55 protein-coding genes (2 of these 55 cut by a window edge) are annotated in these 56462 nt (G+C 67.2%); 31 read left to right on the top strand and 24 right to left on the bottom strand.

The features are described 5' to 3' along the window. The 3 genes in view from HDC95_RS06660 to HDC95_RS06650 are tightly spaced (at most 38 nt apart) and all read right to left on the bottom strand, a layout consistent with a single transcriptional unit that may run on beyond the window. On the bottom strand, window positions 1-808 hold the start of the coding sequence (locus HDC95_RS06660; protein ID WP_259062516.1) for a BCCT family transporter. It extends 1097 nt beyond the left edge of the window; only the first 808 of its 1905 coding nucleotides appear in the window; the start codon lies at window positions 806-808; its stop codon lies off the left edge, out of view. Window positions 809-846: 38 nt separating this feature from the next. After that, window positions 847-2172 carry an MFS transporter gene (locus tag HDC95_RS06655; protein WP_259062515.1) on the bottom strand — a complete coding sequence of 442 codons (1326 nt, stop codon included), beginning with the start codon at window positions 2170-2172 and terminating at the stop codon, window positions 847-849. Window positions 2173-2177: 5 nt separating this feature from the next. Continuing rightward, window positions 2178-2618, bottom strand: a complete 441-nt coding sequence (locus tag HDC95_RS06650) for a MarR family winged helix-turn-helix transcriptional regulator (protein ID WP_259062514.1) — start codon at window positions 2616-2618, stop codon at window positions 2178-2180. 42 nt (window positions 2619-2660) lie between these two features. Between HDC95_RS06650 and HDC95_RS06645 the strand changes: the two genes are divergently transcribed. The 4 genes from HDC95_RS06645 (at window position 2661) to HDC95_RS06630 (ending at window position 6404) form a co-directional block, all read left to right on the top strand. Then, window positions 2661-3404 carry a copper homeostasis protein CutC gene (locus HDC95_RS06645; protein ID WP_259062513.1) on the top strand — a complete coding sequence of 248 codons (744 nt, stop codon included), beginning with the start codon at window positions 2661-2663 and terminating at the stop codon, window positions 3402-3404. Window positions 3405-3493: 89 nt separating this feature from the next. Next, window positions 3494-4354 (top strand): lysophospholipase, encoded by an 861-nt coding sequence (locus HDC95_RS06640; protein ID WP_259062511.1) that lies wholly within the window; start codon window positions 3494-3496, stop codon window positions 4352-4354. A 65-nt stretch (window positions 4355-4419) separates the two neighbouring features. Continuing rightward, window positions 4420-5469 (top strand): lipoyl protein ligase domain-containing protein, encoded by a 1050-nt coding sequence (locus HDC95_RS06635; protein WP_259062510.1) that lies wholly within the window; start codon window positions 4420-4422, stop codon window positions 5467-5469. Continuing rightward, a complete protein-coding gene (locus HDC95_RS06630) occupies window positions 5448-6404 on the top strand; it encodes a site-specific DNA-methyltransferase (protein WP_259062509.1) in 957 nt (318 codons plus the stop codon). Before HDC95_RS06635 ends, HDC95_RS06630 begins: the two co-directional genes overlap by 22 nt. On the opposite strand, the gene aztA is transcribed toward HDC95_RS06630, so the two are convergent. Continuing rightward, complete coding sequence (gene aztA, locus HDC95_RS06625) at window positions 6391-7056, bottom strand: zinc ABC transporter ATP-binding protein AztA (protein ID WP_259062508.1); 666 nt, start codon at window positions 7054-7056, stop codon at window positions 6391-6393. The two genes, HDC95_RS06630 and aztA, sit on opposite strands and share 14 nt — an antisense overlap. Window positions 7057-7111: 55 nt before the next feature. Between aztA and aztB the strand changes: the two genes are divergently transcribed. Genes aztB through aztD form a run of 4 tightly spaced genes read left to right on the top strand, consistent with a single transcriptional unit; the run spans window position 7112 to window position 11323 of the window. Next, window positions 7112-7969 (top strand): zinc ABC transporter permease AztB, encoded by an 858-nt coding sequence (gene aztB, locus HDC95_RS06620; RefSeq protein WP_259062507.1) that lies wholly within the window; start codon window positions 7112-7114, stop codon window positions 7967-7969. Then, window positions 7966-9168 carry a hypothetical protein gene (locus tag HDC95_RS06615; protein WP_259062506.1) on the top strand — a complete coding sequence of 401 codons (1203 nt, stop codon included), beginning with the start codon at window positions 7966-7968 and terminating at the stop codon, window positions 9166-9168. The genes aztB and HDC95_RS06615 overlap by 4 nt, the downstream gene beginning before the upstream one ends. Next, entirely contained in the window at window positions 9165-10076 is a 912-nt protein-coding gene (locus HDC95_RS06610; protein WP_259062505.1) for a metal ABC transporter substrate-binding protein, read from the top strand. The genes HDC95_RS06615 and HDC95_RS06610 overlap by 4 nt, the downstream gene beginning before the upstream one ends. 56 nt (window positions 10077-10132) lie before the next feature. Further along, window positions 10133-11323, top strand: coding sequence for a zinc metallochaperone AztD (aztD, locus tag HDC95_RS06605; protein WP_259062504.1), 1191 nt, complete (start codon window positions 10133-10135; stop codon window positions 11321-11323). A gap of 147 nt (window positions 11324-11470) precedes the next feature. On the opposite strand, the gene HDC95_RS06600 is transcribed toward aztD, so the two are convergent. Then, window positions 11471-12937 (bottom strand): carboxylesterase/lipase family protein, encoded by a 1467-nt coding sequence (locus HDC95_RS06600; RefSeq protein ID WP_259062503.1) that lies wholly within the window; start codon window positions 12935-12937, stop codon window positions 11471-11473. Between the two features lie 198 nt (window positions 12938-13135). On the opposite strand from HDC95_RS06600, the gene HDC95_RS16890 reads away from it, so the two are divergent. Then, the gene (locus HDC95_RS16890) at window positions 13136-13411 is read left to right on the top strand and encodes a hypothetical protein (RefSeq protein WP_396652680.1); all 276 of its coding nucleotides are present in this window, start codon (window positions 13136-13138) and stop codon (window positions 13409-13411) included. On the opposite strand, the gene HDC95_RS06595 is transcribed toward HDC95_RS16890, so the two are convergent. Continuing rightward, window positions 13303-13746: a hypothetical protein gene (locus HDC95_RS06595; RefSeq protein ID WP_259062501.1), complete on the bottom strand. Its 444-nt coding sequence runs from the start codon at window positions 13744-13746 to the stop codon at window positions 13303-13305. The genes HDC95_RS16890 and HDC95_RS06595 overlap by 109 nt on opposite strands. Window positions 13747-13775: 29 nt before the next feature. Here HDC95_RS06595 and HDC95_RS06590 point away from each other — a divergent pair, with 29 nt between their 5' ends. Then, window positions 13776-14003, top strand: coding sequence for a hypothetical protein (locus tag HDC95_RS06590; RefSeq protein ID WP_259062500.1), 228 nt, complete (start codon window positions 13776-13778; stop codon window positions 14001-14003). A 4-nt stretch (window positions 14004-14007) separates the two neighbouring features. Here the strand turns inward: HDC95_RS06590 and galE are convergent, their stop codons facing one another. Both galE and HDC95_RS06580 read right to left on the bottom strand, forming a co-directional pair. Then, the gene (gene galE, locus HDC95_RS06585; RefSeq protein ID WP_259062499.1) at window positions 14008-14985 is read right to left on the bottom strand and encodes a UDP-glucose 4-epimerase GalE; all 978 of its coding nucleotides are present in this window, start codon (window positions 14983-14985) and stop codon (window positions 14008-14010) included. A 60-nt stretch (window positions 14986-15045) separates the two neighbouring features. Further along, window positions 15046-16407: an 8-oxoguanine deaminase gene (locus HDC95_RS06580; protein WP_259062498.1), complete on the bottom strand. Its 1362-nt coding sequence runs from the start codon at window positions 16405-16407 to the stop codon at window positions 15046-15048. A gap of 227 nt (window positions 16408-16634) precedes the next feature. On the opposite strand from HDC95_RS06580, the gene HDC95_RS06575 reads away from it, so the two are divergent. Next, on the top strand, window positions 16635-18200 hold the full coding sequence (locus HDC95_RS06575; protein ID WP_259062497.1) for a nucleobase:cation symporter-2 family protein: 1566 nt from the start codon (window positions 16635-16637) through the stop codon (window positions 18198-18200). Window positions 18201-18263: 63 nt separating this feature from the next. Here HDC95_RS06575 and galK read toward each other — a convergent pair whose 3' ends face one another. Then, complete coding sequence (gene galK, locus HDC95_RS06570) at window positions 18264-19442, bottom strand: galactokinase (RefSeq protein WP_259062496.1); 1179 nt, start codon at window positions 19440-19442, stop codon at window positions 18264-18266. Then, window positions 19439-20623 carry a galactose-1-phosphate uridylyltransferase gene (galT, locus tag HDC95_RS06565; RefSeq protein ID WP_259062495.1) on the bottom strand — a complete coding sequence of 395 codons (1185 nt, stop codon included), beginning with the start codon at window positions 20621-20623 and terminating at the stop codon, window positions 19439-19441. The genes galK and galT overlap by 4 nt, the downstream gene beginning before the upstream one ends. 193 nt (window positions 20624-20816) lie before the next feature. Here galT and HDC95_RS06560 point away from each other — a divergent pair, with 193 nt between their 5' ends. After that, window positions 20817-21812, top strand: a complete 996-nt coding sequence (locus tag HDC95_RS06560) for a LacI family DNA-binding transcriptional regulator (protein ID WP_259062840.1) — start codon at window positions 20817-20819, stop codon at window positions 21810-21812. A gap of 87 nt (window positions 21813-21899) precedes the next feature. On the opposite strand, the gene HDC95_RS06555 is transcribed toward HDC95_RS06560, so the two are convergent. The 3 genes from HDC95_RS06555 to HDC95_RS06545 all read right to left on the bottom strand — a co-directional run bounded on the left by HDC95_RS06555 (window position 21900) and on the right by HDC95_RS06545 (window position 27073). Continuing rightward, on the bottom strand, window positions 21900-23840 hold the full coding sequence (locus HDC95_RS06555) for a DUF6807 family protein (RefSeq protein ID WP_259062494.1): 1941 nt from the start codon (window positions 23838-23840) through the stop codon (window positions 21900-21902). A gap of 510 nt (window positions 23841-24350) precedes the next feature. Next, on the bottom strand, window positions 24351-25316 hold the full coding sequence (locus HDC95_RS06550) for a serine hydrolase (RefSeq protein ID WP_259062493.1): 966 nt from the start codon (window positions 25314-25316) through the stop codon (window positions 24351-24353). Continuing rightward, window positions 25316-27073: a beta-galactosidase family protein gene (locus HDC95_RS06545; RefSeq protein WP_259062492.1), complete on the bottom strand. Its 1758-nt coding sequence runs from the start codon at window positions 27071-27073 to the stop codon at window positions 25316-25318. The genes HDC95_RS06550 and HDC95_RS06545 overlap by 1 nt, the downstream gene beginning before the upstream one ends. A gap of 175 nt (window positions 27074-27248) precedes the next feature. On the opposite strand from HDC95_RS06545, the gene HDC95_RS06540 reads away from it, so the two are divergent. The 9 genes from HDC95_RS06540 (at window position 27249) to HDC95_RS06500 (ending at window position 36767) form a co-directional block, all read left to right on the top strand. Continuing rightward, on the top strand, window positions 27249-28541 hold the full coding sequence (locus HDC95_RS06540) for an ABC transporter substrate-binding protein (protein ID WP_259062490.1): 1293 nt from the start codon (window positions 27249-27251) through the stop codon (window positions 28539-28541). A gap of 38 nt (window positions 28542-28579) precedes the next feature. Then, the gene (locus tag HDC95_RS06535; RefSeq protein WP_259062489.1) at window positions 28580-29578 is read left to right on the top strand and encodes a carbohydrate ABC transporter permease; all 999 of its coding nucleotides are present in this window, start codon (window positions 28580-28582) and stop codon (window positions 29576-29578) included. Continuing rightward, complete coding sequence (locus HDC95_RS06530; RefSeq protein WP_259062488.1) at window positions 29575-30489, top strand: carbohydrate ABC transporter permease; 915 nt, start codon at window positions 29575-29577, stop codon at window positions 30487-30489. The genes HDC95_RS06535 and HDC95_RS06530 overlap by 4 nt, the downstream gene beginning before the upstream one ends. Next, window positions 30486-31124 (top strand): hypothetical protein, encoded by a 639-nt coding sequence (locus tag HDC95_RS06525; protein ID WP_259062487.1) that lies wholly within the window; start codon window positions 30486-30488, stop codon window positions 31122-31124. The genes HDC95_RS06530 and HDC95_RS06525 overlap by 4 nt, the downstream gene beginning before the upstream one ends. A 190-nt stretch (window positions 31125-31314) precedes the next feature. After that, the gene (locus HDC95_RS06520; RefSeq protein ID WP_259062839.1) at window positions 31315-32442 is read left to right on the top strand and encodes a Gfo/Idh/MocA family protein; all 1128 of its coding nucleotides are present in this window, start codon (window positions 31315-31317) and stop codon (window positions 32440-32442) included. Further along, complete coding sequence (locus tag HDC95_RS06515) at window positions 32439-33629, top strand: dihydrodipicolinate synthase family protein (protein WP_259062486.1); 1191 nt, start codon at window positions 32439-32441, stop codon at window positions 33627-33629. The genes HDC95_RS06520 and HDC95_RS06515 overlap by 4 nt, the downstream gene beginning before the upstream one ends. A gap of 92 nt (window positions 33630-33721) precedes the next feature. After that, the gene (locus HDC95_RS06510) at window positions 33722-34585 is read left to right on the top strand and encodes a sugar phosphate isomerase/epimerase (RefSeq protein ID WP_259062838.1); all 864 of its coding nucleotides are present in this window, start codon (window positions 33722-33724) and stop codon (window positions 34583-34585) included. A 26-nt stretch (window positions 34586-34611) separates the two neighbouring features. Continuing rightward, window positions 34612-35655 carry a LacI family DNA-binding transcriptional regulator gene (locus tag HDC95_RS06505; protein WP_259062485.1) on the top strand — a complete coding sequence of 348 codons (1044 nt, stop codon included), beginning with the start codon at window positions 34612-34614 and terminating at the stop codon, window positions 35653-35655. Continuing rightward, window positions 35652-36767 carry a glycerate kinase gene (locus HDC95_RS06500; RefSeq protein ID WP_259062484.1) on the top strand — a complete coding sequence of 372 codons (1116 nt, stop codon included), beginning with the start codon at window positions 35652-35654 and terminating at the stop codon, window positions 36765-36767. Before HDC95_RS06505 ends, HDC95_RS06500 begins: the two co-directional genes overlap by 4 nt. A 53-nt stretch (window positions 36768-36820) precedes the next feature. On the opposite strand, the gene pgm is transcribed toward HDC95_RS06500, so the two are convergent. Next, window positions 36821-38464, bottom strand: a complete 1644-nt coding sequence (pgm, locus tag HDC95_RS06495; RefSeq protein WP_259062483.1) for a phosphoglucomutase (alpha-D-glucose-1,6-bisphosphate-dependent) — start codon at window positions 38462-38464, stop codon at window positions 36821-36823. 73 nt (window positions 38465-38537) lie between these two features. Here pgm and pheA point away from each other — a divergent pair, with 73 nt between their 5' ends. Beyond that, window positions 38538-39488 carry a prephenate dehydratase gene (gene pheA, locus HDC95_RS06490; RefSeq protein WP_259062482.1) on the top strand — a complete coding sequence of 317 codons (951 nt, stop codon included), beginning with the start codon at window positions 38538-38540 and terminating at the stop codon, window positions 39486-39488. Between the two features lie 55 nt (window positions 39489-39543). On the opposite strand, the gene HDC95_RS06485 is transcribed toward pheA, so the two are convergent. The 4 genes from HDC95_RS06485 to HDC95_RS06470 all read right to left on the bottom strand — a co-directional run bounded on the left by HDC95_RS06485 (window position 39544) and on the right by HDC95_RS06470 (window position 41673). After that, entirely contained in the window at window positions 39544-39756 is a 213-nt protein-coding gene (locus tag HDC95_RS06485) for a methyltransferase (RefSeq protein ID WP_259062481.1), read from the bottom strand. A 77-nt stretch (window positions 39757-39833) separates the two neighbouring features. Next, the gene (locus HDC95_RS06480; RefSeq protein WP_259062480.1) at window positions 39834-40889 is read right to left on the bottom strand and encodes an LLM class flavin-dependent oxidoreductase; all 1056 of its coding nucleotides are present in this window, start codon (window positions 40887-40889) and stop codon (window positions 39834-39836) included. Window positions 40890-40984: 95 nt separating this feature from the next. Then, entirely contained in the window at window positions 40985-41212 is a 228-nt protein-coding gene (locus HDC95_RS06475) for a DUF2795 domain-containing protein (RefSeq protein WP_259062478.1), read from the bottom strand. 38 nt (window positions 41213-41250) lie between these two features. After that, window positions 41251-41673 (bottom strand): Hsp20/alpha crystallin family protein, encoded by a 423-nt coding sequence (locus HDC95_RS06470; protein ID WP_259062477.1) that lies wholly within the window; start codon window positions 41671-41673, stop codon window positions 41251-41253. Window positions 41674-41794: 121 nt separating this feature from the next. On the opposite strand from HDC95_RS06470, the gene HDC95_RS06465 reads away from it, so the two are divergent. Continuing rightward, window positions 41795-42079 carry a MerR family transcriptional regulator gene (locus tag HDC95_RS06465; RefSeq protein WP_259062476.1) on the top strand — a complete coding sequence of 95 codons (285 nt, stop codon included), beginning with the start codon at window positions 41795-41797 and terminating at the stop codon, window positions 42077-42079. Window positions 42080-42148: 69 nt separating this feature from the next. Continuing rightward, window positions 42149-43861: a sodium:proton antiporter gene (locus HDC95_RS06460; protein ID WP_259062475.1), complete on the top strand. Its 1713-nt coding sequence runs from the start codon at window positions 42149-42151 to the stop codon at window positions 43859-43861. A 96-nt stretch (window positions 43862-43957) separates the two neighbouring features. Here HDC95_RS06460 and HDC95_RS06455 read toward each other — a convergent pair whose 3' ends face one another. From HDC95_RS06455 to HDC95_RS06435, 5 genes are all read right to left on the bottom strand, one after another. Beyond that, window positions 43958-45376: a dicarboxylate/amino acid:cation symporter gene (locus HDC95_RS06455; RefSeq protein WP_259062474.1), complete on the bottom strand. Its 1419-nt coding sequence runs from the start codon at window positions 45374-45376 to the stop codon at window positions 43958-43960. Window positions 45377-45565: 189 nt separating this feature from the next. Further along, window positions 45566-45868 (bottom strand): hypothetical protein, encoded by a 303-nt coding sequence (locus tag HDC95_RS06450; RefSeq protein ID WP_259062473.1) that lies wholly within the window; start codon window positions 45866-45868, stop codon window positions 45566-45568. A 120-nt stretch (window positions 45869-45988) separates the two neighbouring features. Continuing rightward, on the bottom strand, window positions 45989-46216 hold the full coding sequence (locus HDC95_RS06445; RefSeq protein ID WP_259062472.1) for a helix-turn-helix transcriptional regulator: 228 nt from the start codon (window positions 46214-46216) through the stop codon (window positions 45989-45991). Continuing rightward, window positions 46213-46815, bottom strand: a complete 603-nt coding sequence (locus HDC95_RS06440) for a hypothetical protein (RefSeq protein ID WP_259062471.1) — start codon at window positions 46813-46815, stop codon at window positions 46213-46215. The genes HDC95_RS06445 and HDC95_RS06440 overlap by 4 nt, the downstream gene beginning before the upstream one ends. After that, entirely contained in the window at window positions 46815-47435 is a 621-nt protein-coding gene (locus tag HDC95_RS06435) for a hypothetical protein (protein ID WP_259062470.1), read from the bottom strand. The genes HDC95_RS06440 and HDC95_RS06435 overlap by 1 nt, the downstream gene beginning before the upstream one ends. Window positions 47436-47662: 227 nt before the next feature. Between HDC95_RS06435 and HDC95_RS06430 the strand changes: the two genes are divergently transcribed. From HDC95_RS06430 to HDC95_RS06415, 4 genes are all read left to right on the top strand, one after another. Continuing rightward, window positions 47663-50191, top strand: a complete 2529-nt coding sequence (locus HDC95_RS06430; protein ID WP_259062468.1) for an ATP-dependent Clp protease ATP-binding subunit — start codon at window positions 47663-47665, stop codon at window positions 50189-50191. A gap of 232 nt (window positions 50192-50423) precedes the next feature. Further along, window positions 50424-50924: an amino-acid N-acetyltransferase gene (locus HDC95_RS06425; RefSeq protein ID WP_259062467.1), complete on the top strand. Its 501-nt coding sequence runs from the start codon at window positions 50424-50426 to the stop codon at window positions 50922-50924. Further along, entirely contained in the window at window positions 50924-51577 is a 654-nt protein-coding gene (locus HDC95_RS06420; protein WP_259062466.1) for a hypothetical protein, read from the top strand. Before HDC95_RS06425 ends, HDC95_RS06420 begins: the two co-directional genes overlap by 1 nt. A 280-nt stretch (window positions 51578-51857) precedes the next feature. Continuing rightward, window positions 51858-52274: a dehydrogenase gene (locus HDC95_RS06415; RefSeq protein ID WP_259062465.1), complete on the top strand. Its 417-nt coding sequence runs from the start codon at window positions 51858-51860 to the stop codon at window positions 52272-52274. A 26-nt stretch (window positions 52275-52300) separates the two neighbouring features. Here HDC95_RS06415 and radA read toward each other — a convergent pair whose 3' ends face one another. After that, entirely contained in the window at window positions 52301-53683 is a 1383-nt protein-coding gene (gene radA, locus HDC95_RS06410; RefSeq protein WP_259062464.1) for a DNA repair protein RadA, read from the bottom strand. 225 nt (window positions 53684-53908) lie between these two features. Here radA and HDC95_RS06405 point away from each other — a divergent pair, with 225 nt between their 5' ends. The 3 genes in view from HDC95_RS06405 to cydD are tightly spaced (at most 14 nt apart) and all read left to right on the top strand, a layout consistent with a single transcriptional unit that may run on beyond the window. Further along, entirely contained in the window at window positions 53909-55324 is a 1416-nt protein-coding gene (locus HDC95_RS06405; protein WP_259062463.1) for a cytochrome ubiquinol oxidase subunit I, read from the top strand. A 14-nt stretch (window positions 55325-55338) separates the two neighbouring features. Further along, window positions 55339-56364, top strand: a complete 1026-nt coding sequence (gene cydB / locus HDC95_RS06400; RefSeq protein ID WP_259062461.1) for a cytochrome d ubiquinol oxidase subunit II — start codon at window positions 55339-55341, stop codon at window positions 56362-56364. Further along, a protein-coding gene (gene cydD / locus HDC95_RS06395; RefSeq protein WP_259062460.1) for a thiol reductant ABC exporter subunit CydD crosses the window boundary here: on the top strand, window positions 56361-56462 show its 5' portion. 1638 nt of this gene lie beyond the right edge of the window; 102 of the gene's 1740 nt are visible here — the first part of the coding sequence; its start codon is at window positions 56361-56363; the stop codon falls past the right edge of the window. The genes cydB and cydD overlap by 4 nt, the downstream gene beginning before the upstream one ends.

Raw genomic sequence — 56462 nt, 5'->3', positions numbered from 1 at the left:
GCAGCACGAAGACGGAGATGATGAGGATCACGACGACCTGGGTGCCCTCATCCGGGCTTGCGATGCCGGCGGCACCCAGGCCCGAACTGATCTGAATGACGCCGAGGCCGAGCGACGTCGCGACGCCGAAGAGCGTTCCGACGAGGGCGATGATGTCGATCGCGTGGCCCCAGCCGCCTTCCACTCGTTTCCCGAGCAGCGGCTCCAACGTCCAGCGGATGGAGATCGGGCGGTTGCGGCGGTGGATGGCGTACGCCAATGCCAGGCCGATCACGACGTAGATCGACCAGGCGTGCACGCCCCAGTGGAGGTAGGTCTGGCCGAGCGCAGCCTGTGCGAGCTGCTCGGGCGTCCCGGTCACACCGGGACGTGGGTCGACGAAATGAGTCAGGGGCTCGCTCACCCCGTAGAAGACCAGGCCGATCCCCATGCCGGCAGCGAAGAGGAGCGAGAACCAGCTCAGCAGTGAGAACTCCGGCTCGTCGTCGTCTTTGCCGAGTTTGATGTCGCCGAATCTGCTGAACCCGAGATACAGGCTGAAGGCCACGAACACCGCGGCGATCAGCACGTAGTACCAGTTGAAGGCGTTGACGATCGTGGTCTGAATGCTCTTGAAGAGCGACTCCGCGACATCCGGCGCGATGAGGGTGAACGCGACGAAGAGGATGATGATCACAGAGGCGGGCCAGAACACCCACCTCTGCACCGGCGGGAGCGAGCGGTGCGGCACGGCGGTGGCGGCATCCGCCGTGCCGGTGACGACCGGTTCGGAATCGCTCTGACTCTGTGCGTTCTCCGATTCACTCATGAGCCCACGCTAGTCAAATGCCGGGAGAAACGGGAGATTCAGTCTGCGCGCACTGTCCGGATCGGAGTCGTGGCGGCCGCGACCTCGTCGCTGAATTCCACCGGGTCGGCGCGCATGACGGAGATCGGTCGGGTCTCATCCAGCGTGAGCCGGAATCGGGTGTTCTCCCGCCGGTGCAGACGCCCGGAGGCCAACATCCAGGTCACGCCCACCGCCATCGCGACGAGCCCGGCGATCCCGCCGACCAGGATCGAGGCGCGAGGACCGGCGGCATCCGTGATCCACCCGGCGATCGGCGCACCGATCGGCGTCGAACCCATCACCACGGCCATGTACAGAGCGAGAACGCGGCCGCGCAACGCGGGGTCGGTCGTGGTCTGCACGTAGCCGTTCGCGGTCGTGAGCATCGTCACAGTCGAGAAGCCGACGAAGATCAGGACGACGGCGTAACTCCAGTAGCTCGGCATCCAGGAGGAGATCATCGACGCGATGCCGAAGCCGCCGGCGGCGACGACCAGCACCCGGATGCGCGCCCTGTCACGCCGCGCCGCCAGGAGGGCTCCGATGAGGGAGCCGATCGCGAGCACCGAACTGAGCACGCCGTAGCCGTCGGCCTCACGCCCGAATTCCAGAGCCATGGTCGAGGCGTAGATCGGGAAGTTCATGCCGAACGCGCCGATCAGGAACACCATGATGAAGGTCACCTTGAGATCGCTCCTGCCCCAGACATAGTGGAAACCCTCGGCGAGCCGGGTCCTTCCGATGTTCTTGATGCGGGGGAGCAGCTCGCGGGAGCGGATCAGCACGAGCGCGATGAGCATGGCGAGGAAGGTCGCCGCGTTGATCACGAACACCCATCCGGTGCCGACCGCGACGATGAGCAAGCCTCCGACGGCGGGCCCGATGAGTCGTGCCATGTTGAACGACGCGGAGTTCAACGCCACCGCGTTCGATGCGTCGCCCACTGACACCATGTCGGAGACGAATGCCTGACGTGCGGGCGCATCGAAGGCGTTCGTGATTCCGAATGCCAGCGCGAAGCAGAACATCAGCGGCAGGGTCATGACACCGGTCAGCAACAGAGCCGCGACGCCCAGCGCGAGCGCCATCAGCACGGTCTGCGTGAGCAGCAGGATCTTGCGACGGTCGAACCGGTCGGCCACCCAGCCTGTGAGGCTGACGAGGATGAGGGGCGGGCCGAACTGCAGCGCCATCGTGAAGCCCATCGCGGTGGCGTCGTTGTCGGTCAACTCGGTGAGCACGACCCAGTCCTGGGCGGTCGCCTGCATCCAGCCGCCGACGTTCGAGACGAGAGCCCCGAGGAACCAGATCCGATAGTTGAACGAGCTGAAGGAACGGAACATGGCCGTCATCGTTCGGCCACCTTCCGCATGAGGGCCGCGGCTTCACGGAGGGTGCGGAGCTCCTCATCGGTGAAGTCGAACTCGGCGAGTGCGTCGGCGAGTGCGGCGTCGCGCTTGTGCACGGTCGCGGTGACGACGGCGATGCCGGCATCCGTGATCTCGATGTAGACCCGCCGCCGGTCGCCTTCGCTCGGCACCCGTACGACGTGACCGCTCTCGGCGAGTCCATCCACGATGTTCGACATCGTCGGTGCGCTCACCCGCTCGCGCTGCGCGAGTTCACCCACCGGCAGCCGGCCGTTGCCGCGAAGGCAGGCGAGCACGGCGAACTGTGCATCGCTGATGCTGTCGACGGCGCGTTCGCGGCGCAGGCGCCTGGCGAGGCGGAAAGTGGCGAGGCGAAGGTCGGTGGCGGTGGCGTGGAGAAGATCGTCAGGTTCGGTCATTACTTAGGTAGTCTAACTAAATTTCCTGAGAATGGGGGCAGAATGGATGCCGTGACCATCGCACTCGAACTCGCCGTCCAAGATCCCGCAGGCGTGCGGGTCGCGCGTGAGGTCGGTGCGGCCAGGGTCGAACTGGCCCAGGCGCTCGCCCTCGGCGGCCTCACTCCGTCGCCGGCGACGCTCGAGCTCGCGCGGGAGGCGGCGGGGGAGGACGGACCCGAGATCCACGTGCTGATCCGCCCGCGTGCAGGCGGCTTCCGGTACGACTGCGACGAGATCGCGGTCTCGGTGCGTGACGTCGAGCGGGCGATCGCCGGCGGCGCGGATGGTGTCGTGATCGGCGCGCTCGATTCGTCGGGCTCTCTCGATCTCGACGCGATGGCGCGGCTGCGCGATGCCGCGGGTGACGCCTGTGTGACGCTGCACCGCGCGATCGACGTCACCGCCGACCCGGTGTCGACGCTGGAGCGCGCGATCGAGCTCGGACTGCGCCGTGTGCTGACTTCCGGCGGCGCATCGACCGCGATGGCGGGCGCGGACACCCTGCGTGCCCTGGTGACGGCAGCGGGCGGACGCATCGAGATCATGGCGGGTAGCGGCGTGGTGGCGTCCGCGGCCGCGGAGCTGGCAGCCACCGGTGTCGATGCGCTGCACTTCTCCGCGAAGCGTGCGGTGGCCGCCGACGGGACCGGCGTGCGGATGGGCTCCGCATCAGACGGTGTAGGCGGCTACGAGGTCACCGACCGCGTCGCGGCGTTGGCCGTGCGGCAGGCGCTCGGCATCTGAGAGCGCGACCGGCCTCTTCCCAGTCGGCGATCGTGACGTCGATCCGACACCCGCTGACGCCGATGGGGCCCGATCCGTAGACTCGACGCATGCCCCAGACTTCGGAGTTCATCGACGAGCACGGCGTCGCGATCGTCTACGACGTCCATCAGGTGACGGGGGTGCCGCGCGGCGTTGTGCAGTTGCTGCACGGCGTCGGCGAGCACGCGGGGCGCTACGGAGCCCTTGTCGACGCGCTGACCGCCGACGGGTTCATCGTGTACGCCGACGATCATCGCGGACACGGACGCACCGGCATCCGCCAGCACGAAGGGCAACCGGGGAAACTCGGAAAGCTCGGCAAAGGCGGACTGCGCGCGGCGAAAGAGGCGATCTGGCAGCTCACCGGCATCGTTCGCGCTGAGCATCCCGACCTTCCGCTCGTTCTGCTCGGACACTCCTGGGGATCGTTCCTGGCGCAGATGCTCGTCAACGACCACCCCGAGGCGTGGGATGCCGTCATCCTCTCGGGCTCGGCACTGCGCACCCCTCGTAATATGAACCCCGCGCCGTTGAACGCGCGCTGGGAGGCGGCGGACGCGACCGGGTACGAATGGCTCAGTCGCGATCCGGCCGTGGGGAAGGCATTCGACGACGATCCGCTCACGACGAACGTGCCCCTGCTGAAGCTGTTCGGCCCCGTCGAGGCGCTCAAGCTCTACGGGCGCCCGGCGAAGAATCTCGGCCGCGATATCCCCATGCTGCTGCTGGTCGGTCGCGACGATCCGGTCGGCGGCCCGCACAGCGTGCACAAGCTCGCCGACGAGTACCGCAGTCGCTCCGGCCTCACCGACGTCACGACGCTGGTGTATCCGGATGCGCGGCACGAGCTCTTCAATGAACTGCAACAGGATGAGGTCCGCGCCGACCTCCTCGCCTGGCTCGACAAGCACATTCCCGTGCGGGAATGAGCCGGCACAGCACATGGTTGGCGATCCCTGAGCCCGTCGAAGGGCGGGCGGCTTAAGCTGTAGACGTGCATGGTGAGTACAAAGTCCCCGGTGGAAAGCTCGTCGTCGTCGATCTCGAGGTCGAGGACGGCCGACTGACCGATTTCCGTCTTGCGGGAGACTTCTTCCTCGAACCCGACAGTGCGCTGGAAGACATCAACGCCGCAGTCAATGGACTGCCCGCCGAGGTGGATGCCACCGCCATTGCCGCAGCGGTTCGCGAAGCACTGCCCGTGGGGGCACAGCTGCTCGGCTTCAACCCGGAATCCGTCGGCACTGCCGTGCGTCGCGCGCTCGTCACGGCTCCGGGCTGGCGCGATTTCGACTGGGAGATCGTGCATGAGAAGGCGGTCTCGCCACGCATGAACCTTGCTCTCGACGAGGTGCTCACCTCTCGCGTCGGCGAGGGGCGTCGTCGCCCCACCCTGCGGATCTGGGAATGGGACGAATCCGCCGTCGTGATCGGGTCGTTCCAGTCGTACCGCAACGAGGTCGACCCAGACGGCGCGGCCAGACACGGATTCGACGTCGTCCGACGCATCTCCGGCGGCGGGGCGATGCTCATGGCCGCGGGGCAGATCATCACCTACTCGCTGTACGTCCCGGCATCCCTCGTGCAGGGCCTGACATTCGCCGATTCGTACGCGTTTCTCGACGACTGGGTGCTCCAGGCACTGAAGTCTGTGGGGATCGATGCGACCTACCAGCCGCTCAACGACATCGCGAGCCCCACCGGCAAGATCGGCGGGGCGGCGCAGAAGCGCCTCGCGAACGGCGGCGTGCTGCACCACGCGACCATCTCGTACGACATCGACGGTCAGGTGATGACCGAAGTACTGCGCATCGGGCGTGAGAAGCTCAGCGACAAGGGCACGACCTCCGCCGCGAAGCGCGTCGATCCGCTCCGCACGCAGACCGGCCTCAGCCGCGCCGAGATCATCGAGAGCTTCAAGGCGACCTTCCGCTCCCTGACAGACGCGGAGGACGGCGCGATCACCGCCGACGAGTACGCCGATGCGGAGGCGCTCGTGGAATCCAAGTTCGCGACCGACGCGTGGCTGCACCGTGTGCCGTGAGTCCTGACCGCGGGTCTGTCTCGATCGTTCTGGGCGACAACCTCGTCGTCGCCCAGACGCTGCCGTCGGCATCCTTCACGCTCGTCTACCTCGACCCGCCGTTCAACACGGGCCGCGCGCAGAACCGCCAGGTGGTGACCGCCCGTCGCGCGTTCACAACTCCTCAAGAACCGACCGAATTGGTCGAGTCGGTCGCCGAAACCGGTGAATCGGGTGAGGCTCTGCGGAGTTATGAACCGGAATCCGCACCGAAGGAGATCCGCCACGGCTTCCACGGGCACCAGTACGAGCGTGTCCGCGGCATGCTGCGCACGTACGACGACAGCTTCGACGACTACGGCGACTTCCTGATGCCCAGGCTCGAGGAGGCGTGGCGCCTGCTCGCCGACGACGGCACGCTCTACCTTCATCTCGACTACCGCGAGGCGCACTACGCCAAGGTGATGCTCGATGCCGTCTTCGGCCGTGACTGCTTCCTCAACGAGCTCATCTGGGCGTACGACTACGGTGCCAAATCCCGAAGGCGCTGGCCGACCAAGCACGACACGATCCTCGTCTACGTCAAGACGCCGGGACGGCACGTCTTCAACTCCGACGACATCGATCGTGAGCCGTACATGGCGCCGGGGCTGGTCACCGCCGAGAAGGCGGCGCGGGGCAAGCTGCCCACCGACGTCTGGTGGCACACGATCGTGCCGACCACAGGCCGGGAGAAGACCGGTTACCCGACCCAGAAGCCCGAGGGTGTCATCCGCCGCATCGTGCAGGCATCCAGCCGGCCAGGGGATCGGGTGCTCGACCTCTTCGCAGGCAGCGGCACGACGGGGGCGGTCGCATCCGCTCTCGGCCGCGACGCGGTGCTCGTCGACGACAACCCCGAGGCCGTGCGCGTCATGACGCAGCGGATGCCGCACGCCGAAGTCACGACCGCCTGAGCGCCCGTCCATTCTGAAGCTCCAGCACGTCGTCGACGGCGGTGAACTCCGCGATGTCGTGCGTGACGGCGATGACTGCGGACCCGGTCGCGGTGAGCTGATCGATCGTCGCCGCGATGATCGCCCTGGAACGCGCATCGAGCCCGGCCATCGGCTCGTCGAGCAGCACCAGATCGGCGCGCTGCACGAGCGCCTGCGCCAGGAGCGCGCGTTGTCGCTGCCCGCCCGAGAGCGTGCCGATCGGCCGCCGGGAGAGCTCTGAGAGTCCGACGGTGGCCATTGCGCCTCGCACGAGCTCTCGATCCGCCCTGCGTGCCGGGCGCCAGGCGCCGAGCCGCCCCCACGTGCCCATCGTGACGATATCGGTGACGCTCAGCGGCAGGTGCGCGGCCAGGGGCGTGGACTGCGGCACCAGTGCGGTGCGGATGCCGGCGCGCAGATCCACGGTCCCGCGATGCGGGGTCAGGAGCCCGGCCGCCACCGCGAGCAGCGTCGACTTGCCCGATCCGTTTGCTCCTGTGACGGCGAGCAGCCGACCGGCATGCGCTTCCGCGTCGACGCCGCGCAGTGCGGGGTGGCCGTCGAGATCGACGGCGATGTCGCTCAGCGAGAGCACGCGGGTGGTCGGGAGAAGCAGAGACGGGGAAGACACGCCTCCCATTATTGCAAATGAAAATCGTTCTCAATAACTGCTACAGTCGCTCTCTGTGTCCTCCTTGCTCGATCCCTTCACCGTCGTCTTCGTCCAGCGTGCGCTGCTGACCGGTGCCCTCGTCGCGGTCATCTGCGGCGTCGTCGGCACCTGGGTCGTGCTGCGCGGAATGGCGTTCCTCGGCGAGGCCATGGCGCACGGAATGCTCCCCGGGATCGCTGTCGCGACGCTGCTCGGAATCCCTCCGGTTCTCGGCGCGGCAGTGAGCGCGGCCGGCATGTCCTTCGGCATCGGCGTGCTCCAGCGTCGCGGGCGCCTCTCCGCCGACACGAGCATCGGACTGCTCTTCGTTGCCAGCCTCGCGCTCGGCGTGATCGTGATCTCCGCGTCACGCAGTTTCGCGACGGATGCCACGGCGATCCTGTTCGGCGACATCCTCGCAGCGGCGCCCGAAGACGTGCTCCTCCTCGCGGTCGTCGCCGTCGTCACGATCGTCGTCGCCGTCCTAGGACACCGCTCATTCGTCGCGGTCACCGTCGATCAGAGGCAGGCGCAGCTGCTGGGGCTGCGGCCGCAGGTCGCGCACGTCCTGCTCGTCGGTCTCATCACGCTCGCGGTCGTCGCGGCGTATCAAGCCGTCGGCTCGCTCCTCGTCGTCGGCATGCTGCTGGGACCGGCCGTCGCCGCAGGTCGCTGGGCCCGGCGCATCCCGTCGACCATGATCCTCGCGGCGCTCATCGGCACCGCGTCAGTCGCCATCGGCCTGCTCATCTCCTGGCACGCGGGAACCGCCGCCGGCGCCACGATCGCCTTCGTCGCGATCGGCTCGGCGGCGATTTCCGCTGCAGTTCACGCCCTCCTCTCCGCACTCAGCTCGGGGCGCCGGCGCGCCCTCGTCGAAAGGACTTCATGAGAACCCGTCTTGCCGCCGCCTCCGGCATCCTGCTGCTCGCTCTGGCCGGATGCGCCGCGACCCCCGCGACATCCACCACTCCGGCCGATGAATCCGTCGGTGACGGGCACGGCGAGATCGCCGGCGCGCACGAGCTCTCCGAGCCCGCCCTGCATCTGACCACCGTGGACGGGGAGGGTGGTGTGCATCACCTCGATCTTCTCGACGAGGAGTCCGAAGTGCTGACGGAGATCGACCCGATAGACGACCTGGTGAGCGACGGCCGGTACCTGTTCGGCAGTCGGGACGGATCCGTGACGGTCATCGACAGCGGCGTGTGGACCTGGAGTCACATCGACCACTTCCACTACTACGAGGCACCATCTCGAGTGATCGGCGACATCGAGGGGAGCGGCCTCGCGACAGTGGTCGCCGGAGAGACCGGCACCGGCATCCTGTTCGACGACGAAGCAGTGCTGATCGACACGCCTGCACTGGCCGACGGCGAGGTCGTCGAGAACTTCCGCGTCCCGGTCGAAACGCACGCGGGTCTGGTCGTCCCACTGGCCACGGGTGCGGTCATCACCCAGCCGGATGCCGACGGCACCGCGCAGACGCTGCGCATCGTGGACGCCGACGGCACCGCGAGTGAGTCCGTTCCGTGCGCGAACGCAGCGGGAACGATCACCACAATCGTCGGGGTCGTCATCGGCTGTGCGGACGAGGCGGCGCTCTCTGTCGGCGGCGACCCCTCGGAGTGGGAGCGCATCGCATACCCCGCGGATGCCGCGCCGGCGGCGACCGACTTCGCCGGCCGCGAGGGCCGCCCGAGCGTGGCGGCACTCGCCGGAAGCGGCGGAGTCTGGCTGCTCGACACCCGCGATCGGAGCTGGGTGTTCCAGGATGTCGGAGAGGAGATCGTGCGGGTCGCCGCAGTCGGTGACGACGCCGACCGGATGCTGGCGCTCACCGCGACCGGATCGGTGCTCGTGCTCGCCGGCGGCGAGATCGTCGCGCGGACCGAGCCGCTTGTCGCCGCATCCGTCGCGGACCCCGAGCTCGTCGCTGACGTGACTTTCGTCGTCGACAAGAACCGGGCGTACCTGAACGGTCCGGCCGAGAACGCGATGTGGGAGATCGACCCCGCTGACGGTGCCCGCATCGCCCGCACATTCCAGGCGACGGCCGCGCCGCTGCATCTCGCGGGGACCGGCCGATGAGCCGGCTCAGCCGCGCAGCGGCGGCCCTGCTCACCGCGACCGTCGCCGCCGGCGTGATCACGGGGTGCACGCCCGCCGCCGATGACCGCCCTAGCGTGTACGTCACGACGAACATCCTCGGCGACGTCGTCTCCGAGCTCGCCGGAGACCAGCTCGATGTCGTGACGCTGATGGCTCCGGGAGCCGATCCGCACTCCTTCGAGCTCTCCGCACAGCAGGCCGCAGGTCTGCGTGGCGCCGAGGTGATCGTGGCGAACGGACTCGGGCTCGAAGAGGGGCTCGCCCAGCATGTCGAAGCTGCCGCCGCCGACGGTGTGCCCGTCGTGGAAGCCGGCGATCACGTCGAGGTGCTCGAGTACGCGGAGGGCGCCGGTCCTGACCCGCACTTCTGGACCGATCCGTCGCAGATGATCATCGTCGTCGATGAGATCGCGCCGACGCTGGCCGAACTCGCCGGTGACGGAGGCGACGAAGTGCTGGACGCGGCTGCGGCCTACCGCGAGAAGCTGGTCGCGCTCGATGAGCAGATGACGAGCGCGCTGTCGAAGATCCCGGCGGAGCACAGAGCGCTCGTCACCAATCACCACGTCTTCGGTTATCTCGCCCAACGGTACGAGGTGACGCTGCTGGGCGCAGCGATCCCGGGTGGCACGACTCTCGCCGCCCCGAGCCCCGCTGATCTCCAGGAGCTTGTCGACGCGATCGACACCGCCGGGGTCCGCACGATCTTCGCCGAGTCGTCGCAACCCGATCGACTCGTGCAGGTGCTCGCCGAGGAGGCGGACCGCGAAGTCGACGTCGTCGAGCTCATCACCGAGTCTCTCGCGCAGCCCGGAGAACCCGGGGACACCTATCTCGACATGATGCGGGTCAACACCGAGCGCATCACAGCGGGCCTCAGCCCATGACCCCCGCCCGAGAGGGCGACGACCCCCGCCCGAGAGGGCGACACGAAAGGAAAACCATGACACAGCTCACAAGAACCGCACGATTCGCGGCCGGCGCCGGAGTCGCCGCGCTGCTGCTGGCGGGATGCAGCGCGGGGCCGGCTGCGGAGGCGCCGGAATCCTCCGCGACCAGCTCGGACGCCGCGGCAGACGGCACCCGCGTGGCGGTCGCCTACGCGGGTGGTGTCCTCATCGTCGACGGTGAGACGCTCGAGGTCGTCGACGACCTGCCGACCGAGGACTTCGTCAGGCTCAACGCCGCCGGTGACGGACGACACGCATTCGTGACGACGTCGGAGGGCTTCCAGCTGCTCGACGTGCACGAGCCCGAGCTCACCGATCTGGTCGTCGAGGCCGCCGCCGCCGGACACGTCGTGCGACACGGAGGCAAGACCGTACTCTACGACGATGCGACCAGCGACACCACCATCTTCGACACCGACTCGCTCGCCGATGTGGACGGCGCCCTGCCCGACGCGCAGGTCATCGAAGGCGTGGACGCGCACCATGGCGTCTCGGTGGTCCTGGAGGACGGGACCTTCGTCACCACTGTCGGCGATGCGACCGGGCGCTCGGGCATCCGGGCCGTGGACGCCGACGGTGCAGAGATCGCGACCAGCGCCGAGTGCCCTGGCGTGCACGGTGAGGGCACCGCGAAGGGCGAGGTCGTCGTCTTCGGATGCGAGAACGGCGCACTCGTCTTCGACGATGGCGAGATCACCAAGCTCACCTCGCCCGACCAGTACGGTCGCATCGGGAACGCGTACGTCTCCGAGAACAGCCCCCTCGTCGTGATGGACTACAAAGACGACCCCGACATGGAGGGCTACCTCCTGACCGACATCGCGCTCGTCGACACCGAGGCGAATACCCTCGAGAAGGTCGAGCTGCCCGATGGCATCAGCTACACCTTCCGCGGCGTGACCCGCGTCGACAGCGGCGACGCCGTGCTCATCGGATCCGACGGCAAGGTGCACGTCATCGACCCGGCGACCGGTGCCATCACGGCATCCCACGACGCGATCGACGCGTGGGAGGGTCCGAGCGAGTGGCAGCAGCCGCACCCGGCGATCGCCGCCTTCGGTGACGTCGTCTACGTGACGGATGCCGCGAACAGCACGATCGTCGCGTTGGATGCCGCCACGGGTGAGATCATCACCACTGCGGAGCTTCCGGAGACGCCCAACGAGATCGCCGTCGTCGGCTAACGCGCGCCTGCGTTGCGCTTCGAGACGTCGCTTTCGGGGCGCAACGCGTGCCTTCCGCGGCCCGCGGTTGGATGCCGGAAGGGTTTCCCGGGTTCGGCGCAATCCGAACCCGGCAAACTCTTCCGGCGACGCGCGTTAGCCGGGCGCTCAGACCAGCGCGAGGGTGCTGTCGTAGGCGTCCTCGGCGACGTCCGGACCCGTGCCGCCGAAGATGCGCGAGAGACCGGGCGCGGTCGACCAGGCGGGCCACCCAGGATCACCTTCCGCGACGAACCGGACGGCGGCCCCGTGCATCTCCTCCGCTAGCGACTGTGGTGGATGAGCGCCGGCAAGAGCGTCCACGCGCGCCCTGTCCAGTCCGTCGAACCAGAACGGCACGTCGAGGCAGTGGCACGCCCAGCCTTTCGTGGGTGAGACCCAGCTGAATCGGTAGGCCCAGGTCGAGGCATCCGCACGCAGCCGGGCCTCCGCGACGCGGGGGACGACGATGCGGAAGATATGGTCGCTGATGTAGCGCCCGACCATCGCGGCGGTGCCGAGCGCTCGCTGCGATTCGTTCGACTCGAGGTACGCGCGGCGCGTGTCGCGATTCCTGATGAAGGGACGCAGCAGCAGTGCCGGCGGGACCAGGCGCAGCGCAGCTTCCTCACGCTCGGCGACCATCGTGAACTCGTCGTCGGCAGCGCCCAGCAGCAGCGGCTTGTCCTTGCCGATTCCGGCGCGCAGCGCATCCACGGTCGATTGCGCGATGAGGTCTCCGTCGATCATGGGACCCCACGCCAGGCCGTTCGCCAGCCGATCGGTCAGTGCGGCGAGTCCGCGCTTCGCGCTCGCTGACTTGCTCTGGAGAGAGTGCAGAGCGGCTTCGTCGACGGATCGGAAGCCGTCGACATCGGCAGGGACGCCCGCGAGTGCGGCCAGTCGCGTCGAACGCTCGCGCGCCTCGTCGAGGGGCACATCGGCGAGAGCGCCCGAGATCGAGATCGCCCGGTGGAACAGCTGCTGCGCTGACGGGATACCCAGAAGCGTCAGCACGGCGCCGCCCCCGGCGGACTGCCCACCGATGGTCACCCGATTCGGGTCGCCGCCGAACGCCGCGATGTTGTGCTGCACCCATTCGAGGGCGGCGATCCAGTCGAGCACTCCGCGGTTGTGCGGTGCGCCCTCGATGAATCCGAACCCGTCGAAGCCCAGGCGGTACGAGATCGACACCGTCACGACCCCGTCGCGGTTGAAGCGGCTGCCGTCGTACCAAGGGCTGGCCGGTGACCCCTCGGTGTAGCCGCCGCCGTGTATCCAGACCAGCACCGGCAGCGATGCGTCCGGCGACGGCGTGAAGACGTTCACGTTCAGCGTGCCGTCACCGGGGATTGCGGGTTCGGGGATGAGAGTGTCGGAGCCCGTCGTGCGCAGCGCCGTGGCACCGTACTCGGTGGCCCCGCGCACATCGGTCCACGGCTTCGGCGGAACCGGTGCCGCGTAGCGGAGGGGGCCGACGGGCGGTTCTGCGAACGGGATGCCGAGGAAAGCCGCGGATGCTGCGGGCGTCCCGTGATCCCGCCAGAATCCGCGTACAGGTCCGGAAGTGGTGCGCACCACGGGCGATTCGGTCACGACTAGAGAGTATCGGCACCAGTGCCACGAAAAGTGTCGCACTTTGGAACACTTCGTGTGATACTTGCTCCCAACAATGCACGAGGAAACGTCGTGACAAAGCCTCTGGCGGGGCCGCTGACCCTGCTGCGAACACTCAACGCGAGTGCAATCCTGGAGGCACTGGCACGACGTGGCCCCCTGACTCGAGCAGAGTTGATGGGTGAGACCGGGTTGTCGCGGACAGCCGTCACTCAGGTCATTCGGATGCTCGAAGCTGGGGACGCCGTAGCATCCGCTGGGGTGGACCGGGCGACGCGCCGTCCGGCGGCGACCCGGGTCTCCCTTCATCCTGGACTCGGCTTCGCGGCAGCAGTGCACGTCGATCACACCGCGATGCACGTCAGCCTGGTCGATCCGACGGTGCCGTGCGCGCTCAGTGCGATGCTCCCCTTGGACACGTCGACGATCGAGCGGCCGGCATCGCCGCGCTGATCGCTCACGTCGATTGCCCCGTGCACATCGAGAACGACGTCAGTCTGGCAGACCTGCCCGATCCTCGGCACTGCGGGTGCCCCGCTACTGCATGACAGCATCGGCTGGCCGGGAATGGCGCTCGCGCTGGGCTTCGTGTGTCTCGTGCTGTTCGTCTGGTTGTTCGCCGGCGGAGTGCTGGAGCGGCGAGGTGAGCGCGTGGTCGGCGGAACGCAGATGCGGTGGACGGCGCAGCTGCGCGACACATTCGCCAACCGCGCGTTCGTGCCGTACGTGCTCGGGTCGCTGCTCGTGCAGACCGCGATCGCCGTGATCCTCGCCGCGATCCCGGCCATCTTCCTGTGGAGCAAGGTGGTGCAACGGGGTGAACGGATTCGTCGCGCGCGGATCCGTGGTGCTGCAGGCGATCGTCGCCGCGTGGGTGCTGAATGCGAGCGGCTTCGACGCCTCACTCGGCGATGCGCAGCCGGATGCTGTGGATGGCGGCATCCGGATCATGCTCGCCGTCGTACCGATGGCCTTCACCGCGCTGGCGTGGGTGTGCTTCTTCCTGCACCCGATCCGGGTGCGGGATCTCGTCGCAGCACCTTGACGGACTACTGCGCGGCGCGCCGCGCCTCCCAGCCCGTGCGCACCATCTCGTCGACGGAGTAGCGCATCTTCCATTCCAGGTCGCGGGCGGCGAGCTCGCCGGTCGCCACGATGCGGTCGGGGTCGCCGGCACGGCGCGGCCCGATCTCCGGGGTGAAGTCGATGCCGGTGACGCGGACGACGGCGTCCATGATCTGCTTGACGCTCAGGCCGTCGCCGGAGCCGAGGTTGTACGCAGGCTCGATGCTCTCGCCGGCCGCGAGGCGCTTCGCCGCAGCCACGTGTGCGGCTGCGATGTCGCCGACGTGCACGTAGTCGCGCACGTTCGTGCCGTCTTCCGTGGCGTAGTCGTCGCCGTTGATCCGGGGTGTCTTGCCGGCGAGCAGTGCCTCGAAGACGATCGGGAAGAGGTTGTGCGGGCTCACGTCGTAGACGGTCTCATCGGCGGAGCCGACGACGTTGAAGTAGCGCAGCGAGGTGTGACGCAGCGGATGCTCGGACTCAGCCGTCGCGATCGCCTGATCGCGCAGCATCCACTCGCCGATCAGTTTGGACTCGCCGTAGGGACTCGCGGGCCTCTTGGCGGTGTCCTCGACGACGAGCGCGACATCGGGGGTTCCGAAGACGGCGGCGGAGGAGGAGAAGACGATGTTGCTGACGCCGACTGTCTCCATCGCCTCGAGGATCACGCGCGTGCCCTCGACGTTCTGCGCGTAGGTGTGCAGCGGTCGCTGCACCGAGACGCCCGCGTACTTGAAGCCTGCGACATGGATCACGCCCTCGGCCTGGTGATCGCGAAGCGCCTTCTCGACCAGCTCCCGGTCGAGGATGCTGCCCTGCACGAGCGGCACGCCCTTCGGAACGAATGACGCGACTCCGCTGGACAGGTCATCCAGCACGACCGGGGCGAGCCCGGCATCCGCGAGTGCACGCACGACGTGCGCTCCGATGTAGCCGGCTCCGCCGGTGACGATCCAGGACATGGACTTCCTCTCCTCGAAGCTTCCATTCTTTCAGGCCCGACAGCGTCTGCTGAACGGGCGTCAAGCTGCGGAGACGAGGGCGCGGGCGGCCTGCTGATGCTCGGCGATGAGCGCGTCTATGTCGAGGCCGACGACCTGCCCGTCTCGCACGCGCCACTCGCCGCCCACCATGACGCGGTCGGCGCGCTCGGCACCGCACAGCACAAGAGCGGCGATCGGATCGTGGGAACCGGAGAACGCGAGGCCGTCCAACCGGAACATGGCGAGGTCGGCCTGCATCCCCGGTGCGATCCGGCCGATGTCGGTGCGGCCGAGGGCGGCAGCGGATCCGGCGGTCGCCCATTCCAGCACGCGGGCGCTCGTGACCTGCTCGGTGCCGTAACGCAGTCGCTGAAGGTACAGCGCCTGGCGCACTTCGCGGATCATATTGGAGGCGTCGTTGGACGCGGAGCCGTCCACGCCGAGTCCGACCGGCACACCGGCATCCTCCAACTCGACCGCGCGGGCGATGCCGCTGGCCAGGCGCATGTTGGAGGTGGGACAGTGCGCCACGGCAGTGCCCACCGTGCCGAGCGCCGCGATCTCGTCATCGTTGAAGTGCACTCCGTGTGCCAGCCACGTGCGGTTCGACAGCCATCCGACCGACTCGAGGTACTCGACGGTGCGCATGCCGAAGCGCTCCAGGCAGAACCGTTCCTCGTCGAGAGTCTCAGCGAGATGCGTGTGCAATCGCACATCGAGCCGTTCCGCGAGCGTCGCCGAATCCGCCATCAGCGACGTCGTCACCGAGAACGGTGAACAGGGAGCGAGACCGATCTGCACCTTCGCGCCGTCGCCGCGCTCGTGATAGCGACTCACCAGCCGCTCTGAATCCGCGAGGATCACGTCGGGATCCTGCACGCTGTGCCGCGGCGGCAAGCCGCCGTCGTCCTCTCCGAGCGACATCGAGCCGCGGGTCAGCATCGCGCGCATGCCCAGCCGGCGGGTGACGTCGACCTGGATGTCGATCGCGTCGTCCATGCCGGTCGGGAAGAGGTAGTGATGATCGGCGGCCGTCGTGCAGCCGGACTGCAGCAGTTCCGCCATCGCCACGGTCGTGGCCAGCTCCAACGCGCGAGGGGTGAGCCGCGCCCACACCGGGTAGAGGTTCACGAGCCAGCCGAACAGGGGAAGGTCCGCCACCGGCGCCCATGCCCTGGTGAGGGTCTGGTAGAAGTGATGGTGCGTGTTGATCAGGCCGGGCGTGATCACATGCGCGCTCGCGTCGAACACCTCGTCGACCACCGGGACGTCGTCGCGGCCGATGAGTTCGACGATCGTGCCGAGCTTCGTGTCCACGACCATGCCGCGCGCGGCGGCTTCGGGTTCGGCATCCGTTCCCAGATGGATCGCGAGCGGATCGCGGAGCCAGATTCTCGTCATGGGTGTCGCCTTTCCTCTGGCGACACAGGGCTGGGGCTCGGGCCGCCAGCTCAGGTTTCTCGGCGTCTGCTGTTCCGCCGACCGGCCTGTGGAAGGCCGGCGCTCGTACGCTAGCACGCGACGTGATTCGGTGCTAGCATCGCCGCTATCGCCTTGGTGGAAATCTATTTCCACGATTCGGAAGTCAAGCGCCATCCAATGACAGACGCACCTCAACGGAGAGATCAATGTCGAGAACGCCCAGAATCCGCCGACCCGAAGACGAGAGGCTCCGCCTCGGTCCGACCTTCGCCTACGGGCTGCAGCATGTGCTGACGATGTACGGCGGGATCATCGCCGTACCGCTCATCATCGGCAACGCCGCCGGTCTCTCGCCTGCGGAGATCGGCCTCCTCATCGCCTCATGCCTGTTCATCGGCGGCCTCGCCACCATCCTGCAGTCGTGGGGCCTGCCGTTCTTCGGATCGCAGCTGCCGCTGGTGCAGGGCGTCTCGTTCTCGGGCGTCGCGACCATGATGGCCATCCTCGCCGCGGGTGAGGGGCTGCCCGGTGTGTTCGGCGCCGTGATCGCCGCATCCGTCGCCGGCCTCATCGTCGCACCGTTCTTCGCGATGATCGTGCGGTTCTTCCCGCCGGTCGTGACCGGCACCGTGATCACCACGATCGGGCTCACTCTGATGCCGGTCGCGGCGGGCTGGGCCATGGGCGGCACATCTGAGGAGGACCCGAACTGGGGGAGCCTGCAGAACATCGGTCTGGCGATGGGAACGCTGGTCGTCGTGCTCGTACTGAGCAAGGTCGCGTCTCCGACGGTCTCCCGCCTGGCCATCCTCATCTCCATCGTGCTCGGCACCACGTTCGCCGGGATCTTCGGCTGGGCGGACTTCTCGAACGTCGCAGACGGCGGCATAGTCGCGCTGCCGCAGCCCTTCGCGTTCGGCCTGCCGACGTTCGGCATTGCCAGCATCATCTCGATGTTCATCGTGATCATCGTCACGATGACCGAGACCACTGCCGACATCATCGCGGTCGGGGAGATCGTCGGCACCAAGGTCGATTCCAAGCGGATCGCCAACGGCCTCCGCGCCGACATGATCTCGTCCGCCGTCGCCCCCGTGTTCAACTCGTTCACACAGTCCGCGTTCGCGCAGAACGTCGGCCTCGTCGCGATCACCGGAGTGAAGTCACGATTCGTCGTGAGCGCCGGCGGCGTCATCCTCGTCGTGCTCGGGTTGCTTCCGATCGTCGGCGGACTGGTCGCCGCCGTGCCGCCGCCCGTACTGGGCGGTGCGGGCGTCGTGCTGTTCGGGTCGGTTGCAGCCGCGGGCGTCCGCACGCTCGCGAAGGTGAACTACGAGGGCAACATGAACATGGTGATCGTCGCGGTCTCCCTCGGTTTCGGCGTGATCCCGGTGGTCATGCCCGGCTTCTACGACGCCCTGCCGAGCTGGGTGGGCATCATCCTGCACTCCGGCATCTCGTCGGCCGCGATCATGGCGGTGCTGTTGAACCTGCTCTTCAACCACCTCGGCGGGAAGTCCGCTGAGCGCTCCGCGTTCATCCCGGGAACAGGGCGGGTCATCCGCGAGGAGGACCTCGCCCGGCTCCTCGCGAACGAGACGCTCTTCGACGGCGACACGATCAAGGACGGCAAGATCCTGGATGCCGAAGGCGAAGAGGTTCCGGTCGTCACCGCCTCGCAGGAGGTAGTGATCACCGACGGCATCAAGACGGGCAAGATCCGCACCCGGCATGACATCAGACGTGCCCTTGCCGAGGCCGACGCCGAGTAGCTGCAGAACCTCGCCGAGGCGGATGCGATTCGCTGCCGCCTCGGCGAGGTCTGCGGTTTCGGTTCAGGCGTCGCGGCGGGCGCCGGCGGCGGGTGTCACGGTGAAGGTGTGCGGTGGTGCGAACCCGGATGCTGCGAAAGCGGCTGTCACGGCATCCGACACCGCCTGCACGGAATCACGTTCGATCAGCGCGATCGCGGAACCGCCGAATCCGCCACCGGTCATGCGTGCGCCGATGGCCCCCGCGGACAGTGCGGCCTCGACCGCCGTGTCGAGTTCCGGGACCGAGATCTCGAAGTCATCGCGCATCGACGCGTGCGAGGCGACGAGCAGGTCACCGATCGCCCTGGCGCCGCGCTCGCGCAGTGTGGTCACGGTGTCGAGCACCCGCCGATTCTCGGTCACGATGTGGCGCACCCGGCGGAAGGTCACGTCATCCATGAGCTCCTCGGCGCGGCCGAGGTCTCCGACGGACACGTCACGCAGCGCCGGCACGCCCATGATCGCGGCACCGCGTTCGCACGACTCGCGCCGCTCGCGATAGCCGCCCGTGGAATGCGAGTGCTGCACGCGGGTGTCCAAGATGAGGATCTCGAGTCCGGCCTCGGCGATGCCGACGGAGACCAGGTTGGCGTCGAGAGTGCGGCAGTCGAGGAAGATCGCCGCGTCGGGCTCCCCGAGCATGGATGCCATCTGATCCATGATCCCGGTGGGTGCTCCGACAGCCTCGTTCTCCGCGCGGCGGCCGATGCGTGCGAGCGCTGTGCGGTCGAATCCGGCGTTGTAGAGGTCGTTCAGGGCGGATGCCGTCGCCCCCTCGATCGCGGCAGACGAGGAGAGGCCCGCGCCGACCGGAACGTCGGATGCGATCGCGATGTCGACGCCTCTTCCGGCTGCGCCGGCGAGCTGCAGCGCCCAGGCGACGCCGAGCGGATACGCGGCCCATTCGGCGACTGCCGGGTGTTCGCCGGTCGGCGTCGGGAAGAAGGCCGTTAGCTCATCGACGGCGATTTCGACGGGTGCGTCGTCGGCGAACGTCGAGGCGACGCGGATGCGCCCGTCCTCGCGCATGCCGACTGCGGCATATGTGCGGTGCGGGATGGCGAACGGCAGCACGAAGCCGTCGTTGTAATCGGTGTGCTCGCCGATCAGGTTCACGCGTCCGGGTGCCGACCACACGCCGTCGGGAGCACGACCGGTCAGCTGCTCGAACAGTGCGGTCGCGGCATCCTGAGCCCTCATTCGTCGGCCTCCTCAACACGCGCGACGGCTTCGCGGATCCGAGCGGCGGACTGCTCCGGGGAGATCTCCGCGGTCCATGCCCACATGGCGGCCTCGGATCCGGCGAGGAACTTCAGCTTGTCCGCCCCTCGGCGCGGGCTCGTGAGCTCGAGGTGCAGGCGCACCGAGTCGCGGCCGACGTTCACCGGAGCCTGGTGCCACGCGGCGATGTACGGCGTCGGCGTCTCATAGAGCGCATCGACGCCGCGCAGCAGGCGCAGGTAGAGCGGGGCGAGCTCGTCGCGCTCGGCCTCGGTCGTCTCAGCGAAGTCGGCGACGTGACGGTTCGGCATGAGGTGCACCTCGACGGGCCAGCGCGCGGCGAACGGTACGAAGGCCGTCCAGTGCTCGCCCTGGAGCACGACCCGCTCCGAGCCCTGCTCGAACTCGAGGATGCGCTGGAACAGATCCGGCGCGGTGCGGTCGATGCTGCCCAGCAGTCGCTGGGTGCGCGGAGTGATGTAGGGGTAGGAGTAGATCTGTCCGTGCGGATGCGGCAGCGTGACGCCGATCGCTTCTCCGCGGTTCTCGAACGGGAAGATCTGCTGGATGCCAGGCAGTTGCGTCAGTGCAGCGGTGCGGTCGGCCCAGGCCTCGATCACGGTGCGGGCGCGCGTGACGGACTGTGTGCCGAACGAACCGGAGTGGTCGGGGCTGAAGCACACGACCTCGCAGCGACCGACAGAGGTGCGGGTGCGGCCGAGTCCGAGAGCATCGAGGTCATCGAGACCGCGTGGGGGGTTCGACGCGGCAGGTGCGGTGCCGAGTGCCTCGGTGAGAGCGGGCCCGAATGCGGGGGAGCGGTTCTCGAACACCGCGACATCGTAGAGCGACGGGACCTCTGACGGGTTCGTCGGCGTCTGCGGGGCGAGCGGGTCGACGTCGGCGCTCGGCATCATGACGCGATTCTGACGGTTGGCGGCGACCGTGATCCAGTCCCCGGTGAGAACGTCGAGGCGCATGGTCGCGGTGTCGGGACGCGGGTCGAGGGTGCGGGCGTCCACGGCGCGCTCCGCGCCCAGCGTGGTGCCGGGATCGTCGTAGTAGATGAGCTCGCGGCCGTCGGCGAGGGTCGTGGCGCGTTTGATGATGCCGGCGCCGAGTTCGGTCGCGCGCAACTCCGGAGATTCTTCGATGTTCACGTAAACACGGTACCTCTCGGGCGGTGATAACGTCAACATTCAGGAGTTGTGCGCGGGAAGCAGGCAAGAGGGGAGCCGGATGGACGAGTGGGAAGAGCTGAGTCGCCTCGCGCGAGCGGAAAAGCCGCCGTCTGGCCGCGCTTCCTCGGGCCGCGGCGCCTCGTCGGGCCGCGCCTCCTCGGGTCGCGTCTCGATGGCCATGGTCGCCGACCGTGCCGGCGTCTCCGGCCAGACCGTGTCCAGAGTCGTCAACGGCAGCCCTCGCGTCGACCCTGCCACGCGCGCCCGTGTCGAGAAAGCGATGGCCGAACTCGGCTACCGCCCGCATCGGGCCGCCCGCGCGCTGCGCACCGGACGCACTCAGACGATCGGCCTGGTCGTGACCACGCTCGCCACGGTCGGAAACTCGCGGATGCTGCAGGCCACAGCGGAAGCGGCGGAAGAACGCGGCTACGCCCTGCTGCTCGTCACCGCGGGCGGCACGGTCTCCGACGCCTTCGAGCGACTGCGCGATCAGGGCGTCGATGGTGCGATCGTCTTGAACGAGGCTTCGGCGCTCACCACGGCCGAGGACCGCCCAGAGGGACTGCGGCTCGTCGTCGTCGACGCGCCGCAGGAGACCGGGCTGCGCGTGGTGCACAGCGATCACGCGGGCGGTGCGGCGGCCGCGACGAGCAGGCTCCTCTCGCTTGGCCACCAGAACGTCTGGCACCTCGGCGGACCCGCGGACTCGTTCGCCGCGGCGGAGCGTGAGCGCGGCTGGCGAGAGAGGTTGCGAGCGGAGGGGAGCACCCCGCAACCCCTCGTGCGCGGTGACTGGTCGGCCGAATCCGGCTACGCCGCCGCAGGGGAACTGCTCGAGGCGACGGCCGTCTTCAGCGCGAACGATCAGATGGCGCTGGGTCTCATCCGCGGTCTCGTGGAGAACGGGCACAGCGTCCCGGATCAGGTCAGTGTGATCGGATTCGACGACGTGCCGGATGCCGCGAACTACCGACCACCGTTGACGACGGTCCGGCAGGACTTCACCGCACTGGCCGTCGCGGCCGTCGACGCACTGGTAGCGGACATCGAAGGCGCCGAGATCGAAGGCGCCGAGACCGGGGATGCGGCCTCCGCGTTGGACGGCGATACCCAGACCATCGTCCCGACGCTTCTGATCGAGCGAGCCAGCGCGATCAGGGTGTGAACCGCGGCGTCGGTCGAGAGCGCGCCCTCAGCGGCACTCGTCCATCTGCTCCTGCCCGTTGGAGCCGCCGTGGCGCGCGCCGCGGGGTCAGGTGGCGATGCCGAGCAGTGCGGCGACGTCGGCATCGGTGAGCCGGCCGTCGGCGACGACGCCTCGGAATGACAGCGTCACGCTCTCGCCGGCATCCAGCATCACCGGCTCCTGCCAGGCGAGAGCGGAGCCGATGCCGGGATAGCCGTCGACGCGCACGAACCAGGGATCGGATGCGGTGCGTGCGTCGTCGGCAGTGAGCGCGATTGTCGCCTCGCCGTCGGGGAAGCACGCGCTGAAGGCGATCCACGGCGACACCGTGCCGTGCGTGGCGTTCTCGCCGGAGGCGTTCGCCGTGCGCACTTCGACGTCCGATGCCGTGGGGAATCGCCAGGCGAAGCCGCCGTACCCGCCGCCGGCCCTTCCATGTGTGCCCGGGCTGCCGAGCTCGACGGGCTCGTCGCCTGCACGCAACGTCGTCCGGGTGCGGAACGTCCAGGCGCGCAGGTCGGCCGACGGATGCAGCTGCCACGACGTCTCCTCGACGAGCAGCGTCGTGCCCGCCGACGTGATCCAGTTCGACGTGGACGTGAAGCCGCGCTCGGTGCGGGAGGATGCGACGGTCTCGATCCGGCCATGGTCGTCGCGCCAACGGTAGCCGAGATCGCTCGTGTACGTCGGGCCACCCCAGAAGTTCGTGCCGTTCGCATCCTGCACGCCGATCGAGACGCCGAGGTGCCAGTCATGATCGGCAGGATGGGCGTCGGTGACGACGACGCCTCCCAAGGTGCGGACCGGGTGCAGGAAGGGGCGAGGCGCGGAAGTCGCGGTGACGCCCGATCCGTCGTCTCGTACCGCCACGACGTGCCCATCGACGGCGAGATCTTCAGTGGCTCCGGCGGGAGCGGGCTGAGCGAAAGGCGCGTGGATCTCACTGAACAGCGCACCTGCGCGGGCCGTGCGCTCGACCCAGTCGACGATGTCGTCGACGGCGACGCGATCCTCGAGCGAAGTGATTGAAGTCGCCGGAATGCGGGTGGGCTCGGGGGAGGTGCGCACGGCTTCGAGCACTTCCATGTACGCGCCGGTGTCGATGAGCGGAGAAGAAAGAGGCGTGCCGAGGTCGCGGTGATCGAGCATCTCCTCGAACAGGTCGTCGCGCCCGGTGTGCATGACGCGCCCGTCGGAGTACGTGAGATCGTCCGTCGTGTACGAGAACGACACGTCCTGCGCGGATGTGCGCACTTCAATGACGGGTTCTGAGGAGTCCGCGGATGCCAGCGTCAGCGCACCAGCCACGACGCGACCGTCGGCGAGGGTAACTCGGACGCTCGACGTGTCATCGGCTTCGATGTCGTTGGCGCGGTAGAGCTCGAGTTCGATGCCGAGGATGTCTTCGCGGCGCCGAGCACCTGCGATGCGCAGTGCGGTGGCGATCGCGTGCGAGAGTGCGTTGGTGAGCACTCCGTCCACGACGGGCTGTCCGTCGAGACTTCGCCGGCCCGCCCAGGCCGAACGATTCCAATAGGCTGTGGCGCGGGTCCAGCTCGCCCATGTGGCGACAGAAGTCGGCGTGCCGAGCGCGGCGAGCTCGCTGAGTGCGTGAGAGCCGAAGCTCTGGAAGCCGACCTGGATCGCGCGCCCTGTGCGCTCCTGGAGTGCGAGGAGCGCGGTGAACTGCCCCATCGCCGCGACGGGCGGCTTCTCGAGGTAGACGTCGGAGCCCGCTTCGAGCGCACGCGCGGCAAGCGCGAAGTGCGTGTTGGTCGGCGTGGCGACGATGACGATGTCGGGTCGGATGCCCGACTCCAGAGCGGACTCAAGCGTGGGCCAACTTGGCACATCCGAGCCGAAGCCCTCTTCTGGTCCCCCTTTCGGATCGGCGAGCGCAACGAGCTGCACCCGTGATCCGAGCCGATCCAGGTTTCGCAGGTGGACGGCGCCGAAGCCGTGCGCGCCCACGAGAAGGACGGTGGTGATACGAGATGTGGCGGTCATGTCGTCTCCAGTAGAGCGGATGCCATGGGCATCCGTTGCCACCATATCGGAAAGCGGTTACCTAGGCGACTCCTCGACTTGACTCACGCAAGTTGGTTCGCGGAAATTTCACGTGAGGCATGCATGAGCGCCATCCGGGCATCTTGACGTGGGGCAAGACGCAACCCTCCGCGTGCCACCCGCTTGCGGGGTGAGCTCCGGCGATGGGGTAGGCGCTGCCGATTCCGCCCGAGCAGAGCAACCTCACCATCCGTGTCAACGGCGAGAAGTTTGTGTGGGCTTTCGAGCCCGACGACGCACGCGGGGCGACCTACCGTAGCGGTCGGGTGGACGAAATTTCCACCGTGAGTTCACATTCGACGCCACGCTGCTGAAGCCCGAGGGAAATGAGATCACGTTGCAGATCGACGACGGCGCCGAGCACCTCTGGAATGAGGCGGCGTACGACGCGATCCGCCTCGAGATCGCGTCCTGACGCACCCGCGAGCTTGGCTGCGCGAGCGGGGCGCCCTACGATGCACTCACCACCGCATTGTCGAGCTCGTCGGCGTCCACGCCGACACGGACCGCGCGATTGGTCAGCAGCGCCCAGCACACACCGACGCTCGGGTGCACCCAGAATTCGGTGCCCGCCCAGCCACCGTGACCGTACGTGTCGCGGTCGATGAGGCCGGGTGCTCGGCTGCGCAGGTTGAAGGTGAAGCCCCAATCCTGTCCGCGCTCCTGCGGGTGCGGGTCGAGGCGGGGGATGTCGTCGGTGAGGGGACGCAGCATCATCGCGAGCCCTGTAGGAGTGAGGATGCCGTCACGTGCGCCCTCTCCGACGCGCAGCAGCTCGGCGCCGATGTTCAGCAGATCCTCCGCTCGTCCGAGGAGTCCGGCCCCGGGTGCGCGCGTGGCGCGGAACGCGTCCATGTCGAGGCCGCCGGCGGCGGCATCCGGAACGTCCACGCATCCCTCGGCGTCGAGCGTGAGCCCATGCGCACCGATCGTCGACGCCCAGTCGAGCGTCGCGGCATCCCATCTCGCACCGGTCGCATGTTCGATCATGGCGGCGATGCCCTCGAACGCGAGCGTCGAATAGCGAGAGGCGGTGCCGGCGGCGAAGTCGCGGCCGCGACTGAGCAGCTCGTCGCGCAGGGGCACCCGCGTATCGAGAGGGGGTTCCGAGATCCCGGATGTGTGGCTCGCGAGGTGGCGCAGCCGCACGACGTCATCGCGGCCGGTGCCGAAGGCCGGCAAGGCCGTCGTCAGTGGTGTCTCCGGCGTGAGCAGCCCGCGTTCGATAGCGCGGGTCGCCGTGATCCCGGTAAGCACCTTGGTGATCGAGAACAGCGGGTAGACGGCGTCCGTTCCTGCTCCGAAGCCATCGAGCGCGACGATCCCGTCGGCGGTGGCGATGCCGAGCACTGCGGTCGGCAGTCGCTCCGACTCCACATGCCGGCGGGCCCAGTCGAATGCGGCATCGAAAGGCATCACTCCACCTCGTGTCCCAGGTCGGGGCGCGGACGGAAGCGCGCTGTGGGGTCCGTCACCGATTCGAGCTCCACGATGACGACCTCATTGCGACCGGACCTGGTCACGGGGCCGGGAACGTACAGCGTGCGCTGCGGTCCTCGACGCCAGTACCTACCCAGGAAGAAGCCGTTCACCCACGCATAGCCCTTGCCCCAGCCCATGGTGTCTAGGAACAGGTCGGCCGACTCGTCGAGATCGAATGTCGCGCGCAGTCCGACCGGGCCGGCGATCGGTCCGCCCACCGGAAGGGCTGCGGCATCAGACACGGCGGCACCGAGCGCGGCGACGTCGATCGTTCGCACGCTCCACGGCCCTGGCAGGGCCTGGCCGCCGAGACGCGGGGCGCCGATCAGTCCTTTCGGCTCGCCGATCTTCTGGTCATAGTTGACGCGCCCCGTCTCCTCCACGAGCAACTTCAGCTGGCCGCCGCTCGGAAGCGCGAGCGATGCATCCCCGACGGTGCGCTGCAGTCGGCCGACCGGAGCCCCATCCCGCTCGACCCACGCATAATCGCGTACTTCGGCTTCGAGTACGCCACTGCCCGTGGCATTGGTCCGGTACTCCACCAGGACGACATCCGGCCCGAGTTCGTCCATCGTCGGCGGACGCTCGAATTCCCCGCGGTGCGTCGCTGTGAGTGAGAGGGGATCGGCGACGGCCTCGAATCCTACCGAGAACGCCGGCGCGTCGACGGGATCCGGAAGCGGCTCGTCGGGAACAGGCGCGTGCTTCGCGATGACATCGCGGAAGGCGCGGAACTTGGCCGTGACGTCTCCGGATTCGGTGATCGGCGAGTCGTAGTCGTAGCTCGTTACGAGAGGGAGATAGCGGCCGGAATCGTTCGCGCCGGCCGTGAGGCCGAAGTTCGTGCCGCCGTGCACCATGTAGATGTTCACGGATGCCCCTGCTGAGAGCAGTCGGTCGAGGTCTGCGGCGCTGTCGGCGAAGTTCGTGGTGTGGTGCTTCTCGCCCCAGTGATCGAACCACCCGCACCAGAACTCCATACACATCAGCGGGCCGGTCGGCTGATGCTCGCGGAGAATCCGCAGCCGCTCGTCGATGCGACTGCCGAATGAACCCGTCTTGTGCAGCGCGGGGTGCGCGCCGGCTTCGAGCATGTGCGGGATCGGCTGGTCGACCTGGGTGAGGGGCACGGTGATCCCGGCTTCGCGGGTGCAGCGCACGAGCGCGTCGAGATACTCCGTGTCGGCGCCGTATGCGCCGTACTCGTTCTCGATCTGCACGAGGATGACGCTGCCGCCCCGGTCGATCTGGCGTGGCGCGATGATCGCGTTCACCTTCTCGAGGAAGGATGTGACCTCGCCCAGATATGACGGGTCGCTACTGCGCAGTCGAACGTTCGCGTCGGCGGTGAGCCAGGCCGGCAGGCCGCCGTTGTGCCACTCGGCGCAGACGTACGGACCGGGACGGACGATCGCGTGCATCCCTTCCTCCGCGATGATGTCGAGGAAGCGGCCGAGATCCACGTCGCCGTCGGCGCGCCATTCGCCCTTCACCGGCTCGTGCGCGTTCCACGCGACATAGGTCTCGATCGCGTTGAGCCCCATCAGGCGCGCCTTGCGGATGCGGTCGCGCCACAGATCGGGATGCACCCGCGGGTAGTGCATCGCGCCCGAAATGATCCGATGCGGGCGTTCGTCCAAGAGGAAATCCTGCTCCCCGACCACGAAGCGAGAAGGCGTCGATGCACTCATGGTTCATTAGCCTAGGCCTGGTTCTCGTTTGCTTGCGAATCGTTTCAATCCGTAGTAACCTGACCGGCAAGCGCTTTCCCATCTGCACCCGAGGAATGCGCGCAATCCATCGCTGCACACACGGACACGGACGTTCCGCGGCACAGAACGCGGACGTTCACAGAGAGGAACAAAGATGTTCAGCAAGAAGCGGATCACGGCCGTCGCGGCCATCGCCGCCGGGACGGCACTCGTGCTGTCCGGCTGCTCAGGCGGTGGAGGCGGCACGGATGCCGAGCCGACGTTCGACCCCGACGAGAAGGTCACACTGAACTTCACCTGGTGGGGCAACGATGATCGCGCCGAGCGCTACAACGCGCTCATCGACGCATTCAATGAGGAATACCCGAACATCACGATCAACGGTCAGTTCATGGACTTCCCCAGCTACTGGGAAAAGCGCCAGACCGAGGCTGCCGGCGGCGGCCTGCCCGACGTCTGGCAGTTCTCCGACAGCTACCTGCGTCAGTACGGCGAACCGGGCTATGTGCTCGATCTCGATACCGTCAAGGATCACATCGACTTCTCGACGTTCGACGACTCCCTGCTTGGCACCGGTCAGCTGAACGGAACCCAGTACTCTCTGCCGACCGGCTACAGTGCGTGGGCGAACTTCGTGAACGAAGATCTCATCGTGGCGAACTCCCTCACTCCGCCCGAAGGCGGCACGACGTTCGATGAGTTCTACGACTGGATGGCCGACGTCGCGGAGCAGAGTGACGGCGCCGTCTATGGCGGCACCGATGTGACGCAGCGAATCCAGACGCTCGAACTCATGCTGCGGGCCGACGGTAAAAACCTGTACACCGACGACGGCAAGCTCGGCTTCACGGAGGAGGAGCTCGCGGAGTTCTGGTCATCGGGGCAGGATCTGCGCGACGGGATCACGATTCCGCAGAGCAAACTCGAAGAAATCACGCCGAAGTCTGGTTTCGGCGCGGGACTCACCGCCACGGAGACGAGCTGGAGCAACTTCCTTGGCGGCTACCTCGCCGATTCCGGTGCGGCCTCGATCAGCCTCATCGCGCCGCCGACCGTGAAGGAAGGCTCCAAGGACCTGTATCGCCAGGCCGGTCTGCAGATGGCCATCTCCGCTGAGACCGAGCACCCCGAGGCTGCTGCGATCTTCCTCGACTATGTCGTCAACAGTCCAGAGTCCGGCGAGATCTTCGGAACGACCCTCGGGTTCCCAGCATCCACCTCCAAGCTCGAGGGCGCGGTCCTCGAGGGCCAGGACAAGCAGGTCGCCGACTACCTCGAATCGGTCGCTGCCCGCATCGGTGATGCGCCCCCGATCCCGGTGGTCGGGTACGGAGCGCTCGAGCAGAAGTTCTGGGATCTCGGCAAGGCGCTCGGCCTCGGGGCGATCACCGTGGACGACGCTGTCGCGCAGTTCTTCGCCGAGGCGAACGTCGTCCTCGTTAGCTGAACCGACTGACCGCACAGCGAGAAAGACCAGGAAAGATCATGGCAACGGATTCGGGCGCTCTGACGGCGCACGCACGAACGGCCGAAGCCGTCCCCGGCCCGGCGGGTGACCGCAGGGCCGGGGGTGCCAGGACACCCACACGCGGCCTCTCAGTGCGTCGTCGCGAGAACGCAGCGGGATATCTTTTCCTCTCGCCGTGGTTGATCGGCTTCTTTGTGCTCACCGCGGGCCCGATGCTGTACTCGCTGTATCTCGCGTTCACGAACTACAACATCTTCACGCCGCCGCAGTGGATCGGGCTCGGCAACTTCGAGCGGATGATGCAAGACGAGGTGTGGTGGGGATCCGTCCGCATCACCCTGATCTACGTCCTCGTCGGAACGCCGATCAAGCTGGCGGCCGCGCTCGGGGTCGCGATGCTGCTCAACTACCGCAGCCGTGGCACTGGCTTCTTCCGCTCCGCGTTCTATGCTCCTTCGCTGATCGGAGCGAGCGTGAGCATCGCCATCGTCTGGCGGGCCATGTTCTCCACCGATGGTCCTGTAGACAGCACGCTGAGCGTCTTCGGGCTGGAGATCGGCGGATGGGTCGGCGTTCCTGCCCTCATCCTGCCGATGATGATCTTGCTGGCCGTCTGGCAGTTCGGCGCACCGATGGTCATCTTCCTCGCAGGCCTCAAGCAGGTTCCGCAGGAGCTGTATGAGGCGGCTTCCGTCGATGGCGCTGGGCCGGTGCGCAAGTTCCTCAGTGTCACACTCCCGATGCTCTCGCCCGTCATCTTCTTCAATCTGCTGCTGGAGATGATCCACGCCTTCCAGATCTTCGCGTCGGCGTACATCATCGGATCCGGCACAGGAGGCCCTGCCGGAGCGACCAACTTCTACACGGTGTACCTCTACACCCGCGCCTTCACGAACTCGCAGATGGGGTACGCCTCCGCGATGGCCTGGGCGCTGTTGCTCGCCGTCGCGGTCATTGCCTTCGTCATGTTCCGCACCTCCAAGTCGTGGGTGCACTACGCGGGAGACAACCGATGAGCACTATGGGACCCGAGACCATCGCCGCTGTCCTGCCGCAGGGCGTGGCGGCGCCTTCGCGTCGACCGTTCGGAAAGCGCAGCACGTGGAAGACGGTGGCATGGGCGATCGTGATGGTCGTGCTGGTGGCGATCGTTCTCTATCCGCTCGCTTGGATGTTGTCGGCGTCGTTCAAACCGACGGCCGAGTTCGGGGCCAACCAGGGCTTCTTCCCGGAGAACCCCACGGTCGATAACTACTTCAAGGTGCTGGAGGGGATCGGAGGCGTCCCGCTTTGGCGGTTCTTCCTCAACTCCTTCCTGCTCGCCATCGGATCGGTGATCGGAACGGTGATCTCCGCCTCACTCGCCGCTTACGCATTCGCTCGGATCCGCTTCAAGGGTGGCGGCGTATGGTTCGCGATCATGATCGGCACGCTGTTGCTGCCTTTCCACGTGCTGATCATCCCGCAGTACATGCTCTTCCGTAGTCTCGACCTCGTCGACACGTTCGCTCCGCTGCTGGTGGGCAAGTTTCTCGCGACCGAGGCCTTCTTCGTGTTCCTCATCGTGCAGTTCATCCGCGCCCTGCCTCGGGACATGGACGAAGCCGCCCGCATCGACGGCTGCGGACATGGGCGCATCTATTGGTCGATCATCCTGCCGCTGATCAAGCCCGCCCTCGTCACCGCGTCGATCTTCGCGTTCATCTGGAGCTGGAACGACTTCCTCGGTCCGCTGCTGTACTTGAACTCGACGGAGAACTACCCGCTCCCACTGGCGCTGCGTGTCTTCAATGACCAGACGAGCACTTCGGACTACGGCGCAACGGTGGCAGTGTCGGTGCTGGCGCTGCTGCCGATTCTGCTGTTCTTCATCGTTTTTCAGCGCTTCCTCGTCGAGGGCGTCTCCACGCAGGGGCTGAAGGGATGAGCCGCGCGCCTCGCCGCGGGCGCTCCCTCGAGCCGGATGGCAGCGTGCTGCGCTGGCCGGGAGCGCGAGCGAGATTCGCCCTGTTCGGCGAAGCGCTATGGACCGGCATCCTCATGGCAATCACCTGCGTGCCGATCGTGACCTGGCCAGCTGCCGTCGCGGCGGGCACAGCGCACCTGCGCCGCTACATCCATGCCGAGGCCACGCCCGCGTCGGAGTTCTTCCGCGACGTGTGGAGGGCGCTTCCCGGCGGAGCGCTTCTGGGAGGGGTGACCGTGGCGCTCGGGGCGCTCGCGGGCGTGAATCTCGCGCTCGCCGCGGGAGGGATGATCCCCGGTGGTGTCCCGGCTGCGATCGTGGCCGTCATCATCGGCGGAGGCGCCTTCGTGATCACGGTCGTCGCCGCCGGCGTATGGTCACCCGGAGTCCGCTGGCGGCACCTGCTCCGAGCCGCCCCGCGGCTCGTGGTCGCCGACTTCTCCAGTGCCGCCTTCACAGTGGTCGCCCTCATTCTCGCCGGCGTCATCACCTGGCAGTTCCTGCCGCTCGGCGTCCCCGCGCTCGGTCTCGTCGCGTTTGCGCTCGTTGCGATCGCGGAACGTCGTCTTGTTCGACTCGCCGATCCATTGCGATGAGGATCGTAGCGCGACGCCTGGGGCGATGCTTGCGGGACACGTCAACAACTGCATAGACTCAAAGTTACGGAAAGCGCTTACCCGCACGGCGTGAGCGAAGAAAGAAGGAACGACAGTGTCAGAGACGACCACGCTCGCCGCGACGCCCGCGGCACCCGTCCAGCCTCAGGTGCGCGAGATCGGCATCATCATGAACGGCGTCTCCGGGCGCATGGGCTACCGGCAGCACCTGGTGCGCAGCATCCTCGCGATCCGTGACCAAGGCGGGATCGAGCTTTCCGACGGCACCAAAGTCACGGTCAAGCCGATCCTCGTCGGACGCAACGAGGCCAAGCTCGCAGAGCTCGCCGCCCTGCACGGCATCGAGGATTACACCACCGACCTCGATGCCGCGCTCGCCGACCCGAAGTGGGAGATCTACGCCGACTTCCTCGTGACGAAGGCCCGCGCATCCGCCATCCGCAAGGCGATCGCCGCAGGCAAGGCGATCTACACCGAGAAGCCGACCGCCGAGTCGCTGGAGGAGGCCCTCGAGCTCGCGCGTCTTGCGAAGGATGCCGGAGTCAAGACCGGCGTCGTGCATGACAAGCTCTATCTCCCGGGCCTGCAGAAGCTCAAGCGGCTGATCGACTCGGGCTTCTTCGGCCGCATCCTCTCCGTCCGCGGCGAGTTCGGCTACTGGGTGTTCGAGGGCGACTGGCAGCCCGCTCAGAGGCCGAGCTGGAACTACCGCACCGAAGACGGCGGCGGCATCATCACCGACATGTTCCCGCACTGGAACTACGTGCTCGAGAACCTGTTCGGCGAGGTCAAGAGCGTCTACGCGCAGGCCGCGATCCACATCCCGGAGCGCTGGGACGAGAAGGGTGAGAAGTACGTCGCGACCGCGGAAGACGCCGCCTACGGCATCTTCGAACTCGAGGGCGGCATCGTGGCGGAGATCAACTCCAGCTGGACCGTGCGCGTGAACAGAGACGAGCTCGTCGAGTTCCAGGTCGACGGCACTCACGGCTCAGCCGTCGTCGGACTGTTCGGTGCGAAGATCCAGCCGCGCAACGCCACCCCGAAGCCGGTGTGGAATCCCGACCTCGAAGACACCCGCGACTACGATGCCGACTGGCAGAGCGTGCCGACCAACGACGTGTTCCTCAACGGCTTCCGCCAGCAGTGGGAGGAGTACCTGACCTCATACGTCGAAGGCACCGACTATCCGTTCGACCTGCTCGCCGGCGCCAAGGGCGTGCAGTTCGCCGAGGCCGGCCTCACCTCGAGCGCCGAGGGTCGCAAGGTCACGATCGAGCCGCTGAGCCTGTCATGAGCACTCTTCGCCTTCTCGCGCCGGACGGCACCGCATCGGATGCCGCGCTGAACGACTCCGGAATCTACGCTCGCCCCACCGCCGCGCTGCAGAGCCGCGTCGCCTACGCCGCCGCGCACGTGGTGCCCAAGGCGCACGCGGACAACACGCCGGGGCAGCCGGCCGACATCGATTGGGACGCGACTCTCGCGTTCCGCCGCAATGTCTACTCCTGGGGTCTCGGAGTCGCCGACGCCATGGACACCGCGCAGCGCAACATGGGGCTGGATGCCGCGGCCACCCGCGAACTCATCGCCCGCAGCGCGCAGGTAGCGCGGGAAGAGGGCGGGTCGGTCGTGGTCGGCGTCAACACCGACCACCTCGATGCGACGCACGTCACCCTCGATCAGGTGATCGACGCCTACAAGGAGCAACTGCACTTCACCGAGGAGCAGGATGGGGCGGGCCCGGTCCTGATGGCATCGCGCCACCTGGCGCGGGTGGCGAAGGATGCCGAGGACTACCGCCGTGTGTACCGCGAAGTGCTGCAGTCGGCGACCGTGCCGGTCGTGCTGCACTGGCTCGGCACCGCGTTCGACCCGGAGCTTGCGGGCTATTTCGGTGCGGACGACTGGCAGACGGCATCCGAGGTTCTCCTGCAGATCATCGCGGAGAATCAGGACAAGGTCGTCGGCATCAAGATGAGCCTGCTGAACGCCGAGTCCGAGATCTCGGTGCGCGAGCGGCTGCCGGAGGGCGTGCGCATGTTCACCGGCGACGACTTCAATTACGTCGGACTGATCGGGGGCGACTCGATCGGCGAGGGCGATGGTCATTCGGATGCTCTGCTGGGTGCGTTCGCGGCGATCACGCCGGTGGCATCCGCTGCGATCCAGGCGCTCGACGCGGGTGACCCTGAGGCGTACCGGCGCATCCTCGGCCCCACCGAAGAGCTCAGCCGCCAGGTGTTCGCGTCACCGACGTTCTATTACAAGACCGGTGTCGCGTTCCTTTCGTGGCTCAACGGGCACCAGCCGGCGTTCCAGATGGTCTCCGGTCTGCACTCGGCCAGGAGCCTGCCGCATCTCAGCCGCATCGTCGAGCTCGCGAACGCCTCGCTCGCCCTCGAGAGCCCCGAACTCGCCCGCGAGCGCTGGCACGGGATGCTGCAGCTGAACGGTGTCGATACAGGAAGGATCGGTGTATGAGCGCGCCGAACCCGGTACAGATGGCAGTCGAAGGCGCACCTGTCAGCCGACACGCCGAGGAAGCGGCTGACATCCGTGATTTGGACCGACAAGTGTCCCCGGACCCACGACTGTCGATCAACCAGGCGACCATCAAGCATGCGAATCTCGAGACCGCACTGCGGGTCACTGCCGGCGCAGGCGTCCAGGCGATCGGTCTCTGGCGTGAGCCGGTGAACGAGGTCGGGCTCGACGTGGCGGCGCGGATGCTGTCCGATTCAGGCCTGCGATTCTCCACGCACTGCCGGGGCGGGTTCTTCACGCTGCCGGAGGGCCCGCAGCGCATCGCAGCGCTCGACGACAACCGCAGGGCGATCGAGGAGACGGCGACGCTCGCCGCAGCAGGCGCCGAAGGTTCGACCGCCGTGCTCGTGCTCGTCGCCGGCGGTCTTCCTGAGGGCGACCGCGACCTCCCCGGCGCGCGCGAGCGGGTGCGCGACGCGATCGGCGCGCTGGCCCCGGACGCGAAGGCCGCAGGTGTGACGCTGGCGATCGAGCCGCTGCATCCGATGTACGCGTCCGACCGCGCGGTCGTCTCTACACTCGGTCAGGCGCTCGACATCGCCTCGGATTTCGATGCCGAGGTCGTAGGCGCAGCCGTCGACACCTTCCACATCTGGTGGGACCCGCAGGCGCTGGAGCAGATCGCCAGGGCAGGTAGCGAAGGGCGCATCGCGACTTATCAGGTGTGCGACTGGAAGACCCCGTTGCCCGCCGACGTGCTGCTCGGAAGGCACTACATGGGCGACGGCGTGATCGACTTCGCATCGCTCACCGAGGCCGTGATCGCGACCGGTTACGACCGCGACATCGAGGTGGAGATCTTCAACGCCGACATCTGGGCCGATGCCCCGGAGAGCGTCGTGCGCCGCACCGCCGAGGCGTTCACCGCAGCCGTGTCGCCGCATCTGCGTTGATCCCGCACGCTCGTTAGGATCAACGCATGACACCTCGTGAATCGCGTCCGCGCTCCGACACGCCGACGCTCCACGACGTCGCACGGGAGGCGGGGGTGTCACTCGCGACGGCCTCTCGCGTACTGAACGGCTCGACGCGCAAGGTCGCCGAGTCGTTCCGTGAGCGCGTCGAAGAAGCGGCCGGACGGCTCGGCTACACCGCGAACGCCTCGGCTCAGGCCACGGCGCGCGGAACGTCAGCGGTGATCGCCCTGCTCGTGGCCGATATCGCGGACCCGTACTTCGGTCAGATCACCTCGGGCGTCGCGCGCGGCGCCGATGAAGAGGGCCTCATCGTCACCGTCGCGATCACCGAGCGCGACGTCGAGCGTGAGAGGAAGATCCTCCGCGCGTTGCGTGGGCAGCATCCGCGTGGTGTGATCCTTGCGGCATCGCGGACGGATGCCGGCGAGGGGTCCACCGACGAGGAGCTGTCCGCTTTCCGCTCGCTGGGCGCCCGCACCGTGACGTTCGGGGCGGGCGGCGATCGCAGCGTCCGGATCGACAACCGCGGTGGCGCCGAGCGTCTGGGGCGTGAGATGGCGCGTCTCGGCTACCGCCAGGCGATCGTCATCGGGGCCGCGGAAGGCGTTCGCACATCCGATGATCGCCTGCGTGGCTTCCGCGCCGGATTCGAAGACGGCGGTGGCACGGTCTCGCGAGAGTACCGGGGTAGTTTCGCACGTGAATCCGGGACGTCGTCGATGGCAGCCGCGCTCGCCGACGGCGTGGAACCGGGCACCCTCGTGTTCGCGCTCAGCGACGTGATCGCTATCGGCGCGATGACGGCGATCCGCGACGCAGGGCGCTCGGTCGGTGCTGATATCGCGATGTGCGGATTCGACGACATCCCCGTGAGCCGCGACGTCACTCCTCAGCTCACAACCGTCTGCGTGCCGCTGAGCGACTTCGGGTACCAGGCGTTCCGGGCGACGGTCGACGAGGAATGGCAGCAGATCGAAGCCCCTCTGGAGGTGCTCGTGCGTGCGAGCACGCCTGCCGTCTCCGCAGCGCAGGGAACCGCGCGATGACCCGCGTCGTCGTCGCGCCGGACAGCTTCAAGGGAACGATCACGGCAGCGGATGCCGCGGCGGCGATCGCGCGCGGATGGCGATCCGTCGATCCTGCAGCTGAGATCGTGCTCAGGCCCATGGCCGACGGCGGAGAGGGCACGGTGTCGGCTTTCGCCACCGCGGTCGACGGGGCGGAGCGGATGCCGCTCACTGTCGATGGTCCTGCGGGGGAGCCGGTGGAGACGGATTGGCTGCTCCTCCCGGCATCCGACGAAGCGCCGCACGGCACCGCGGTGATCGATGTCGCCTCGACATCAGGCATCGAGTTGCTCGACGAGTTGCGCCCGTTCGAGGCGCATTCCCGTGGATTCGGCCAGGCCATCGCCGCCGCCCTCGAACACGGCGTCTCGCGCGTCGTGCTCGGGACCGGTTCGAGCGCGTCGACGGACGGCGGCATCGGGATGCTGTCAGCACTCGGTGCACGATTCGTCGATGCCGACGGAATCGAGGTCGGACCAGGCGCAGGCGGTCTTCTGAGTGTTGCGGCAGCCGACCTGTCAGAGTTGCGTGCGGCTCCCGAGGTGCTCGTGCTCTCCGATGTGACGAATCCGCTCACCGGCGCCCGTGGTGCCGCCCACGTTTTCGGACCACAGAAGGGGCTGGTGGATGCTGCCGATCGTGACAGCGTCGACGCCGCACTAGTGCGCCTCGCCGAGCTTCTCGACCTCGATCCGTCGACCAGCGGAGCGGGTGCCGCCGGCGGCGTGGGCGGGGCGCTGGTCGCCTGGGGCGCGCGGCTGGTGCCGGGCGCTGGAGAGGTCGCGCGGCTCATCTCGCTGGCCTCGGAGGTGAGCGCTGCCGATGTCGTCATCACCGGCGAAGGCTCGTACGACGGCCAGTCGGGCGACGGCAAGGTTCCCTCGTTCGTCGCCGCGCTCGCGGCAGATGCCGGTGTGCCGGCGTTGATCGTCGCCGGACGCATCACCGCGGATGCCGATCGCGGTCTGTTCGAGGCATCCGCCTCTCTGACCGAGCTCGCGGGGTCGTCGGACGCCGCGCTCTCCGAACCGGCGCACTGGCTCACCGCCGCTGGGGCGGTTCTCGCGGAGAGCGCTTCCCGCCCGGATTGACACGGCCGTGAAGCACAAGCGATTTCGTCTCGCCTTCGGTTGAGCGCCGCCGCTCAGCTGCCGAGCGCCGCCGACACGACGGCTCTGGCCTCTTCCTGCACTTCGGCGAGGTGCTCGGCGCCCAGCAGGCTCTCGGCGTACAGCTTGTAGACGTCTTCCGTGCCCGACGGGCGCGCGGCGAACCACGCGTGCTCGGTCTGCACCTTGAGTCCGCCGATCGCCGCGCCGTTGCCGGGGGCGTTGGCGAGCTTTGCGGTGATCTTCTCTCCGGCGATGGTCGTCGCCGTCACGGCATCCGGTGCGAGCTTGCCGAGGGTCGCCTTCTGCTCCGGCGTCGCAGGGGCGTCGACGCGCTGGTACGCGGATGCTCCGAACGCCTGCTCCAGCTCGGCGTAGCGCTCGGACGGGCTTTTGCCGGTGACCGCGATGATCTCCGCGGCGAGCAGGCAGAGCAGGATGCCGTCCTTGTCGGTCGACCACACGCTCCCGTCGAGCCGCAGGAACGATGCGCCGGCCGACTCCTCGCCGCCGAACGCGACGGTGCCGTCGAGCAGGCCTGGTACGAACCATTTGAACCCGACCGGCACCTCGAGCAGCCGTCGCCCGAGCGACTCGGCAACGCGGTCGATGATCATCGACGAGACGAGGGTCTTGCCGATTGCGGCATCCCGAGGCCACTCCGCGCGATGGGAGAACAGGTAGTCGATCGCGACGGCGAGATAGTGGTTGGGGTTCATGAGCCCGGCGTCCGGGGTGACGATGCCGTGCCGGTCGGCGTCGGCGTCGTTGCCAGTGAGCACGTCGAAGTCGCCCTTCTTCGCGACCAGTGACGCCATGGCGTTCGGAGATGACGGATCCATCCGGATCTTCTCGTCCCAGTCCAGCGTCATGAAGCGCCAGGTCGGGTCGACTTCGGGGTTGACGACCGTGAGCTCGAGACCGTGCAGCTCCTTGATCAGCTGCCAGTATTCGACGGAGGCTCCGCCCAGAGGGTCTGCGCCGATGCGCACGCCCGCCTTCTTGATGGCCCCGATGTCGATGATGGTCGGCAGGTCGCGCACGTAGGCGTCGCGGAAGTCGTAGCTCGGGAGGGTGTCCCAGTCGATGTCGGCGAAGCTCTTGCTCTTCACATCCTTGAGCCCGCCCTCGATCAGCTCGTTCGCCCTGTCGGCGATCCAGCCCGTTGCGTCGGTGTCTGCAGGGCCGCCGTGCGGAGGGTTGTACTTGAATCCGCCGTCGCGCGGTGGGTTGTGCGACGGGGTCACGACGATGCCGTCGGCCCGTCCCGCAGCATCTGGTGCCAGATCGCGGTTGTGCGTGAGGATGGCGTGGCTCAGCGCCGGAGTCGGCACATACGAATCGCGGGAATCGACCCGCAGGTCGACACCGCCTGCGATCAGCACCTCGATCGCGCTGCGCTCTGCAGGCAGCGACAGCGCGTGCGTGTCGCGTCCGAGGAAGAGGGGGCCGTTGATCCCTTGCGAGCGGCGGTAATCCACGATCGCCTGCGTGGTGGCGAGGATGTGCTGCTCGTTGAAGCTCTTCGTCAGCGATGAGCCGCGATGACCGCTGGTGCCGAACACGACTCGCTGCGCGGGAACGGACGGATCGGGCACGCGGTCGTAGTACGCGGCGATCAGTTCGTCGACATCGATGAGGTCAGTTTCCTCCGCGGGGAGGCCGGCACGGCTCGTCATGTGTTCAGTCTGCCCCGAACTGGCCGTGGGCGCATCATCCCAGTCCGGTCTCGCAGCCGACGAAAGGGCTAGGGTGAAACGCGTGACTGAACGGCGCACCTACAGCTACCTCGGACCCGCAGGGACCTTCACAGAAGCCGCACTCGATCAGGTGGCAGAGGCGTGGGGCCAGGAGAGGCGACCCGTGCTGAACGTCGGCGAGGCTCTCGCCGACGTTCTCGAAGGCCGCAGCTACGCGGCGATGATCGCGATCGAGAACTCCATCGAGGGCGGCGTCTCCACCACCCAGGACGCCCTCGCGACGCTTCCCGGCCTTCGCATCATCGGCGAGTACCTGGTGAAGGTGAACTTCGTGCTCGTCGCCGCGCCGGGAACGAAGCTCGAAGACGTGACATCGATCGCCGCGCATCCCGTCGCATATGCCCAGTGCCACGGATGGCTCGGTGAGCACCTGCCACGTCACTCTCATGTTCCCGCCGCGAGCAACGTGGCATCCGCGATCGGCGTGCTCGACGGCACGTTGCCGGCACAGGCGGCGATCGCCCCTCCGGGAATCGCTGAGCACTACGACGTCGACGTGCTCGCCTCCGAGATCGGCGACAACATATCGGCCGTGACGCGTTTCGTGCTCGTGACTCGCACGGCCATTCCGCCGATGCCCACCGGTGCCGACAAGACGTCTCTGATCGTCGAGCTGCCCAATGACCGCCCGGGTGCGCTGCTCGAGATGCTCGAGCAGTTCTCGACCCGTGGCATCAACCTCTCACTGATCGAGTCGCGGCCGATCGGCGATGAGCTCGGCCGATACAGATTCGTGCTCGACGCTGACGGACACGTGCAGGACGAGCGGATGGCGGACGCCCTGCTCGGCATCCGCCGGTTCAGCCCCCGCGTCGTGTTCCTGGGTTCATACCCTCGGGCCGATCGACAGATCGTGCACTATCCCGACCGCTACGCCGACGAGGTGTTCGTCGAAGCGCGCGACTGGCTGCGCGACCTGCTCTCCGGCGCACCGGAAGAATGAGCCAGGTCCCTGAGCCGGGTCCCCGAGCTGGTCGATCCCTGAGCCTGTCGAAGGGTCAATGCTCCCGATATCGCGGCCAGCCGCTGCCGGGCCTCATGTGCGAATACAGCGCGCCCTTCGCGACCTCGAGTGACGGGTAGGTCCCGGTCTCGGCATCCGCCCCGCTCATGACGACGGTGTAGCCGTCATCTGAATGGCGGATGCTGCCGACGACACCGTTCGTTCCGTATGCGACCCACAGGCCTCGGGTCATGGTGGTGCTCATCATTGAACTCCTTCCGACACTGCCGACCGTACCGCGCGGGCGCGGATAAGGCCATAGCCCGCACTCCGGATGTCGGGAAGCTACAGTGCAGAGGCGATGAGCTCCAGCGTCTGCGCGCGACCAGCGGCGGAGTCCTTCGGCTCGGCGTCGTAGGCGCCCGCCACCGGGGAGAGCATGACCTCGTTCACGCCGTGCGTCTGGGCGAACGCGCGCACCTCAGCGGCGACCGACTCTCCGGTGCCGACGAACCACCGCTCCCGCGCGGCCTGCACCACCTGCTCGGTCGCAGCATCCGCTTCGGCGATGCCGGCGGCGATCGCCTCTTCGACCGTCTCGAGTGCGGTGAGTGGCTTGTTCAGACGCAGGCGCGACATCATGCGCAGCTGCGGTAGGGCACGCGCTTCGGCCTCTTCGGCCGAGGGGGAGGCGACGACGTTGACGGTGAGGAACGTGCGCGGCTCCGGGTGCGCCTCGCTGGGCTGGTAACCGGAGCGGTAGAGGTCGAGCGCCCGCTCGAGACCCTGGCCGGAGAAGTGATTCGCGAAGACGTACGGCAGGCCCTGGGATGCTGCGAGCTGTGCCGAGTAGTCGCTCGAGCCCAACAGCCACACGTCAGGAACGCTGGTCGCCGCTGGCGTGGCATGAACTGTGTACTCGCCGCCGGACGTGAAGCGCACGGTCGCGCCCTCGCCCGACAGGAGCAGTGAGATGTCCTGCACGTAGCGCGGGAACTGCTCGACGTCGCTGGTGGTGCCCGTCGTGCGCAACAGCTGCGTGATGACGGGATCGCTGCCGGGCGCGCGGCCGAGGCCGAGGTCGATGCGACCCGGCGCGATCGCCTCGAGCGCCGCGAACTGCTCTGCCACGATCAGCGGTGCGTGGTTCGGCAGCATGACGCCACCGGATCCCAGCTTCATGCGCTCGGTGCGCGAAGCCGCCGCGGCGATCAGAACCGGGGGAGTGGTGGATGCCACGGCGGGCATGTTGTGATGCTCGGCGAACCAGTAGCGGCGATAGCCGAGACGGTCGGCGATCTCAGCGAGACTGAGCGAGGCGGCGATCGCCTCCGCACTTGTCTGGCCGGTGCGCACCGGGACGAGGTCGAGCACGGACAGGGCGGGGGCTGCGGAAGTCATCACGAAGGGCAACAGGAGGGGAGGGCGGGGAATTCCCGCCCTCCCCTTTTCAACGGCGCAGATGTCCGTCTTGCGAGTACCGCCTCGATGCCGCGTCAGGCGAGCGCAGGCTCGACCGACGTGAAGGCATCCGCGAGGGCTCGCGTGCCGAGGTGGTATCTGATGTGCCAGCCGGCGTTGTAGTTCTGTTCGGGGAGATCCTCGATCAGAGCGATGTCGGACGGACTGAGTCCGTCCCGCAACGCCTCTCGCAGAAGGTCGTCTTTCGTGGCCGGATACTCCATGCCTGCGAGGAACTGGCTCATCTCAGGGGTGATGCGCATTTCCGACACTCCTCTCGATCTGTGTGGACGGTTCCGGATCAGGCGTCGATCGCCTGCCGGCGCTCGCGGGATTCGACCTCGATCTTGCGCGGCTTCGCGCGTTCGCTGACCGGGATGATCACCGAGAGCACGCCGCTCTCGTATGAGGCGCTGATCCCCTCGAGGTCGACGCCGTCGCCGAGGGTGAACTGGCGCAGGAACGATCCCGCGGCGCGTTCGCGCGCCAGCCAGCGCACGCCCTCCTGGTTGTCGGCCGTGCGCTGCGCGCGGAGCGTGAGCTGCGCGCCGTCCAGATCGACGTCGATCGAACCGGGATCGACGCCGGGGAGATCGGCGTGCAGAACGTACCTCTCTCCGTCGCGGAACAGGTCCACCGGCATCAGCCGGGGCGCGCGAACGGAGTCGAGCACGCTCGCAGCGAAGCGATCGAGCTGACTGAACGGATCGAATGTCATTGCCATGAGTTGTCTCCTTTCATGCGGCCCGTGCGGGCGGTTGTGGGTACTTATCTGCACCCTGTGCTATAGATTTGTTATAGAACAAGATGTCGGAAAATTGCAAGCCTCTAAGGAAGTTCTCAGCATGACGGAACGAAAGTCCCACACTCCCGTCTACGGCATCGCCGTGGCGGCGGCACTGGTCGGGTTGCCCGAGGCCACTCTGCGTCTGTTCGAGAGCAGAGGGCTGCTGACGCCGTCGCGCAGCGGCGGCGGGACCCGTCGCTACAGTGACGATGACATCGAGCGGATGCAACGGGCGGCCAGGCTTCGCGACGACGGCCTCAACATCGCGGCCATCAGTCGAGTGCTCGACCTGGAGGACGAGAACGCAGAGCTTCGCGAACAGCTCGACGAGGCATCCGAGTGACGGATCGAGGCACCCGCGTCGGTCGATGACGCTCCCGTAACGCACTGCCGGCATCGCTAGCATTCACTCATGGATGCCGCCCTGTTCTACGTGCTTGTCGGAGCCGTCATAGTGGCGGCGATCGCACGATGGCGCGGATGGCCGGCTCCACTGCTCGTGACGGTCGTGGCGCTCGCGGCATCCTTCCTCCCTTTCGTTCCAGAGGTGGCGATCGACGGGCACGTGCTTCTGAACCTCGTGCTGCCGCCGCTGCTGTACTCGGCGGCGCTGGATGTGTCGTTCGTCGGGTTCAAGCGCAGCCTTCCGCAGATCCGCCGGCTCGGCATCTGGCTGGTGCTGATCACCGCAGTCGCCGCCGGACTCGTCGCCTGGCTCATCTTCCCCGCGCTGACTCTGCCCGGCGCTCTCCTGCTCGGCGCGATCGTCGCCCCGCCGGACGCTGTCTCCGCCGCCGCCATCGGCCGCAGACTCGGGCTGCCGAGGCGCGTCATGACAGTGCTCTCGGGCGAGAGCCTCATCAACGATGCCACCTCGCTGACGCTGTACCGGGTGTTCGCGGCCATCATCGCCGGGGCGACGATCGGCGTCTGGGAGGGGATCTGGCAGTTCATCCTCGCCGTCGTGGTCGGCGTCGTCGTCGGCCTCGTGTTCGGCATCCTCCTCCACCAGCTCCGCATGCGTGTCGCCGACCCCGTCGTGATCGGCACGTTCGGGCTGCTCGTGCCGTTCGGGGCCTATGCGATCGCCGAGCACCTCGGCGGCTCCGGCGTGCTCGCCGTCGTCGCCATGGGCCTGTACGTCGGATACAACGCGCCGCGCACCGATTACACGACGAGGCAGCAGGAGGCACCGCTATGGCTGTCGGCGGATCTTCTGCTGGAGAGCTTCGTGTTCGCGTATATCGGGCTGCAGCTCCCGCGTGTGCTTGACGACCTGGGCGATGAGTCGATCGCGCACATCGGGTGGCTCTCCGGAGCCGTGCTGCTGGTCGTGCTGCTGGTGCGTCCGCTCTACATCTACCCTGCGCATGCAGTCGCACGGTTCCAGGAGCGCGCGCGGCTGCGGCGCTGGGATCGGGCAGTGGCCGCCGGGCGGTTCGATCCGAGCAGGCAGAGACCGGGACGCGCACCGCTCACCCCCGAGAAGATGAAGGGGCGGATCACGGAGCCCGCTCTGGACTGGAAGGACAACGCCGTGATCTCCTGGGCGGGTATGCGCGGGGTCGTGACCCTCGCGACCGCCTTGGCCGCAGCCGACATCGCAGAACTTCCCAAAGGCCCATCGCACGCGATCGTCATCGTCGCGTTCATCGTCACGGTCGGCACTCTGCTGCTGCAGGGGCTCACGCTGCCGCTGCTGATCCGACGCCTCGGCGTGGCGAGCGACGTGGATCACGAGGCGGATGTGCGAGCCCTCGCCGCAGTGCGTGCGCGCAGCAAGCAGGCCGGGAAGGCGTTCCTCACGGAGCAGCGCGCGCTGTGGGAGCAGAAGTACGGCGAGATCGACCTGCGAGCATTCGATGCCTTCGCAAAACGCATGACCAGGGTCGAGACCGACACCGACCACGCGCAGGAGACGGAAGAGGCAGCCGCGCGCCCGTCCGCCGAAGACCTCGTCGCGCTCTCCCGCGGATGGCTGCAGGTGCGGCGGGAGGTGCTCCTGGAGGAGCGCGATGCCGGAAACCTCGACGAAGAGGTGATGCGTGAGCTGATCACGGCGATGGATGCTGAGGAGTTGGCGCTCGACACGCGAGGAGCCATGCGGCTGCCGGGCCGCGCCTAGCCGCGCGCGGCTTGGGCCCCCGAAACAGGACTTGCCGCACGAAACAGGACGTGGGAACGCCTGTCTCGTGCGGCAAGTCCTGTTTCGAGGGGAATGTCAGCGGGTCGGGGCGGGCTCCGCTTCGACCGCGCCCTCGTCAGCGGCATCCTCAGCCGAGTCGTCCGCGAAGGGCAGGCCCTCGCGCGGAGCGTTGTAGAGCTCCTCGTCGAGGATGCCCTCCCGCTTCGCGACGATGGTGGGCACCAGCGCCTGGCCGGCGACGTTGACCGCGGTGCGGCCCATGTCGAGGATCGGGTCGATCGCCAGCAGCAGGCCGACGCCCTCGAGGGGCAGGCCGAGCGTCGACAACGTGAGGGTGAGCATGACGGTCGCGCCGGTGGTGCCGGCAGTGGCGGCAGAGCCCAGGACCGAGACGAGCACGATCAGCAGGTACTGCACGATGTTCAGTTCGATGCCGAAGAACTGTGCGACGAAGATCGCGGCGATCGCGGGGTAGATGGCCGCGCATCCGTCCATCTTGGTGGTCGAGCCGAAGGGCACGGCGAACGAGGCGTAGGAGCTGGGCACGCCGAGGTTCCGCTCGGTGACACGCTCGGTGAGGGGCAGCGTGCCGATCGAGGAGCGGCTGACGAAGCCGAGCTGCACGGCGGGCCACACGCCAGTGAAGTACTGCTTGATCGACAGGCCGTGTGCCCTGACCAGCACAGGGTAGACGACGAAGATCACCAGGGCCAGGCCGATGTAGACGGCGGCGGCGAACCAGGCGAGGGAAGCGAGCTTCTCCCAGCCGTACTTGATCACGGCCGAGCCGATGAGGCCGAAGGTTCCGAGCGGGGCGATGCGGATGATCCACCACACCACGCGCTGGATCACCTTGAGCAGCGACTCGGTGAAGGCGAGGAACGGCTCGGCCTTCTTGCCGGCCTTGAGGGCTGCGATGCCGACGACTGCGGCGACGACGATCACCTGCAGGATGTTGAAGCTGATGCTGGATTCCACGGTGCCCGCATCCGCGTCGAACGAGCTGCGCGCACCGATGCCGAGGAAGTTCTGCGGGATGAGGCCGAGGAGGAAGTTCCACCACGTGCCGACCGCGTAGGGCTCGCTCGGCTCCAGGCCGTCGCCGGCGCGGGCGCCGGGCTGGATGACGAGGCCCAGCACGATGCCGATCGTCACGGCGATGAACGCGGTGATCGCGAACCAGAGCAGGGTCTGTCCGGCGAGGCGTGCGGCGTTCTGCACGCGGCGGAGATTCGAGATGCTGGCGACGATCGCAGTGAAGATGAGCGGCACGACTGCGGCGCGCAGGATCGTGACGTATGAGCTGCCGATCGTGTCGAGGGTGGCGGAGAGGCCGTTCGGACTGTCAGTCGTGGCACCGAGGCCTCTGCCGATGAGTCCGGCGACGATGCCGAGGACGAGGGCCGCGAGGATCTGGAACCCGAACGAGGTCAGAAGTTTGCGTGCGGGACTGCGGGTGTCGGGCGCTTTCTGGGCGCGGGTGGTGCTGCTCATGAGACTCCAACTCGAAGGGCGCCGGATGTGCGCCACGAGAGTCAACGTTAGGAGCAGTCAGTGGTTCGAAGGCGGAGATGACGAAGGATGACGGATGCCGAAGCATCCGTCATCCTGTTAATCGCGCGGCTCGTCAGAGGTGGGAGGTCACTCGGCGGGGGCGCAGGACGGCATCCTGCATCGTGGCCGTCACCAGGTCCTTCGCCTCCTGAGTGGTCTGCAGGTCTTCGCCGCCGGCCTTGTTCTGAGGTCATGATCGGCGACATCTGAGTCGAGGAACTCGCCGGCGATGCAGTCGACCTGCTCCTCGGTGAGGACGCCGCCCTGCCCTGCGTCTTCGAGGATCGTCGTGATTCCGGTGCTGAGTTCCTCAGTGGAGGGGCGGTCAGAGCCTCCACCCGGGCCGCCGGCGCAACCCGCGAGGCAGACGGCCAGGGCCGCGATCGGCAGGGTCATGAGGATGCGGGAGCGCAGGTTCCGGTCGATGTTCATGGTTTCGAGCTACGCAGTCGGTCGGTCGGCGGTCACTCGACCGAGATCTCGCCGTCGATGACTCCATGAGTTGATGGCCAATGCCTCTCAGCACGCGGCGATCGAAGCGGGTGACTGCGCCTATGCCAGCACGAGCAATTCACCGACCTCGCAGCCGAGCGCATCGCAGATCGCCCGCAGCGTCGAGTACCTGATCGCCCGCGCCCGGTCGTTCTTCAGCACCGACAGATTGACGATGCTCACCCCGACCCTCGAACTCAACTCGGTCAGCGTCATTCCGCGTTCCGCAAGCAACTCGTCGAGCCGGCAGTGGATGCCCGTCTCCTCCTCTTCCACTGCGGGAGTCACACCAGGCCCTCCGCGTCCTTCTGCAGAGCTGTGCCTCGACGGAACACGATCACCAGCACGCCGACCGCGATGGCTGCGACGAAGAGCGGGATCCCGTCAGAGAAAAGAAGCCACCGCTGATAGTCGAACTCTCCGCCCAACGCCGCGACGACTCCGTTCAGGCCCATGTTCTCGAACCAAGGTCCGATAAGTCCTGCGGCCAACAGGCCTATCGACATCGCGAAGGTGAGGCGTGTGTTGACGCGGTCGAACAGGATGCCGCGCATCAGTCTCCGGCACAGGACGACTCCGAGAACCGCGACCGCGATCAGACACAGGGCGCGCAGAGTGATCGCCAGCACCAGCGAGATGATGCTGACCGTGTTCACATCCGCGACGACGAGCGTTGCGGAATCGACAATGGCGGGTGCCCCGTCGCCTATCGCAGCAGTGATCTCCTGCGCCGGCACGCGGGTCGTCACTGTCACCGAGCCTGCCGTGCCGAACAGCTCGACAATGCGTCGGATGCCGTCGAATAACAGCCAGGCGATGACCAGAGCGCCCACGACGATCGCGGTGTTGAGGTCGTTGCGATCCGCCTTGATCTTCGAGCTCTCCATCAGACCAACCCTTCCGTCTCGCGCTGCAGACGCTGGCCGACTTCGAACGCCGTCGCCACGAGTGCCAGAGCGATGCCCCATCCGATCGGCGTGGGATCCAGCTGATACAGGAACATCCAGAATCCGGCGATATCGGCGCCGGACGCCGCGAGTTGCTCGACCACCTGAGCGCGAGCGAACGCGCCGAACAGCGGAGCGATCATCGCCGTCACGACAAGAGTGAACGCCGCCGTCGCCAGCACCGGAACCATCGAGCGCCGGAACGCCCGCTGCCGGATCAGCGACAGCCCCAGCCACCACAGCGCCGCGCACACGATGACCGTCGCCAGCACCGGAAGTGCGACCTCCGCGAGCAGGAGCCAGCGCGTGCCGGCATCCAGAGTCTCGAACGAGACCAGCGATTGCGTGTACTCCGCCGCCGTGACCCCGTCCGCACCTGCGAGTGGTGTCATCTCCGCGCCGTCCACCGGCAGGCTCACCGGAACGGGCGACCCGAAGACTTCGATTCCCGCGCCGACGGCGCCGAAGACGGATGCGATCCCGATGCTCACGGCACCTGTCGCGACCAGCCCGAGCGCGACTGCCTCGCTGAGGGACGGGCGTCCAGTACGCGTGTCCATGCGAACCTCCATATCGAATATCGTTGTTATCGACTTCCGTTAAGATAACGACTCTCGATAACACCGTCAACCCTTGTCGCTGCATGTGCTCTTCAGAAGCCATCGCGGGGTATGCCGACGGCGAACACGGGCATGCAGGCCCCGATCCCTCGTTACTCTCGATGTACAGGCGCTGAAGAGCCGCCTGGCGTCAGTGCATTCGCCCCGTGCGAACCAAGGAGTTGACAATGTTCGAGAGATTCACCGACCGTGCCCGTCGTGTCGTCGTCCTCGCCCAAGAAGAGGCGAAGATGCTCAACCACAACTACATCGGCACCGAGCACATCCTGCTCGGCCTCATCCACGAGGGTGAAGGCGTTGCCGCCAAGGCGCTGGAGTCGCTCGGCATCTCCCTCGACGCCGTGCGCGAGCAGGTGCAGGACATCATCGGTCAGGGCCAGCAGCAGCCGACCGGTCACATCCCCTTCACGCCGCGCGCCAAGAAGGTGCTCGAGCTGAGCCTGCGCGAAGCGCTGCAGCTCGGCCACAACTACATCGGCACCGAGCACATCCTGCTCGGCCTCATCCGCGAGGGTGAAGGCGTCGCTGCTCAGGTGCTCGTCAAGCTCGGCGCAGACCTGAACAAGGTGCGCCAGCAGGTCATCCAGCTGCTCTCCGGCGCCCCGGGCCGCGAGCCCGCCGCAGTCGGCGCGACCACGAACGACAGCCAGCAGGCCGCCCAGGGCGGGTCAGCAGTGCTCGACCAGTTCGGTCGCAACCTCACCCAGGCGGCGCGCGACAACAAGCTCGACCCGGTGATCGGGCGCGAGAAGGAGATCGAGCGGGTCATGCAGATCCTCTCCCGCCGGTCCAAGAACAACCCCGTCCTGATCGGTGAGCCCGGCGTCGGCAAGACCGCCGTCGTCGAGGGCCTCGCCCAGGCGATCGTCAAGGGCGACGTGCCCGAGACGCTGAAGGACAAGCAGCTCTACTCGCTCGACCTCGGCTCGCTCATCGCCGGCTCCCGCTACCGTGGTGACTTCGAGGAGCGCCTGAAGAAGGTCACCAAGGAGATCCGCACGCGCGGCGACATCATCGTCTTCATCGACGAGATCCACACCCTCGTGGGAGCGGGCGCTGCCGAGGGTGCGATCGACGCCGCCAGCATCCTGAAGCCCCTCCTCGCCCGTGGCGAGCTGCAGACGATCGGTGCGACGACGCTCGACGAGTACCGCAAGCACTTCGAGAAGGATGCTGCGCTCGAGCGCCGCTTCCAGTCGATCCAGGTGGCTGAGCCGAGCCTGCCTCACACGATCAACATCCTCAAGGGACTGCGCGACCGCTACGAGGCGCACCACAAGGTGCAGATCACCGACGGCGCGATCGTCGCGGCATCCAATCTCGCCGACCGCTACGTCGCGGACCGCTTCCTGCCGGACAAGGCCATCGACCTGATCGACGAGGCCGGAGCCCGCCTGCGCCTGTCGATCCTGTCCAGCCCGCCCGAGCTGCGCGAGTTCGACGAGAAGATCGCCGCGGTGCGCGAGCAGAAGGAAGCGGCATCCGAGGAGCAGGACTTCGAGAAGGCCGCATCGCTGCGCGATGAGGAGAAGAGCCTCCTGGCCGAGCGCCTGCGCCTCGAGAAGCAGTGGCGCTCCGGTGACGTCGCGACCGCGGCAGTGGTCGATGAGGGCCTGATCGCCGAAGTGCTCGCACAGGCCACCGGCATCCCGGTGTTCAAGCTGACCGAGGAGGAGTCCAGCCGGCTCGTTTTCATGGAGAAGGCGCTGCATCAGCGTGTCGTCGGGCAGGAAGAGGCCATCGCGGCGCTCTCCCGCACGATCCGTCGTCAGCGTGCGGGCCTCAAGGACCCGAAGCGCCCCTCGGGTTCGTTCATCTTCGCCGGCCCTACGGGTGTGGGAAAGACCGAGCTCGCCAAGGCGCTTGCCGAGTTCCTGTTCGACGATGAGGGCGCCCTCATCTCGCTCGACATGAGCGAGTTCGGCGAGAAGCACACCGTCTCCAGGCTCTTCGGCGCCCCTCCAGGGTTCGTCGGCTTCGAAGAAGGTGGCCAGCTCACCGAGAAGGTGCGCCGCAAGCCCTTCAGCGTTGTGCTTTTCGATGAGATCGAGAAGGCACACCCCGATATCTTCAACTCGCTGCTGCAGATCCTCGAAGAGGGTCGCCTCACCGATGGTCAGGGTCGGGTCGTGGACTTCAAGAACACGGTGATCATCATGACGACCAACCTCGGCTCGTCCGCGATCGCCGGAGGCCCGGTCGGCTTCCAGCTCGAGGGCAACGCACAGACCAGCTACGAGCGGATGAAGGGCAAGGTCGACGAAGAGCTCAAGCGGCACTTCAAGCCCGAGTTCCTCAACCGTGTCGACGATGTCATCGTCTTCCCGCAACTGTCGAAGGAAGAGCTCGTACAGATCGTCGATCTGTTCGTCAAGCGTCTCAGCGACCGTCTGCTCGACCGCGACATGACGGTGGAGCTGTCGCAGCCGGCCAAGGAGCGCCTCATCGAGATCGGCTTCGACCCGGCACTCGGTGCTCGCCCGCTGCGTCGTGCGATGCAGCGGGAGATCGAGGACCAGCTGTCGGAGAAGATCCTGCACGGCGAGCTCAACCCCGGCGACCACGTGAAGGTGGATGCCAAGGACGGCAAGTTCCAGTTCGAGACCGCCCCGCGTGGCGAGAAGGTCTCGATCGGCATCAACACCGGTGGCGCGATCACCTCGAGCCCCGACCTGGCTGCTGCCTCGGGCGAGTAGACCCATAGGTGAAAAAGGCGGATGCTACGGCATCCGCCTTTTTCGCGTCAGGTGCACGTGGGAAAAGTCGCGTCAGATGCACGTGGGAAAACCCGGACGATCTGGCGTGTCGACGGCGAGTCGCATCCGAACTCGCCGTGGCGCGCACGATTCGTCTACGATTTCCGATCGGTGAGCGCGGGCGTGGCGCGCGAATACGGGGCTTGAGGCGGGGCGAGTTTAGGCTGGAGACGTGAGCGAGTACACCGTCCGCCCGGCGCGCAGCGCCGACATCCTCGGCATCCACACCCTGTTGGAGCCGCTGGTCGAGCGACGTATCCTGCTCGGCAAGGATCTCGCGGTGCTCTATGGCGCGGTGCAGGAGTTCGTCGTCGCAGAGATCGACGGTGAGCTCATCGGATGCGGCGCGCTGCACGTGATGTGGGAGGACCTCGGCGAGGTGCGCACACTGATCGTGCGCGACGACTGGCTGCACCACGGCGTCGGACGTGCCCTGATCCAAGGGCTCGAGGAAAGGGCGATTGCGCTGGGCCTGCGGCGGCTGTTCTGCCTCACATTCGAGGTCGAGTTCTTCACCCGCCACGGATTCGCACCGATCGGCGAACAAGTCGTCGACCCCGATGTCTACTCGCAGCTGCTGCGCAGCCCCGACGAGGGTGTCGCAGAGTTCCTCGATCTTGCGCACGTGAAGCCGAACACTCTCGGCAACACGCGCATGCTGAAGAATCTGTGATGGCCCTTCGCAGATCGGACGCCGTATACCGCCGTCGTCGGATCGTCGTCTTCGGCGGTCTGATCATTCTGCTCGTCGCGCTCGCAGCGGGTGTCTGGCTTGCGATCGCGCAGCCCTGGTCGGATGCCGGGGCAGAGCCGAAGCCCAGGCCGACGACGTCAGACAGCACCGCTCCCGAGAACCCGGCCCCGACGGCGTCGGACTCGCCGTCGCCAGAGCCGACGGACGACGAGACCGAGACGGCAACGCCGTGTCAGGCGGGCGACGTCGCCGTCGAGGCGATCACGGATGCCGACACCTATCCCGCGGGCGCACTCCCGCAGCTCTCCATCTCGCTCACGAATACGGGTTCCTCGGACTGCACGATCGACGTCGGCTCGACGACCCAGGTGTTCACCGTCTCCAGCGGGAGCGACACCTGGTGGCGCTCCACCGATTGCCAGGAGAGCCCGAGCAGCATGGTCGTGACCCTCGCGGCGGGACAGACCGTGACGAGTGCGACGCCGGTGCAGTGGGACCGCACCCGCTCCGACGTCGCGACGTGCGATCAGGAGAATCGCCCCCGCGCACCCGGCGGCGGTGCTTCGTATCACCTTGCCGTCTCGATCGGCGGCTTCGAGGGCGCCGAGACGCGACAGATTCTGCTGTATTGAGCGCCGCACGGCACTCTCGGCGACGGCATCGGGATGACCTCACTGGCTCGATGCTGACAGCCGCAGTCCTTTGGGATACCATAGGCACGACTCTTGAGATTCTTCGGTGCAAGCCATCCCCAGTGGCGTCGTATTCAGCGTCCCCAGCGCTTCGACATGTCACCGTTCAAGAGTTCGAGGGCCCTTTCGAGTACTCCAGTCCCCAATGGATAACTCGAGAGGGCCCCAACCATTTCCACGCCTGACTCATGCCCTCCCGAACAGTCTTTAGGCTGGAAGCATGGCAGCGAAGAAGTCGAAGGGTGCCGGTAAGAAACCGGCACCGGAGGAGTTCCGCTCTGAAGCGCTCTCACAGGCGCTCGAGAAGCAGGACATGGCTGCAGTGGCTCTCGCCCTGCGCCACGGGACGACGGTCGTGCCGTTGCTCCGGTCGGGCGACCGTGACAATCCGCTCGATGGCGGTGAAGTCTGGACCTACCGTGACCAGGCGACCGGAGACGTCGCCCTGCTGCTGTTCAGCGATGCGAAGAACAAGCCGGCGAATCTGCCACCCGGCGTCGGCATCTACTCGCCGGAGTGGTTGCGGGCGTTCTTGACCACGCACCGCGACACAATCACCACGGTCTTCCTCGATATCGCGGGTCCGCACCCGATGCAGGCGTCCCCTGGCGACCTGCTCGCGGCGCTCGACGCCTGACAGGGCATCATCAGAACGGCAGGGCATCAGAACGGCGGGGCGTCCGGCTCGCGGCGCGGCCTCGCAGGATGCGACGATCTGCTGCGTGATCTCACGTCGTTCAGCGCGGCGTCGAGCGACTTCGAGCGCTCATCGATGACCTGCTCGTACCCGAGCCTCTTCGCCTCCGACCGACGCTGCGCGGCCTGTGTGACGGCGCGCACCTCGCCGGCGAGGCTGAGTTCTCCGACTGCCGCGATCGTGCGCGGCACGGAGAACTGCTGCACCGACCCCGCCACGGCGATCGCGATCGCGAGATCGGCCGCTGGCTCCGTGAACCGTACGCCTCCGACGGTGGACACGTAGACGTCCAACTTTCCGGTGGGGATGCGTCCGCGCTTCTCGAGGATCGCGAGGACCATCGCCACTCGCGCCGAGTCGAGCCCCGACACCACTCGTCGAGGATTCGGGGCGGTGGATTCCACCGTCAGAGCCTGCACCTCGACGGGCAGAGCGCGACGGCCCTCCATCGAGATCGCGACGCACGTGCCGGGTTCGGTCGAACCGTGGCCGAGGAACAGACCGCTGGGGTCTGGCACCTCGGCGATTCCGTCGCCCGTCATCTCGAAGCAGCCGACCTCGTCGGTGGGGCCGAAGCGATTCTTCAGCGCGCGGATGAACCGCAGCGCGGTCTGCCGATCTCCCTCGAAATGGCAGACGACATCGACGAGGTGCTCGAGGATGCGGGGACCGGCGACCTGCCCGTCCTTCGTGACGTGCCCGACGATGATGATCGGAAGGCTCCGCTCCTTCGCCACCCGGATCAGAGTGGCCGCGACCTCGCGCACCTGGCTGGGCTGGCCCGCCGCTCCGTCGGAGAGGGAGGATGCCACTGTCTGCACCGAGTCGACGATCACGAGCTGGGGCTTCACCTCATCGATGTGGCCGAGGATCGTGGCGAGGTCTGTCTCGCTCGCCAGATACAGCTCGTCGTGCAGGGCTCCGGTGCGCTCTGCGCGCAGTCGCACCTGCGCCTGCGATTCCTCAGCGCTCGCGTACAGCACTCGACGACCGCCCCGCGCCGCCTGGGCCGCGACCTCGAGCAGCAGCGTGGACTTGCCGACTCCCGGCTCGCCGCTGAGCAGGATGGCCGCACCCGGCACGATGCCGCCGCCGAGCACCCGATCGAACTCGGCCACCCCACTGGTGCGGCGTGGAGTCTCCGCCGTGGTGATCTGCGTGATGGGGCGGGCGGCGCGATCTGATCCAGGCGCGAGCGGGGTCAGCTGCCGCAGGATGCCGGTCTTCGCCGCCTGCTCCTGCACAGTGCCCCACTGCTGGCATTCACCGCAACGGCCGACCCACTTCGACGTCGTCCACCCGCATTCGGTGCAGACGAAAGCCGAGGGCGCGGGGCGACGGGTTGCCATTCCTACAGGCTAGTCGCGGCATCCGACACCTCACGCCGCTCGGGAGTCGATGTCGCGACGCTATCGACGGCATCCGACATCTCTATCGCGCAGAGGCCCATTCTGGCCATGCGCTGAATGGGCCCACGGGATACTGGAATCAGCGCCGATGACGTCTCGTCTGAGGGCCGATTCCGGCCCGCTCCCGGGTGCAGACGCTGCACCTTCGAGAGAAGGAGTCCTGTGATGGAGTGGCTTGATCCACTGGTTCTATCCCGATGGCAGTTCGGCCTGACGACCATCTACCACTACCTGTTCGTGCCGCTCACGATCGGCATGGCCACGTCGGCCGCCATCTTCCAGACGGCATGGGTGCGATCCGGCAAGATCCACTACCTGCACCTCACCCGCTTCTTCGGGAAGATCTTCCTCATCAACTTCGCGATGGGCGTGGTCACCGGCATCGTGCAGGAGTTCCAGTTCGGCATGAACTGGTCGGACTACTCGCGTTTCGTCGGCGATGTGTTCGGCGCACCGCTGGCATTCGAAGGACTGCTCGCCTTCTTCTTCGAGGCGACCTTCATCGGTCTGTGGATCTTCGGCTGGGACAAGCTCCCGCAGAAGCTGCACCTGGCCACAATCTGGTGCGTCTCGATCGGCAGCATCCTCTCGGCGTACTTCATCATCGCCGCCAACGCGTTCATGCAGAACCCGGTCGGCTATGAGTACAACCCCGTCACGAACCGCGCCGAGCTCGTCGACATCTGGGCGCTGCTGACCAATCCGGTCGCGCTCGCCGCATTCCCGCACACGATCTTCGGGGCGTTCATGTTCGCCGCCGGTGTCATCATCTCGGTCTCGGCGTGGCATCTCATGCGCGGCCAGCACGTCGACACCATGCGCATCTCATTGAAGTTCGGTCTGTGGGGGATGCTGGTCTCCACCGCCGGCGTGGCGCTCACAGGCGACCAGCTGGGACTGGCCATGTACGCCGCGCAGCCGATGAAGATGGCGGCGGCAGAGGCGACCTTCGACACGGTCTGCGGTGCAGACGCGTCGTTCAGCCTGTTCACGCTCGGCACGCCGGACGGCAGCTCGGAGCTGTTCTCGATCCGGGTGCCGTACCTGCTGTCGCTGTTGTCGACGCACACGCTCGACGCGTGCGTGCACGGCATCAATGACCTCAACGCCGAGTACGCCGTGCAGTACGCAGACCTCGGCATCGACAACTTCGCTCCGGTGCTGTGGATCACCTACTGGGCGTTCCGCTGGATGATCGGCCTCGGCATGCTGCACGCGTTCATCGCCCTCGTCGGCCTCTGGGTCACGCGTAAGAATGCTAAGAACCCGCCGGCGAAGTGGATGTGGAAGCTCGCGATCTGGTCGTTCCCGCTCGCCCTGCTCGCGAACATCGTCGGCTGGGTCTTCACCGAGATGGGGCGACAGCCCTGGATCGTGTTCGGGCTGATGAGCACGCGCGACGGTGTCTCGCCCGGCACATCGGGGCTCGAGGTGCTGATCTCGCTGGTCGCGTTCACGGTGATCTACGCCGCGCTCGCCGTGGTCGAGGTCAAGCTGATCATCCGTGCCGCCCAGAAGGGGCCGGACACGACAGAGCACTCCGAAGACGAGACGGCCCCGCTGCCGTCGGTCGTGTACTGAGAGGAAGGCACATCATGGATCTTGCAACGCTTTGGTTCGGCATCATCGCCTTCCTGTTCGTCGGCTACTTCGTGCTCGACGGCTTCGACTTCGGCGTCGGCATGTCGCTGCCGTTCCTCGGCGGCGTCGGTAGGCACCGCGACGACGTGTCACGCAGGCAGATCATCAACACGATCGGCCCGGTCTGGGACCTCAACGAGACCTGGCTGATCGTCGCCGGTGCCTGCTTGTTCGCCTCCTTCCCCGAGTGGTACGCGTCACTGTTCAGCGGCTTCTACCTGCCGCTGCTGCTGATACTGCTCACGCTCATCCTGCGAGGCGTCTCGTTCGAGTACCGGCACCAGCGCGACGACGCCCAGTGGAAGGCGCGCTTCGACCGGATGATCGTGATCGGATCGGCCGTGCCGGCGTTCCTGTGGGGCGTGGCCTTCGCCAATATCGTGCAGGGTGTCGCGCTCGACGAGCGACACGTCTACATCGGCAGCGTGTTCGATCTGTTGAACCCCTACGCGCTGCTGGGCGGCCTCGTGACGCTGCTGCTGTTCTTCACGCACGGCGTCACGTTCGTCGCTCTCAAGACCGACGGTCAGCTGCGTACAGAGGCCAGGCGCTTGGCCTTCCGTGCAGGTCTGATCACCCTGGTCGCCACGGCGGTGTTCCTGGCGTGGACGGTCACCGTGCACTTCTCGATCGCCGTGCTGGTGCTGGCAGCGCTCGCCGCTGTGTCGCTGGTGCTGTCGATCGTGTCGAACCTGCGCGGGCGTGAAGGCTGGGCGTTCGGATTCGGCGCGGCCACTACGCTGTTCGCCGTCGTCACGCTCTTCGCTGCGCTGTTCCCGAACGTGATGCCCTCGACGATCGATGCGGCGTACAGCCTCACGATCGAGAACGCATCGAGCACCGAGTACACGTTGACGATCATGAGCTGGACGGCGCTCGTCGCCCTGCCGCTGGTGCTGCTGTACCAGGGATGGACATACTGGGTGTTCCGCAAGCGCGTCACTCGCGCATCCATCGAGGGGGCGCCGGCACACGCGTGAAACCTGTCGATCCGAGGCTGCTGCGGTATGCCGGCGCCGCGCGAGGCTTCTTCGTGCTCGCGGCGATCATCGGTGTGCTCCAGACCGCTGTCGTCATC

The sequence above is a fragment of the Microbacterium sp. AK031 genome (assembly GCF_024807145.1).
Classification (GTDB): Bacteria; Actinomycetota; Actinomycetes; order Actinomycetales; family Microbacteriaceae; genus Microbacterium.
Note: the sequence above shows the minus strand (reverse complement) of the source record. Positions and strands in the feature narration are given on the sequence as shown.

Coding starts and splice junctions, on each gene's coding strand:
- HDC95_RS06465 (WP_259062476.1), top strand. CDS start 41,795: ATGACGGAACGAAAGTCCCACACTCCCGTCTACGGCATCGCCGTGGCG.
- radA (WP_259062464.1), bottom strand. CDS start 53,683: ATGGCAACCCGTCGCCCCGCGCCCTCGGCTTTCGTCTGCACCGAATGC.
- HDC95_RS06470 (WP_259062477.1), bottom strand. CDS start 41,673: ATGGCAATGACATTCGATCCGTTCAGTCAGCTCGATCGCTTCGCTGCG.
- galE (WP_259062499.1), bottom strand. CDS start 14,985: ATGTCCTGGATCGTCACCGGCGGAGCCGGCTACATCGGAGCGCACGTC.
- HDC95_RS06555 (WP_259062494.1), bottom strand. CDS start 23,840: ATGACCGCCACATCTCGTATCACCACCGTCCTTCTCGTGGGCGCGCAC.
- HDC95_RS06485 (WP_259062481.1), bottom strand. CDS start 39,756: ATGATGAGCACCACCATGACCCGAGGCCTGTGGGTCGCATACGGAACG.
- HDC95_RS06460 (WP_259062475.1), top strand. CDS start 42,149: ATGGATGCCGCCCTGTTCTACGTGCTTGTCGGAGCCGTCATAGTGGCG.
- pgm (WP_259062483.1), bottom strand. CDS start 38,464: ATGACGAGCCGTGCCGGCCTCCCCGCGGAGGAAACTGACCTCATCGAT.
- galK (WP_259062496.1), bottom strand. CDS start 19,442: ATGAGGGCTCAGGATGCCGCGACCGCACTGTTCGAGCAGCTGACCGGT.
- HDC95_RS06550 (WP_259062493.1), bottom strand. CDS start 25,316: ATGCCTTTCGATGCCGCATTCGACTGGGCCCGCCGGCATGTGGAGTCG.
- HDC95_RS06530 (WP_259062488.1), top strand. CDS start 29,575: ATGAGCACTATGGGACCCGAGACCATCGCCGCTGTCCTGCCGCAGGGC.
- HDC95_RS06535 (WP_259062489.1), top strand. CDS start 28,580: ATGGCAACGGATTCGGGCGCTCTGACGGCGCACGCACGAACGGCCGAA.
- HDC95_RS06450 (WP_259062473.1), bottom strand. CDS start 45,868: ATGAACATCGACCGGAACCTGCGCTCCCGCATCCTCATGACCCTGCCG.
- HDC95_RS06580 (WP_259062498.1), bottom strand. CDS start 16,407: ATGACGAGAATCTGGCTCCGCGATCCGCTCGCGATCCATCTGGGAACG.
- HDC95_RS06480 (WP_259062480.1), bottom strand. CDS start 40,889: ATGACTTCCGCAGCCCCCGCCCTGTCCGTGCTCGACCTCGTCCCGGTG.
- HDC95_RS06545 (WP_259062492.1), bottom strand. CDS start 27,073: ATGAGTGCATCGACGCCTTCTCGCTTCGTGGTCGGGGAGCAGGATTTC.
- HDC95_RS06640 (WP_259062511.1), top strand. CDS start 3,494: ATGCCCCAGACTTCGGAGTTCATCGACGAGCACGGCGTCGCGATCGTC.
- HDC95_RS06430 (WP_259062468.1), top strand. CDS start 47,663: ATGTTCGAGAGATTCACCGACCGTGCCCGTCGTGTCGTCGTCCTCGCC.
- HDC95_RS06415 (WP_259062465.1), top strand. CDS start 51,858: ATGGCAGCGAAGAAGTCGAAGGGTGCCGGTAAGAAACCGGCACCGGAG.
- HDC95_RS06615 (WP_259062506.1), top strand. CDS start 7,966: ATGAGAACCCGTCTTGCCGCCGCCTCCGGCATCCTGCTGCTCGCTCTG.
- aztD (WP_259062504.1), top strand. CDS start 10,133: ATGACACAGCTCACAAGAACCGCACGATTCGCGGCCGGCGCCGGAGTC.
- HDC95_RS06505 (WP_259062485.1), top strand. CDS start 34,612: ATGACACCTCGTGAATCGCGTCCGCGCTCCGACACGCCGACGCTCCAC.
- HDC95_RS06575 (WP_259062497.1), top strand. CDS start 16,635: ATGTCGAGAACGCCCAGAATCCGCCGACCCGAAGACGAGAGGCTCCGC.
- cydB (WP_259062461.1), top strand. CDS start 55,339: ATGGATCTTGCAACGCTTTGGTTCGGCATCATCGCCTTCCTGTTCGTC.
- HDC95_RS06515 (WP_259062486.1), top strand. CDS start 32,439: ATGAGCACTCTTCGCCTTCTCGCGCCGGACGGCACCGCATCGGATGCC.
- HDC95_RS06645 (WP_259062513.1), top strand. CDS start 2,661: ATGGATGCCGTGACCATCGCACTCGAACTCGCCGTCCAAGATCCCGCA.
- HDC95_RS06525 (WP_259062487.1), top strand. CDS start 30,486: ATGAGCCGCGCGCCTCGCCGCGGGCGCTCCCTCGAGCCGGATGGCAGC.
- HDC95_RS06655 (WP_259062515.1), bottom strand. CDS start 2,172: ATGTTCCGTTCCTTCAGCTCGTTCAACTATCGGATCTGGTTCCTCGGG.
- HDC95_RS06405 (WP_259062463.1), top strand. CDS start 53,909: ATGGAGTGGCTTGATCCACTGGTTCTATCCCGATGGCAGTTCGGCCTG.
- HDC95_RS16890 (WP_396652680.1), top strand. CDS start 13,136: ATGGGTGAGACCGGGTTGTCGCGGACAGCCGTCACTCAGGTCATTCGG.
- HDC95_RS06520 (WP_259062839.1), top strand. CDS start 31,315: ATGAACGGCGTCTCCGGGCGCATGGGCTACCGGCAGCACCTGGTGCGC.
- HDC95_RS06440 (WP_259062471.1), bottom strand. CDS start 46,815: ATGGAGAGCTCGAAGATCAAGGCGGATCGCAACGACCTCAACACCGCG.
- HDC95_RS06560 (WP_259062840.1), top strand. CDS start 20,817: ATGGCCATGGTCGCCGACCGTGCCGGCGTCTCCGGCCAGACCGTGTCC.
- HDC95_RS06610 (WP_259062505.1), top strand. CDS start 9,165: ATGAGCCGGCTCAGCCGCGCAGCGGCGGCCCTGCTCACCGCGACCGTC.
- HDC95_RS06475 (WP_259062478.1), bottom strand. CDS start 41,212: ATGCGCATCACCCCTGAGATGAGCCAGTTCCTCGCAGGCATGGAGTAT.
- HDC95_RS06420 (WP_259062466.1), top strand. CDS start 50,924: ATGGCCCTTCGCAGATCGGACGCCGTATACCGCCGTCGTCGGATCGTC.
- HDC95_RS06500 (WP_259062484.1), top strand. CDS start 35,652: ATGACCCGCGTCGTCGTCGCGCCGGACAGCTTCAAGGGAACGATCACG.
- HDC95_RS06650 (WP_259062514.1), bottom strand. CDS start 2,618: ATGACCGAACCTGACGATCTTCTCCACGCCACCGCCACCGACCTTCGC.
- HDC95_RS06455 (WP_259062474.1), bottom strand. CDS start 45,376: ATGAGCAGCACCACCCGCGCCCAGAAAGCGCCCGACACCCGCAGTCCC.
- HDC95_RS06435 (WP_259062470.1), bottom strand. CDS start 47,435: ATGGACACGCGTACTGGACGCCCGTCCCTCAGCGAGGCAGTCGCGCTC.
- HDC95_RS06595 (WP_259062501.1), bottom strand. CDS start 13,746: ATGGCCGGGATCGCGGCGAGGATCACGGCGATCGCGGTCTGCACGAGC.
- HDC95_RS06540 (WP_259062490.1), top strand. CDS start 27,249: ATGTTCAGCAAGAAGCGGATCACGGCCGTCGCGGCCATCGCCGCCGGG.